Annotated in this window: 53 protein-coding genes (1 of these 53 cut by a window edge); 20 read left to right on the top strand and 33 right to left on the bottom strand. The window is 59.6% G+C overall.

Going from position 1 to position 57,483, the window contains the following annotated elements; translation table 11 throughout:
- A protein-coding gene (locus LDN85_RS09845) for an MFS transporter (RefSeq protein ID WP_223945268.1) crosses the window boundary here: on the bottom strand, positions 1-1,047 show its 5' portion. It extends 306 nt beyond the left edge of the window; the window shows 1,047 of its 1,353 coding nt (coding positions 1-1,047); its start codon is at positions 1,045-1,047; the stop codon falls past the left edge of the window.
- A gap of 297 nt (positions 1,048-1,344) precedes the next feature.
- Between LDN85_RS09845 and LDN85_RS09840 the strand changes: the two genes are divergently transcribed.
- The 3 genes from LDN85_RS09840 to LDN85_RS09830 all read left to right on the top strand — a co-directional run bounded on the left by LDN85_RS09840 (position 1,345) and on the right by LDN85_RS09830 (position 3,829).
- Complete coding sequence (locus LDN85_RS09840; RefSeq protein WP_223945267.1) at positions 1,345-1,821, top strand: MaoC/PaaZ C-terminal domain-containing protein; 477 nt, start codon at positions 1,345-1,347, stop codon at positions 1,819-1,821.
- A 41-nt stretch (positions 1,822-1,862) separates the two neighbouring features.
- Positions 1,863-3,056, top strand: coding sequence for an acyl-CoA dehydrogenase family protein (locus LDN85_RS09835; protein ID WP_223945266.1), 1,194 nt, complete (start codon positions 1,863-1,865; stop codon positions 3,054-3,056).
- A gap of 164 nt (positions 3,057-3,220) precedes the next feature.
- Positions 3,221-3,829 (top strand): TetR/AcrR family transcriptional regulator, encoded by a 609-nt coding sequence (locus LDN85_RS09830; protein ID WP_223945265.1) that lies wholly within the window; start codon positions 3,221-3,223, stop codon positions 3,827-3,829.
- 16 nt (positions 3,830-3,845) lie between these two features.
- Here the strand turns inward: LDN85_RS09830 and LDN85_RS21990 are convergent, their stop codons facing one another.
- The 9 genes from LDN85_RS21990 to LDN85_RS09795 all read right to left on the bottom strand — a co-directional run bounded on the left by LDN85_RS21990 (position 3,846) and on the right by LDN85_RS09795 (position 11,576).
- Positions 3,846-4,232 (bottom strand): class I adenylate-forming enzyme family protein, encoded by a 387-nt coding sequence (locus tag LDN85_RS21990; RefSeq protein WP_346347064.1) that lies wholly within the window; start codon positions 4,230-4,232, stop codon positions 3,846-3,848.
- On the bottom strand, positions 4,220-4,978 hold the full coding sequence (locus tag LDN85_RS21985) for an AMP-binding protein (RefSeq protein WP_346347063.1): 759 nt from the start codon (positions 4,976-4,978) through the stop codon (positions 4,220-4,222). The genes LDN85_RS21990 and LDN85_RS21985 overlap by 13 nt, the downstream gene beginning before the upstream one ends.
- A 117-nt stretch (positions 4,979-5,095) precedes the next feature.
- On the bottom strand, positions 5,096-5,236 hold the full coding sequence (locus LDN85_RS21980; RefSeq protein WP_346347062.1) for a hypothetical protein: 141 nt from the start codon (positions 5,234-5,236) through the stop codon (positions 5,096-5,098).
- A gap of 82 nt (positions 5,237-5,318) precedes the next feature.
- Positions 5,319-5,798, bottom strand: a complete 480-nt coding sequence (locus LDN85_RS09820; RefSeq protein ID WP_223945264.1) for a MaoC family dehydratase — start codon at positions 5,796-5,798, stop codon at positions 5,319-5,321.
- Positions 5,799-5,826: 28 nt separating this feature from the next.
- On the bottom strand, positions 5,827-6,696 hold the full coding sequence (locus LDN85_RS09815; protein WP_223945263.1) for a CoA ester lyase: 870 nt from the start codon (positions 6,694-6,696) through the stop codon (positions 5,827-5,829).
- Complete coding sequence (locus LDN85_RS09810) at positions 6,696-8,456, bottom strand: acetyl-CoA carboxylase biotin carboxylase subunit (protein WP_223945262.1); 1,761 nt, start codon at positions 8,454-8,456, stop codon at positions 6,696-6,698. The genes LDN85_RS09815 and LDN85_RS09810 overlap by 1 nt, the downstream gene beginning before the upstream one ends.
- 32 nt (positions 8,457-8,488) lie before the next feature.
- Positions 8,489-9,310 carry a fumarylacetoacetate hydrolase family protein gene (locus LDN85_RS09805; protein WP_223945261.1) on the bottom strand — a complete coding sequence of 274 codons (822 nt, stop codon included), beginning with the start codon at positions 9,308-9,310 and terminating at the stop codon, positions 8,489-8,491.
- On the bottom strand, positions 9,307-10,842 hold the full coding sequence (locus LDN85_RS09800) for an AMP-binding protein (RefSeq protein ID WP_223945260.1): 1,536 nt from the start codon (positions 10,840-10,842) through the stop codon (positions 9,307-9,309). Before LDN85_RS09800 ends, LDN85_RS09805 begins: the two co-directional genes overlap by 4 nt.
- Positions 10,843-10,967: 125 nt before the next feature.
- Positions 10,968-11,576: a TetR/AcrR family transcriptional regulator gene (locus tag LDN85_RS09795; protein WP_223945259.1), complete on the bottom strand. Its 609-nt coding sequence runs from the start codon at positions 11,574-11,576 to the stop codon at positions 10,968-10,970.
- A gap of 184 nt (positions 11,577-11,760) precedes the next feature.
- Here LDN85_RS09795 and LDN85_RS09790 point away from each other — a divergent pair, with 184 nt between their 5' ends.
- From LDN85_RS09790 to LDN85_RS09775, 4 genes are all read left to right on the top strand, one after another.
- Positions 11,761-12,837 (top strand): alkene reductase, encoded by a 1,077-nt coding sequence (locus LDN85_RS09790; protein WP_223945450.1) that lies wholly within the window; start codon positions 11,761-11,763, stop codon positions 12,835-12,837.
- 27 nt (positions 12,838-12,864) lie between these two features.
- On the top strand, positions 12,865-13,653 hold the full coding sequence (locus LDN85_RS09785) for an SDR family oxidoreductase (protein ID WP_223945258.1): 789 nt from the start codon (positions 12,865-12,867) through the stop codon (positions 13,651-13,653).
- Positions 13,654-13,891: 238 nt separating this feature from the next.
- Positions 13,892-14,401, top strand: a complete 510-nt coding sequence (locus tag LDN85_RS09780; RefSeq protein ID WP_223945449.1) for an MBL fold metallo-hydrolase — start codon at positions 13,892-13,894, stop codon at positions 14,399-14,401.
- 111 nt (positions 14,402-14,512) lie between these two features.
- Positions 14,513-14,671 carry a hypothetical protein gene (locus LDN85_RS09775; RefSeq protein WP_223945257.1) on the top strand — a complete coding sequence of 53 codons (159 nt, stop codon included), beginning with the start codon at positions 14,513-14,515 and terminating at the stop codon, positions 14,669-14,671.
- Positions 14,672-14,746: 75 nt separating this feature from the next.
- On the opposite strand, the gene LDN85_RS09770 is transcribed toward LDN85_RS09775, so the two are convergent.
- The 16 genes from LDN85_RS09770 to LDN85_RS09690 form a co-directional block, all read right to left on the bottom strand.
- Positions 14,747-15,064: an EthD family reductase gene (locus tag LDN85_RS09770; RefSeq protein WP_223945256.1), complete on the bottom strand. Its 318-nt coding sequence runs from the start codon at positions 15,062-15,064 to the stop codon at positions 14,747-14,749.
- Positions 15,065-15,076: 12 nt separating this feature from the next.
- Positions 15,077-16,657, bottom strand: a complete 1,581-nt coding sequence (locus LDN85_RS09765) for an acyl-CoA carboxylase subunit beta (protein WP_223945255.1) — start codon at positions 16,655-16,657, stop codon at positions 15,077-15,079.
- A 149-nt stretch (positions 16,658-16,806) separates the two neighbouring features.
- Entirely contained in the window at positions 16,807-17,256 is a 450-nt protein-coding gene (locus LDN85_RS09760; RefSeq protein WP_223945254.1) for a cupin domain-containing protein, read from the bottom strand.
- Between the two features lie 534 nt (positions 17,257-17,790).
- Positions 17,791-17,943, bottom strand: coding sequence for a hypothetical protein (locus tag LDN85_RS09755; RefSeq protein WP_223945253.1), 153 nt, complete (start codon positions 17,941-17,943; stop codon positions 17,791-17,793).
- 966 nt (positions 17,944-18,909) lie between these two features.
- Positions 18,910-19,914, bottom strand: coding sequence for an NADH:flavin oxidoreductase/NADH oxidase (locus LDN85_RS09745; protein ID WP_263422087.1), 1,005 nt, complete (start codon positions 19,912-19,914; stop codon positions 18,910-18,912).
- A gap of 231 nt (positions 19,915-20,145) precedes the next feature.
- Entirely contained in the window at positions 20,146-20,796 is a 651-nt protein-coding gene (locus LDN85_RS09740; protein ID WP_223945251.1) for an NAD(P)H-binding protein, read from the bottom strand.
- Positions 20,797-20,866: 70 nt separating this feature from the next.
- The gene (locus LDN85_RS09735) at positions 20,867-21,385 is read right to left on the bottom strand and encodes a nuclear transport factor 2 family protein (RefSeq protein ID WP_223945250.1); all 519 of its coding nucleotides are present in this window, start codon (positions 21,383-21,385) and stop codon (positions 20,867-20,869) included.
- A 202-nt stretch (positions 21,386-21,587) separates the two neighbouring features.
- Entirely contained in the window at positions 21,588-22,304 is a 717-nt protein-coding gene (locus tag LDN85_RS09730; protein ID WP_223945249.1) for a flavin reductase family protein, read from the bottom strand.
- A 326-nt stretch (positions 22,305-22,630) separates the two neighbouring features.
- Complete coding sequence (locus tag LDN85_RS09725; protein WP_223945248.1) at positions 22,631-23,632, bottom strand: ABC transporter permease; 1,002 nt, start codon at positions 23,630-23,632, stop codon at positions 22,631-22,633.
- Complete coding sequence (locus LDN85_RS09720) at positions 23,629-26,190, bottom strand: ATP-binding cassette domain-containing protein (protein ID WP_223945247.1); 2,562 nt, start codon at positions 26,188-26,190, stop codon at positions 23,629-23,631. Before LDN85_RS09720 ends, LDN85_RS09725 begins: the two co-directional genes overlap by 4 nt.
- On the bottom strand, positions 26,183-27,736 hold the full coding sequence (locus tag LDN85_RS09715) for an amidase (RefSeq protein WP_223945246.1): 1,554 nt from the start codon (positions 27,734-27,736) through the stop codon (positions 26,183-26,185). The genes LDN85_RS09720 and LDN85_RS09715 overlap by 8 nt, the downstream gene beginning before the upstream one ends.
- 25 nt (positions 27,737-27,761) lie before the next feature.
- Positions 27,762-28,904, bottom strand: coding sequence for a substrate-binding domain-containing protein (locus tag LDN85_RS09710; protein ID WP_223945245.1), 1,143 nt, complete (start codon positions 28,902-28,904; stop codon positions 27,762-27,764).
- A gap of 402 nt (positions 28,905-29,306) precedes the next feature.
- A complete protein-coding gene (locus LDN85_RS09705; RefSeq protein WP_263422086.1) occupies positions 29,307-30,014 on the bottom strand; it encodes an SDR family NAD(P)-dependent oxidoreductase in 708 nt (235 codons plus the stop codon).
- 68 nt (positions 30,015-30,082) lie between these two features.
- Positions 30,083-31,393 carry an MFS transporter gene (locus LDN85_RS09700; RefSeq protein WP_223945244.1) on the bottom strand — a complete coding sequence of 437 codons (1,311 nt, stop codon included), beginning with the start codon at positions 31,391-31,393 and terminating at the stop codon, positions 30,083-30,085.
- 367 nt (positions 31,394-31,760) lie between these two features.
- Complete coding sequence (locus LDN85_RS09695; RefSeq protein ID WP_223945243.1) at positions 31,761-32,516, bottom strand: SDR family NAD(P)-dependent oxidoreductase; 756 nt, start codon at positions 32,514-32,516, stop codon at positions 31,761-31,763.
- Positions 32,517-32,696: 180 nt separating this feature from the next.
- A complete protein-coding gene (locus tag LDN85_RS09690; protein ID WP_223945242.1) occupies positions 32,697-33,791 on the bottom strand; it encodes a carbon-nitrogen hydrolase family protein in 1,095 nt (364 codons plus the stop codon).
- Positions 33,792-34,001: 210 nt separating this feature from the next.
- Here LDN85_RS09690 and LDN85_RS09685 point away from each other — a divergent pair, with 210 nt between their 5' ends.
- Together LDN85_RS09685 and LDN85_RS09680 are read left to right on the top strand one after the other, a co-directional pair.
- Positions 34,002-34,988 (top strand): helix-turn-helix domain-containing protein, encoded by a 987-nt coding sequence (locus tag LDN85_RS09685; protein ID WP_223945241.1) that lies wholly within the window; start codon positions 34,002-34,004, stop codon positions 34,986-34,988.
- 90 nt (positions 34,989-35,078) lie between these two features.
- Complete coding sequence (locus LDN85_RS09680; protein WP_223945240.1) at positions 35,079-35,765, top strand: hypothetical protein; 687 nt, start codon at positions 35,079-35,081, stop codon at positions 35,763-35,765.
- Positions 35,766-36,193: 428 nt separating this feature from the next.
- Here LDN85_RS09680 and LDN85_RS09675 read toward each other — a convergent pair whose 3' ends face one another.
- The 3 genes from LDN85_RS09675 to LDN85_RS09665 all read right to left on the bottom strand — a co-directional run bounded on the left by LDN85_RS09675 (position 36,194) and on the right by LDN85_RS09665 (position 40,122).
- Positions 36,194-36,403: a MaoC/PaaZ C-terminal domain-containing protein gene (locus LDN85_RS09675; protein WP_263422085.1), complete on the bottom strand. Its 210-nt coding sequence runs from the start codon at positions 36,401-36,403 to the stop codon at positions 36,194-36,196.
- 913 nt (positions 36,404-37,316) lie between these two features.
- Positions 37,317-38,042 carry a hypothetical protein gene (locus LDN85_RS09670; RefSeq protein WP_223945239.1) on the bottom strand — a complete coding sequence of 242 codons (726 nt, stop codon included), beginning with the start codon at positions 38,040-38,042 and terminating at the stop codon, positions 37,317-37,319.
- 121 nt (positions 38,043-38,163) lie between these two features.
- Entirely contained in the window at positions 38,164-40,122 is a 1,959-nt protein-coding gene (locus LDN85_RS09665) for an FAD-binding monooxygenase (RefSeq protein ID WP_223945238.1), read from the bottom strand.
- A gap of 197 nt (positions 40,123-40,319) precedes the next feature.
- Between LDN85_RS09665 and LDN85_RS09660 the strand changes: the two genes are divergently transcribed.
- The 9 genes from LDN85_RS09660 (at position 40,320) to LDN85_RS09620 (ending at position 51,036) form a co-directional block, all read left to right on the top strand.
- The gene (locus LDN85_RS09660) at positions 40,320-41,804 is read left to right on the top strand and encodes a fumarylacetoacetate hydrolase family protein (protein ID WP_223945446.1); all 1,485 of its coding nucleotides are present in this window, start codon (positions 40,320-40,322) and stop codon (positions 41,802-41,804) included.
- Entirely contained in the window at positions 41,797-42,465 is a 669-nt protein-coding gene (locus tag LDN85_RS09655) for a GntR family transcriptional regulator (RefSeq protein ID WP_223945237.1), read from the top strand. The genes LDN85_RS09660 and LDN85_RS09655 overlap by 8 nt, the downstream gene beginning before the upstream one ends.
- A gap of 28 nt (positions 42,466-42,493) precedes the next feature.
- On the top strand, positions 42,494-44,035 hold the full coding sequence (gene hpaE / locus LDN85_RS09650; protein WP_223945236.1) for a 5-carboxymethyl-2-hydroxymuconate semialdehyde dehydrogenase: 1,542 nt from the start codon (positions 42,494-42,496) through the stop codon (positions 44,033-44,035).
- 39 nt (positions 44,036-44,074) lie between these two features.
- A complete protein-coding gene (gene hpaD / locus LDN85_RS09645) occupies positions 44,075-45,157 on the top strand; it encodes a 3,4-dihydroxyphenylacetate 2,3-dioxygenase (RefSeq protein WP_223945235.1) in 1,083 nt (360 codons plus the stop codon).
- 87 nt (positions 45,158-45,244) lie between these two features.
- On the top strand, positions 45,245-46,030 hold the full coding sequence (gene hpaH, locus LDN85_RS09640) for a 2-oxo-hept-4-ene-1,7-dioate hydratase (RefSeq protein ID WP_223945234.1): 786 nt from the start codon (positions 45,245-45,247) through the stop codon (positions 46,028-46,030).
- Complete coding sequence (locus tag LDN85_RS09635) at positions 46,015-46,818, top strand: HpcH/HpaI aldolase/citrate lyase family protein (RefSeq protein WP_223945233.1); 804 nt, start codon at positions 46,015-46,017, stop codon at positions 46,816-46,818. Before hpaH ends, LDN85_RS09635 begins: the two co-directional genes overlap by 16 nt.
- Positions 46,819-46,900: 82 nt before the next feature.
- On the top strand, positions 46,901-48,406 hold the full coding sequence (locus tag LDN85_RS09630) for an NAD-dependent succinate-semialdehyde dehydrogenase (protein ID WP_223945232.1): 1,506 nt from the start codon (positions 46,901-46,903) through the stop codon (positions 48,404-48,406).
- A gap of 602 nt (positions 48,407-49,008) precedes the next feature.
- Entirely contained in the window at positions 49,009-49,542 is a 534-nt protein-coding gene (locus LDN85_RS09625; RefSeq protein WP_223945231.1) for a MarR family winged helix-turn-helix transcriptional regulator, read from the top strand.
- A 501-nt stretch (positions 49,543-50,043) separates the two neighbouring features.
- Positions 50,044-51,036, top strand: a complete 993-nt coding sequence (locus LDN85_RS09620) for a helix-turn-helix domain-containing protein (protein WP_223945230.1) — start codon at positions 50,044-50,046, stop codon at positions 51,034-51,036.
- Here the strand turns inward: LDN85_RS09620 and LDN85_RS09615 are convergent.
- Positions 51,013-51,861, bottom strand: coding sequence for a helix-turn-helix domain-containing protein (locus LDN85_RS09615; RefSeq protein WP_263422084.1), 849 nt, complete (start codon positions 51,859-51,861; stop codon positions 51,013-51,015). The two genes, LDN85_RS09620 and LDN85_RS09615, sit on opposite strands and share 24 nt — an antisense overlap.
- A 273-nt stretch (positions 51,862-52,134) precedes the next feature.
- On the opposite strand from LDN85_RS09615, the gene LDN85_RS09610 reads away from it, so the two are divergent.
- Together LDN85_RS09610 and LDN85_RS09605 are read left to right on the top strand one after the other, a co-directional pair.
- Positions 52,135-53,574, top strand: coding sequence for a cytosine permease (locus tag LDN85_RS09610; RefSeq protein WP_223945229.1), 1,440 nt, complete (start codon positions 52,135-52,137; stop codon positions 53,572-53,574).
- 15 nt (positions 53,575-53,589) lie between these two features.
- On the top strand, positions 53,590-54,495 hold the full coding sequence (locus tag LDN85_RS09605; protein WP_223945228.1) for an arginase family protein: 906 nt from the start codon (positions 53,590-53,592) through the stop codon (positions 54,493-54,495).
- Positions 54,496-54,671: 176 nt separating this feature from the next.
- Here LDN85_RS09605 and LDN85_RS09600 read toward each other — a convergent pair whose 3' ends face one another.
- The 3 genes from LDN85_RS09600 to LDN85_RS09590 form a co-directional block, all read right to left on the bottom strand.
- Positions 54,672-55,178: a nuclear transport factor 2 family protein gene (locus LDN85_RS09600; protein ID WP_223945227.1), complete on the bottom strand. Its 507-nt coding sequence runs from the start codon at positions 55,176-55,178 to the stop codon at positions 54,672-54,674.
- Between the two features lie 128 nt (positions 55,179-55,306).
- Positions 55,307-56,428, bottom strand: a complete 1,122-nt coding sequence (locus LDN85_RS09595; RefSeq protein ID WP_223945226.1) for a sugar ABC transporter substrate-binding protein — start codon at positions 56,426-56,428, stop codon at positions 55,307-55,309.
- A gap of 53 nt (positions 56,429-56,481) precedes the next feature.
- Positions 56,482-57,483: an ABC transporter permease gene (locus LDN85_RS09590; RefSeq protein ID WP_223945225.1), complete on the bottom strand. Its 1,002-nt coding sequence runs from the start codon at positions 57,481-57,483 to the stop codon at positions 56,482-56,484.

The following is a 57,483-nucleotide window of genomic DNA, read 5'->3' as shown; positions in this document are numbered from 1 at the left end:
GTAGTTCATGGAATTCATGATGGGGAACATCGTGGCGGCCGCGAGACCCTGCATGGTCAGCCCCAGCAGCATGGTCTTCTTCCGGCCGATACGGTCGCTGAGCCGGCCACCAAGAACCGCCGCCGGAATGGAGATGAGGTTTGCCATGAGCAGGAGACCGAAAGTGATCGAGTTGTCATAGCCGAGTTCTTTCGTCAGGTAGTTCACGGCGTACGTAACGCTGATCCAGAACAATCCCGCGGACGCTGCCCAGGACAGCACCAGTTTGATGACAGTGCCCGGCTTCTTGACGATCACGGCCAGTGCGCGTTCCTGAGGAATCGCTGAAGCGGCTGCCTTCTTCTGGCTTTCCTTGAAGGCCGGTGTTTCTTCCACCCTCCGGCGAATGAACACGCCTACAACGAGCAGCAGCACACCCATCAGGAAGGGGACCCGCCAACCCCAAGAGGCAAAGTCCTCCTTTGAGAGAAACATCGCCAGTCCGGTCAACGTGATCGAAGCGAAGGTCTGAGCAAGGGGCGAACCAGTCGCCAAAATTCCGCCGTATAGGCCTCGATGCGCCGTCGGTGCATGCTCTACCACGAGCACCTGAACCCCGGAAGCCTCGCCGCCCAGCGCGAAGCCCTGCAGAAAGCGCAGCAGGACCAAGAGGGTGGGAGCAAGAAGGCCCGCCGTGGCGTAGCCAGGGAGCAGTCCGATCAGTACCGAGGACACACCCATGAGCATAAGGGTGAACATCAGGACATTTCGGCGGCCAATCTTGTCGCCAAGCGCCCCAAAGAAGATTCCACCCATCGGGCGCGCAACCATGCCTGCCCCAAAGGTTGCGAACGAAGCAAGAATTGCTGTGTTCGTGTCGAAGCTAGGGAAGAAGAGCTGGGGAAACAGGGTGGCGGAAAGGGTGCCGTACACGGCAAAGTCGAACCACTCCAGGGCGGTGCCGAACGTACCGCTCGCAACAGCCCGGCGCGACGTCCGGGGATCGAATGTGGGCGCTTCGGGCACATGCGGCGGCGATGCTTGAACGGGGTTAGTTAATTCCGACATTGGAACTCATTCCTTGGTAATAGAAGAGTATGGGAGAACGTGGTCACCTGTGACGGTCGCGGTGCGGCAATCACTACGGACCCCGACAGCGCTCGACTCCTCTTCGGTACACGACATTGGGAACATTTAAAGAACAAGCGTTCGTACGGAGTCTATGATGTGATGTGGGTCGCACGCAAGGGGAGGGGTGAATTTGCTTCCACTTACGTACAAACGCCCGTTAGTCTATGCTGGGAGAGGTATTCCACTGCAGTATGGGTCCGATACGATCCCGCCACTGTCCACGAAGGAGAACACATGAGCGAGCAAGTTCAGGAAAAGCTGGTTAAGGGACGCCCGGACCATTTCTGGGACGCCCTTGAGGCAGGCGACCGACTGCAAAGCCCCGGCATTACCGTCACCGATGCGCATCTGGTGCAGTGGGCAGGACTCACCGGCGACTGGGTTTCCCTTCACTTGGACGAGGAGTATGCCGCGCAGACCCCGTTCGGCCAGCGGATCGGCCACGGACCGCTCACCCTCTCTGTTGGTCTGGGCTTGATGACCCAGACGGGGTATTTCACCAATGTCATCGCATGGCTGGGCTTGGACTCAGTTCGGGCGGTCAAACCGGTATTCATCGGCGACACGATTCATGTTGAAGCCACAGTGAGCCAGTCCAGGGAAACCAGTAACCCCGCCGCAGGGCTGTGGACCATTGATTACACCGTGGTGAAGCAGGATGGCACTACCGTGATGACCTTCTCCAGCAGCTTCCTGATCAAGCGCCGCTAAGCCTCCACGACGCCCCGGGCACAAAGCAAAGGAGCTTTCCCATGAGCATCACCACACATAGCGATTCCCCCCTTGACTCGCCGGCACTTCCCGGATCTCTTGATGATCTGAGGCAGAAGCTGATCGGGCTGCTGGAACAGCAGGTCACTGAAGAACGGCTCATTGCCCATGACGAAGGTGAGATCTACGACGTCGAACTTTGGCGGGTCCTGGCGAATGCTGGTTTCATCCAGTTAGAGGCAGCCATTGGCGGACCTAAAGCCAAACACCGCAGCCAGACGATGGTGCTGGAGGAACTCGGCGCACGCGCCACGTCCATGGGCGTCAGTTTCGTGGTCCAGTATATGGGTGTTGAACTTCTCCATACGTTCGGCACAAGGGCGCAGCAGGACCGTTTCCTCGCTCCGCTGTTTGCAGGCGATGCGAAGATGTCGTTCGCCTTGAGTGAGCCAGCTGGCGGGACCGACGTTGCTCGCGCCATGACCACCCGAGCGGTCGAGCAGACTGACGGGTCCTTCCTGATCAGCGGAGCCAAGAAGTGGATTGGCGGAGCTTCCGACGCTGACTACCTGATCGTCCTGGCACGCACCAGCGACATTCGGCGCTCTTCCATCGACGGAATCACCATGTTCATCGTCCCCCGCGACACACCCGGCATAATGACTACTCCGATCGACACCATGGGTATCCGAGCGTTGGAACAATGCGACATCGAATTTTCCGATGTTCGGGTCCCGGCTGCACTGGTGCTGGGTCAGGTGGACAAGGGCTTCAGGCACGTTCTGGGGACACTCAACGGCGAGAGGCTCAACGGCGCAGCCGTCGCTCTAGGTATTGCCCGGGGTGCGCTGGATTACGCCGTGGATTACGTCAAGGAGCGGCACGCATTCGGCCGGCCCATCGGGGCTTTTCAGTCCTTGCAACACAAGCTAGTGGATAGCAGCGTCAAAGTGGAAAGTGCAAGGCTTTTGCTCGAGAGGGCAGCCCTGACGTCGGATGAACACGCCGGTGCAGACGAGACCCTCTCAGCCATGGCGAAGCTCGCAGCAGCCGATGCTGCCACCACCGTAACCGACGTCGGAATGCGCGCCATGGGCGGATGGGGGTTCCTCCGGCAATTACCCATGCAGCGCTACTTCCGGGACGCCAGACTTTACACTTTTGCTCCCCTCACAGACGACATGATCCGTAACTACATCGGTGAACAGCACCTCGGACTTCCGCGCTCATACTGAGAGGCGAATGCAATGGAATACATCAGGCAAAGAACCGCGCACGTCACGCCCTCCCCCGCGTCGATACCCACTCAACGGTGAAGCTTCTTCCCAGACCTAAAGCCACAGGCAAACAAGTGTCCGTGCGTTAGGCTGGAAAAAGACGACGAGGATTGGTGGGTTAAATGGTTGCGACGGCGGAACGTGGGACTGCGCAGGCTATCCGCGAGGAAGCGGCAAAGCTGTTTTTTGAGCGGGGCTACGACGCTACAAGTCTTCGGCAGGTGGCTTCGGCTGTCGGGCTGATGGTCGGGAGCCTGTACAACCACATCGACAGCAAGGAACACCTCCTGCTGCAGATCATGGGCGGGATCATCGATGACCTCCTGGCCAGTGCGCGCAAGGCCGTAGAGATCGACGGCGATGCCGTGGACAAACTCCAAGCGGCGCTTGCCGCCCATCTTAGGTTCCATGCCGAGCGCGCCCAGGAAGTCTTTATCGGCAACGCCGAGTTGCGTTCCCTCTCCGATGACGCACGCGAGGTCGTGATTGCCAAGCGCCACGAATATGAACTGTTCCTCCAAGAGCTCATCGAAGAGGCTGGACGTGCCGGGCTAGCCGAAGTCATCGATCCCCGAATCCATGTGTACAGCTTCGTTGCCCAGGCCACGCACATTGCGTCCTGGTTCAAGCCTGGCGGACGCATGTCTCTGGACGAGATCGTGTCCGTCTACACGAAGCTCGCCCTTCGGGAACTGAACGTGCCCGACGCGGACGCAAGGGTCGACAGGTAGCATCGGCTGGCGCCCGCTAGGTCAGCGGGCGGACCCTCGGGTCATTATTTTTGATCCAGTCCGCGAGGATCGGACGGCTGATCTTTCCGCGATCGGTCAGCGGCAGCTCGCCCAGAACGTAGTACTTTGCGGGGCTGGCGGAGGCGGTGAGTACGTCTTCGAGCGCTGAACCAAGAGCGGTCGCGGACAGTCCTCCATACGAGGGAACGATCCCCGCAACAACGCGGGAGCCAAACAGGTCATCGGGCATTCCCACTGCCACGGCATTTTCGACGCCAGGGACAGATGAGGGGGCGAGTTCAACCTGGTGGGGGTACACGTTGTTTCCGGCTGTGATGATTATGTCCGAGGTCCGGCCGAGGATGTGAAGGTTGCCGCCCTGAAGGTAGCCTACGTCTCCCACGATGTAGTGCTCCCCCAGCGTGCGGAAGGCGTTTCGATCGGCGCCCAAAGGTAGCCTTGGCAGACCGAGGGACTTAGGATGCTGATGTTTCCAGGCGTTCCGTCCGGCAGATGCTGTCCCTCGTCGTCGAGTATCCAGACCTGGACGCCCGGAAACGTCAGGCCGATCGCGGTACCAGCGGGGTCGATTCCTCGCCCGGCCGGGAAACCACGTCCAGAGACGAAACTTAGTTCCGCGGCGCCGTAGTATTCAAAGATTGTGGCGTTCGGAGTCCAACGCCGCGCGGCTTCCAGCGTACGGGCGTCGAGCTTGGAACCGGCACAGATGACGGTGTTGATCGCCGAGCCGTCCACGGACGCCATGAGACCCCGCACGCTCAGTAGACGGAGCGTGGTGGGCGCCAGTACGAGGCGGGTTATGCCGTGATGGGCGATGACTTCGTGGGCCTCTCCGACATCAAACTTTCCGAGCGTGTGAAACTCAGTCCCGGCGTAGAGGCATTCGGACAGGGCATAAAGATTCAGACTGGCTGAAAGAGGTCCGGGAGCAAGGGTCTTGTCCTCCGGCCGGAGGTCAAAGAATTCAATAGAGGCCTCAAATGAGGCCTGCCACGAGCTGCGAGAACGGGTAAATGCTTTTGGTATGGCAGTAGTGCCGGCCGTAAAACCTACGAGGAAGGTGGACTCCGGGTCGCCGTCTTCCAATGTGGTTTCGTTCGCCCTCTTGGACGCGGGAAGCTTGCGCACGATCTCCTGGCGCAATTGCGGTGGCCATGACGGGTCAAGGACGGCAACCTGGCGTCCACCGGCGATCCGTGCACAATAGAAGGCAGCGAATTCAACTGAGTTTGGTTCGTCCAGAATTTAGGTTTCGGGTGTGAATGGGAGCAGTTCTTCGGCAGCCCCTCGCAGCTCCGCCCACGTGCATCCCCGGCCATCAACGGCAACGGCGGTTTCATCAGGACGGAGCTCGGCCCATTTGTTGATCCTATTCAAGAAAGGCATGCTTCGTCCTTGGATCGGTGTGGACGGTGCAGGCCGGCCACTTCCCTGCCGGCCGGCCTGCACAACCTGTGGACCGCGATCCTTAAGCGTTCGCGGTAGCCTCGGTTTGAGCGGTTTCACGTCGTTTCATCAGGGCAGTGCGCCTTACTACGCACACCACTTCCCCGCGCTGGTTGTAGCCTCGGTGTTCGATTCCAACAATCCCGGTTTCCGGCCTTGAGTTGGAGACGCGCTTGTCCAGTGCTTCAGTTTCCACGCGGAGCGTGTCACCGAAAAAGACCGGCTTGGGGAACTCGATGTCCCGGAAACCAAGATTACCCAGCGTCGTTCCTAGCGTCGTGTCCTGAACGGGAATGCCGGTGACAAGGCCCAGGGTGAAGATGCTGTTGACAATTTGTTTGCCGTACATGCTTTGAGCCGAGAACTCCGCATCGAGGTGCAGCGGCTGGACGTTCATGGTCAGCGCCGTGATCAGCAGGTTGTCCGTCTCCGTGACGGTGCGGGTGACTTCGTGGCGGATTATTTCGCCTACCTGGAAGTCTTCGTAGTACATTCCGGCCATGGTGGTATCTCCTGTTGTGGTGAGGTGCTTAGTTGTTGCCGGCGAAGGCGAGTGCCTGGCGGGCGTGGTTGGCGTGGGCGAGGTCGATGTGATCTCCGCGGTAGGAGACCGCCCCGTGTCCCTGTCGCTGGCCTTCTTCGAACGCTTCAACGAGGCCTTCGTAGTAGCCGCGCATGCTCGGTGTCAGGCCGTAGGATTCGTTGGCTACGGGGGCATGGGTCGGGTGAATCAGCACTTGGCCGGTGTAGCCCAGACGGTTGTTTGCCTCAGCGAAATGTCGAAGTCCATCAAGGTTGTTGACTTCCTGCCAGAGCCCCAGAACGATGCTGCGCAGACCCGCCGCGCGGGCGGCGAGGACCACTTTGCTGCGAAGGTAGAGCGTTTCGGTTCCTTCGGCGGTCCAGCTGAAGCCGACTTCCCGGGAGACGTCTGCGTCTTTGGCAGCTGCTGCCATGACACCGCCCACCCTGGGACCGGCAAGGATTTCGTCAACTTTGCTGATGGAAGCAGCAGTTTCCAGGGACGGAATCAGCTCAACGGATCCTCTGGCCACGCCACGGGCGATTTCGGCAGCGGTGACGAGGGCGTCGAAACGCACGACGTCATCGCGTGAGAAGAGCTTCGGAAGTAGGTATCCCGTCAGGTTTCCGTGCGTGGTGTCGGCAACGTCTACCCCGAAATGGACAGTGTCCAGGGCGTTGGGGCGGATAAGGATGCCCTTGTCGCCGGTGTGGGTGCTGAGGGCATCGAGGGCGTTGGCCCGGGCTTGTGTCTTGTCGGCTTCGGGAACTGAGTCCTCGAGGTCGATGATGATCGCGTCGGCCTCGGAGGCCAGTGCTTTGTCGATCCAGCTTCGTTTGTGGCCCGGGACGAAGAGAACGGAGCGGTATGGCTTCATCAGTTGGCACCTTCCAGAACGAGCTGGGTCAGCAGTGTGCCCGCGGCCATCGAGTCACCAACGACGGCGTGGATCGGTCCTACGATGCCGGCGGCGGGAGCTTGGATAGGGTTCTCCATTTTCATGGCTTCCAGGACAAACAGAACGTCCCCGGTTGTCACGGCCTGGCCTTCCTCGACGTTGACCTTGATGATGGTTCCTTGCATGGGTGCTTTGACGCTGCCGTCAGAGGCCTTGCCTTTGCTGCGGGTCCGGGTGCTCCTGGTGCGCTGACCAGCGGCGGCGGCTTCCTCCGGGGGCGCCGTCGCGACAGGTCCGGTGCTGTATACGCCGGGACGGTCAGAGAATTGCGGGATGATGTAGAAGCGTCCGCCGACTTCAACCTCGTTGCGTGCCAAGGGCTCGTCTTCGGGTTCCTCGGAGAAATCGACCGTCTCTTCGAGCCACCGCGTGGTGAAGCGCGCTGCCTTGAAGTCTTCATGGCGCACCACCTTCAGGGATGCCGGGACCGTGGTGGAAACACCGCGAACCGAGAGTTTTTCGAGTCCTTTTTCAAGTCGAGCCAGTGCCGTTTGACGATCCGGACCGTAGGCGATGAGTTTACCGATGAGGCTGTCGTAGTAAGGAAGGACCTCATCTCCGCTCTGGTATCCGGTATCGAAACGCAGGCCTTCACCTTCGGGGGCTGTGAGTTCCTCGATCAGTCCGGGCGCTGGGAGAAAGCGGCCGCCGGCCACGTCCTCGGCGTTGATGCGTGCTTCAATGGCTGCACCCTGGGGGGTGAGGTGGTCCCGGATGCTGAGTTCCTCGCCAGCGGCAACGCGGATCTGTTCGGCGATGAGGTCCACGCCGTGGACCATTTCCGTGACGGGGTGTTCGACCTGAATGCGGGTGTTCATTTCGAGGAAGTAGAAGTTCTCCCCTTCGACGAGGAATTCCACGGTGCCTGCGCCCGCGTAGCCGACGTGCTCGGCCAGCCGCACCGCGGCAGCGCCCATGGCGGCACGCAGTTCTGCCGATAGCCCGGGGGCCGGTGATTCTTCGATCAGTTTCTGGTGACGGCGCTGCACCGAGCAATCCCTGTCGCCGACATATGTGGTGTTGCCCAGTTTGTCCGCGAAGACCTGCACCTCCACGTGCCGTGCACTGGTGAGGTACCGCTCCAGATAGACCTCGCCGTTGCCGAAGGCCGCAGTGGCTTCGCGAACTGCCGCTGCGACGGCTTCTTCAGCGTGTTCTTCGGACTCGACAAGCCTCATTCCACGGCCACCGCCGCCGGCCGAGGCCTTGACCAGGATCGGGTATCCGTGCTCGGCACCGAAGGAGATGACATCCGCTGCTCCGGTAATGGCGTTCTTGGAACCAGGGGCCAGCGGTACTTCGGCGGCGATGGCAACGGCCCTGGCGGCAACTTTCTCACCCATGGTCGAAATGGCTTCAGGGCTGGGGCCGATGAAAGCCAGGCCTGCGTCTACGACGGCTTTAGCGAATGCGGCGTTCTCCGAGAGGAAACCATAGCCGGGATGGATGGCCTCGGCCCCGGTTTCCAAGGCAGCGGCAATGATGCGTTCGATGTTCAGGTAATTCTCGCTCGCAGCTCCAGCTCCCAGGTTCACGGCCTGGTCCGCTTCCCTCACATGGAAGGACGCCGAATCAGCTTCTGAGTGAACGGCGACGGATTTGATACCCATGGACCGGCAGCTACGGACGACGCGGACGGCGATTTCGCCACGATTGGCGATCAAGATTTTACTAAACATGGTGGTTCCTTGTCGGGGGTAAGAAGGCGGGGTTAGCGGATGACGCAGCGGTTCGCGGTGGCGCCGAGGGTGTTAATGCTCGTTTCGAGCACTGATCCCGGCTCGAGGAATTCCTTGGGATTCCTTCCGTCCCCCACTCCCCCCGGGGTCCCGGTGAGAATGACATCACCGGGGTGGAGGCTCGTGATGGCGGAGATGTACCGGATGAGTGCCACGGGACCGAAAACAAGTTCTGAGGTTCGCGAGTGCTGCTTGGTGTTGCCGTCCACGGCGCAGCTGATGTCCAGGTCGGGCTCGGGGCCTGTTTCGTCGACAGTGACAAGGTACGGACCCAACGGTGTCGTCTGGTCAAAGGTTTTCCCCTGCAGCCACTCCGGAGTACGTCGCTGGAAGTCACGCGCTGAAACGTCATTGGCGACGGCAAAGCCGGCGATGGCCTTACGGGCGATCGCCTCGTCAGCGCGGCTGACTGTGGTGCCGATGATGACTGCGAGTTCGCCTTCCCAGTCAACGCTGATGGAATCCGGTGGCAGGACGATGTCGTCGCGGGCGCCGATCAGGGAGTCTGCGAACTTGGCGAAGAGAGTCGGATACTCGGGAAGTTCCCGCCCCATCTCCAGGATGTGGTCCCGGTAGTTCAGCCCGACGCAGATGATCTTGCCGGGGGTGGGAACAACAGGAGCGAAGTCTGCTTCCTCAGGGTTTACCGGGGCGCCGTCGACGTGGCCGGACCATTCCGGAGAGCCAGCCTGGAGCCAAGCCCCGACGTCCTTGAAAACGAGCGGCAGGAGTTTGCCTCGGTCAACCACCGCTGCGCGGGTGCCGCTATTGGTGCGGATTGTCGCAAGCTTCATGCGTTCCACCCCAGATTCATTTTGAGTTGGGTTTTGACTAGTTTCCCTGCCGCTGAGCGGGGTAGTTCTTCGGGGCGCATGAACACCATCTGCTTGGGGATCTTGTAGCCGGCGAGGTGCTTACGGAGAAATATCGAAAGCTCGGCGGCGTCGGCTTGGACACCGTTCCGCAGAACCACGACGGCGCGGACTTCTTCGTCCCATTTGGGGTCCGGGACACCAACCACTACTGCTTCCAGGACCGAGGGATGCAGGTGAAGTACCTGTTCGATTTCGGCGGAGTACACGTTCTCACCTCCGGTTTTGATCATTTCCTTCAGCCGGTCACGGAAGTAGAAGTAGCCGCGGTCGTCGCGTGTGGCCAAGTCACCGGTGTGCAACCAGCCTCCGCGCATTGCTTCGGCTGTTGCCTCGTGTCGTCCGTAGTAGCCCGTCATCAGCCCAGGACCTCTGACGCAGATTTCCCCGAGTTCACCGGGCTGGACTTCCAGGCCTTCCGGGTTTTGAAGTTGAGCCTCCACGAGCAGGTATTCAGTGCCGATGGATCCGTCGACTGCGGGGTCCAGCATGTCGACAGGTTTGAGTCGGGTAACCATTGGACCTGCCTCGGTCAGGCCGTAGCGGAAGAAGAGGTCGGCGCCGGGCAGCATGTCCGTGAAGAGTTCTTTGTCCGGCATCCTGAGGAGCCCGGCTCCGGTGTGGACGCTTTTGAGGTTCTTGCGGATGGCCGGGTCGCTCAGGACACCGCCGTCCATCAGGCGGCGCATCATGTTCGGGATCATGAAGGTATTGGTGATGGCTTCGCGCCCGACAAGGTCCACCACGGATTCGTCGCTGAATTTCTCCGCGATGACGCTGGTCGCTCCGGCGATGAAGTGCGGCACGAGCCAGCACAGCAGCGCCGCTGAATGGAAGAGTGGTGTGACGATGAGGCCGCGTTCGTTCTCCCGGCTTCCCACTCCACAGTCATACATCTCGTTGATGGCGTTGGCCAGGGCCGATTTGTGGGACAGGACGACGCCCTTCGGCGTTCCCGTGCTTCCTCCGGTATAGATGATGCACAGGGGGGATTCTGGAGTTGTTACGTCGTCCACCGGGCCTGTTCCGCGGCGGAGCGAGTCGATCTCGCTGCCTTGGCGGATCACCAGCGGTGCCCGGCCGGAGCTTTCGGTGATGATTTCCAAGGCCTGTTCAAGCAGTGGAAGGTGCGTCTCTTCAACCAGGATGACCTTTGCTTCGGTCTCCAGAATGCCGGCAGCGAGTTCCGCGGGAGCCCACCGCCAGTTGTAGGCGATGTACACGCCACCCGATGCGGCGATGCCGAAGAAAGCTTCAGCATTGAACACCGAATTGCCGGCCAGTACGCCGACGCCTGTACCTCCCTGCACCCCGGAATCGCGCAGCCCCCTGGCCAGCCGCCAGGCCCTTTCCGCTGCTTCGCCGAACGTGACCCTGCCGTCAACGCCGACGAACGCTTCACGTGCGGGATTGCGTCGACTGTGCAGACGAATCCAGTCTCCAATAGTTCGCATCGTTGCCTCTCTGGAACGAAAATTCAGCTGTCTGAAGCCACCAACGCTGGCACCTCCTGCAATACGAACAAGCGTACGTCCGAACTGGGTTGTGCGCAACATCATACGGTTGCGGCAGGAGCCTTCTACCCGACGTCGAGGGTGTCGGCATGGGGGATGTTGAGCTCGCGAAGGGCGAGTTTGGTATAGATAGTCACGATTTCATCCAAGGACATGCGTCCCCCCGGCTTGAACCAGGAGGCGATGTGCGTGGCCTGTGCGACGAAGCTGTAAACATGGATCCTGGCGTCAACGACGTCGGCCAGTCCCGCCCGATCCGCCTCCTCGATAAGGCGTTGCAGGAATAATTCATATTCGTGGCGTTTGGCGATGACGACGCCACGGGCGTCCTCTGAGAGTGAGCGCAACTCGGCGTTGCCGATAAAGACTTCACGGGCGCGTTCGGCATGGAACCTGAGATGCGCGGCAAGCGCTGCTTGGAGCCTATCGACGGGGTCCCCGTCGACGGCGACTGCCCTGCGAATCGAATCCATGAGATCGTCCATGATCCCGCCCATGATCTGCAGCAGCAGGTGTTCCTTGCTGTCGATGTGGTTGTACAGGCTGCCAACCCGCAGGCCGGAAGCTGTGGCCACCTGACGCAGGCTTGTGGCGTCGTATCCCCGCTCGAAAAAGAGCTTTGCTGCCTCAGCGCGGATCACATCCGCGCTGCTTCTTTCGACCATTACCGTCATTGCCCGTCCACCTTTCCTTCGTGCGTTGCCTTCTTTTTGAGACCTGCACGCCGGACGGCGTCGGCGGCCAGCCGGTTCACGTGTTGACTTTCGTGCCGCAAACTCGTTCACTGAAACGTAAACGTACGAACGATCGTACTCCTTATTTGCGAGGTGTGTCTTGTTCGATCAACTTTTCCAACCCATGAAGCTCGGAGGCCAGACGCTGCCTAACCGTCTGGTGCTGCCCCCTTTGACGCGAAGCCGGGCCCAGGACGATGGCGTGCCAACACCCATCATGGTGGAGTACTACCGACAGCGGGCCGGGGCCGGCCTGGTCATCAGCGAAGGCACCGTCGTCTCTGCTCAGGGCGCCTCATACGCTCGGGTCCCGGGTCTCTACTCGGATGCGCAAGTGGACGGGTGGCGGCCCGTTGTCGCTGCAGCGCGGTCCTGCGGTGCCATTGTTTACGCCCAGCTCTGGCACGTCGGACGCCAGGCTCACTCATCGGTTCAGCCGGACGGCTGCCCGCCGTGGGGTCCCTCCCCCGTCGCCATCACAGGGTGGCAGTACCGAAGTCCCCATGGCCGGATTCCTTTTGAGGTTCCCAGGGAACTCAGCGAGGAGGCGATCGCTGAAATCGTCGCCCAATTCGCGGTAGCAGCGCGCAACGCAGTGGCTGCCGGTTTTGACGGTGTGGAGCTCCATGCCGCTAACGGCTACTTGTTCGACCAGTTCCTGAACTCAAGTTCGAACCGTCGGACGGACCGGTACGGAGGTTCCGTGGAGAATCGCCTGAGGTTCCTCCACGAAGTCATTGACGCCGTCAGCGCCGAGACCCGCATTAATCGCATCGGCGTGCGCATTTCACCGTCCTCCACGTGGATGGACGTCTTCGATCCGGACAAACGGGGCATCTACTCGGAGCTCGTGCGGGGTATCAGTGAACGAGGCCTGGCTTACCTTCATCTGGTCGAACCAGGAATCGCTGGTTCCTTGGACACAAACCCGCAGGATGGCGCGATTGAAAGCGCCGAACTGGGCAGCCTGTTTGACGGCCCGGTTATTGTCACCGGTGGGCACACACCACGTACGGCGGCCGCAGCCGTGGGAGCGGGGAGCGCGGATCTGGTGGGCTTTGGCCGCTTGTTCATCGCCAATCCGGACCTGCCGAGGAGAATCCAAGCAGGCGCGGAGCTTGCAGATCTCCGTCAGAAGGGGCTCTACGGTGGGGGCCCTGCAGGCTACACGGATTATCCCGAACTACAGTCCTCAAACTAACGAGCCCGACCAGAGAGGGGCCAGAATATGGCTAAGCACGACCCAATCGAGCGCACAACAGGGCGCCGAGGACTGAACGTAGTCATCACGGGAGCCGCTGGCGGCATGTGCCGCGGTATCAACCAGCGCCTGGGAAAAGCCGGACACACGCTGTTGTGTGTCGATCTGGACTTGAAACGTTGCCAGGCGGCCGTTGACGAGCTACGCGCGGAAGGTTTCACCGCCCATGCATTCGCCGCTGACGTGACGCGCGCGGAGGACGTCGAACGCCTTCGAGGAGACGTCAAAGAAGTTGTCGGAGAGGTCCAGGCACTGATTAACGCCGCCGGGGTCCTGGACCGGAAGATGCTCCTGGACCACGACATTCATTCCTTCTCCCGGGCCATCGACATCAACCTGGTCGGCCCGTTTGCGTTGATCAGGGCCTTCGCCGAAGATCTGTTGGCCGCCAATTGGGGCCGCATCGTCAACGTGTCCTCGATTGCCGGTACCACCGGCTATCCGTACCCAAGCTACGCCGCCTCAAAGGCCGGTCTCTCCAACCTCACCCGATCGTTGCTGGTCGATTTTTGGGGCACCGGTATCACGGTCAACTCAGTATGCCCCGGAGTCGTCGACACCCCTATGGTCATCCAGGAAGTCCGCGATCAGGTACCCAACAAAGTGCCCACTGGTAAGATTGTCGACCCCGATGAAATCGGGGCTCTGATCACTTTCCTACTGACCGATGACGCGCGAAGCATCAACGGCGCGGACCTCGTCATCGACGGGGGCGCCACCAAGATCTTCCGCCTGTTTGATCACGCCCAGGGATGATCGTGGAGATCACGAGCACGATCCAGCACGAGGCATGGTTGAACAAGGCTTTGCCTCCTGTTGAACGCGTGGCAGAGGGATTGTGGTCGGTGCCGGTCGTTTTTCCGCGGAACCCCATGCGTTACACGCTCGCCTACGTCATGGTCGACGGCGACGACTGCTTAATGGTTGATCCCGGCTTTAATAGTCCGCAGGGACGGCTTGACCAGCAGGCCGGTTTGGCGGCCGCCGGGCTGGCCTGCCGGACGTCACAGGGATCCTGGCTACCCATTTCCATACCGACCACCTGGGAATGGCCAGCTGGCTCAGAAGGGTATCCGGGGCGTGGGTTGCGTTGGGCCGGGCGGAGAAACGCTACATCTCCGACTTTGAGGATCCAGCTGTCGAAAACGATGCGGATCACGCCCGAATGAGGACCTGGGGCGTGCCAGAAAACAGGATTCATGAAGCAGCCATGAGCGTTGATGGCCTGATGCACCTCCGGCACTTGGCCGACGCCGACCTGCGGGTGGGAAGCGGGGACCTAGTCCCGGGCGCCGGGAGGCTCGCTGTAGTTGAAACCCCGGGACACATTTGCTTGCAGGATGATGCTCGTGAAGTTTTCATCAGCGGCGACCACATCCTGCCGCGCATTTCACCGAACGTCTCCTTGGAGATCCGGGGCGACGCTGATCCTTTGGGGAGCTGCCTGGAATCACTGGACCGGCTTGAGGCAGACACTCATTTTGAGGTGCTTCCTGCCCACTAGTACCGCTTCAGGGCCTTGCTGACCGCGCGGCAGCTGAAAGCCCTGGCGTTGGAGCGCACGGAGGAAGTGGTGCATGAACTTGACGCGCAACAGAACCCGACCGTGTGGAGCGTGGCCACGAAACTTAGCTGGTCCCGGGGTTTCGACTCTCTGCGCAACCTCCAGCTTCGCCTGGCCCTCAGCGAAACGGCCGCACACGTTCAATTCGTGCGGACGTCCGGCAATGACCACGCTGTGGAAGGCCTGCCCGCCTTGGTTCCCGTAGGATGAAATGATTTTCGAGCCTTCAATTGCAGCACAACAGTGGGCCGGACCTTTGAGGTCCGGCCCACTGTTGTTTGTCGCTTAGGAGCTGAGGTCGATTTCCTGCTCCTCAGCCAGGAACCACCGCATGTCGGCGAGGAACTCGTGCTCATGCTCAAACAGTGCCTTGGCTTCTTCGCCCGCGTAGGCACTCTTTACATCCGCCACGCTGTCGAACCACAACTCGGCCATCCCGTTGAATGGCCACTCCTTGTGATGCTCAATGGCAGGGTTCTGCCGATAGCGTCGCAGCCCCGGCAATTTGCGGACTAGAACAGGGTGCTCGACGTTCCACTTATGCAGGAACTCGTCCCGACTCAAACCATTCTTGGCCGTCAAGACGGCAACAACCTTGATCATTGGCTCGCTCCTTTAGGCAGGGGTGACTGCCTGCCGGCGTTCAACCGGAACGGTCTTACGTCGCCCGTAAAGATCAAGACGGACCATCAGGTCCGCGCGCAACTCATTCGCAGGAACTACCGCTTCGACGGCATTGGCGTTGGCGATCTTGAAGACGTCGATCCCCTCGGCATATTCGTTGTGCTTTTCCATGATGAACTTCTGGCGCTCTTCAGAATCCTCAATCTCATGGATCTGGTTGTAGTAGATACCGTTCACCGCAGCGTCCGGACCCATCAGCGCCGGCCGGGCCGTGGGAAGGGCAATGACAGCGTCCGGGTTCATCGGCGCGCCGGACATAGCCAAGTAGCCGCCACCGTAGGCCTTGCGGACCAGCACAGTGATGCGGGGAACCCGGCATTCGGAGACAGCAAAAATCATCTTGGCCCCATGACGGATGATGCCCTGCCGCTCGACTGCCGATCCGATCATGTACCCGGCAATATCGACGAGGAAGAGAATCGGGATGTTGTAGGCGTTGCAGATCCAGATAAAGCGCGCGGCCTTATCGGAGGAGTCCGGAAAAATGGATCCGCCCATGTGCTTGGGCTGGTTGCCCACCAGCCCGACCGGTCGGCCACCAATCCGGGCGAATCCAGTGAGCATCTCGGGAGCAAAGAGCTCCTTATAGGGGAACCAGCTCCCCTCGTCCACCAGGGACTCGACGAACTCCTCCATGTCGAAAACTTCAGCCTCGCGAAGGGGGACAATTTCCTCCAGCGTGCGGCCGGGGCGCGGTTCCGCTGCAGGGGCAACTGGCGCGGTCAGCTCCCAATTGGCGGGTAGGAAGCTGAGCCAAACACGTATGGCCGCGATGGCTTCGGCGTCGTCTTCGACGAGAACATCACCCAGTCCGGAAACGGTGCAGTGCATCTCGGCACCACCCATCTCCTCAAGGGTGACCTTCTCGCCAGTCACCATCTCCGCCAGCCGCGGGGAGCCGAGGTAGGCCGTTGCGTGGCCGCGGACCATGATGGTCATGTCGCAGAGGGCGGGAACATAGGCGGAACCAGCCGGAGAAGGACCGAAGAGTGCACACACCTGCGGTACGCGGCCGGAGATCTGCACCTGATTGTAGAAGATGTTGCCCCAAGCATGTCGGCCAGCGAAACTTTCGAACTGCTCGTCGATACGGGCGCCAGCGGAATCGAAGAGATAGACGAGCGGGATTCCCGCCGCATTGGACTTCTCCTGAGCCGCTGTGATCTTCTCGAACGTCCTATTACCCCAAGTGCCGGCCTTTACGCTGAAGTCATTGGCGATGACGCACACTTGGCGTCCATCGACTCGACCGAAGGCGATGACGACTGCGTCGCCGGGTAGCCCTTCTTCGAACCGGGCCAGAAGGCCGTCCTCTATGTATTCGTTGTCGTCAAACAGCAGAGCGAGTCGTTCGCGAACCAGCAGCTTGCCGGAATCGACGATCTTTTTGCGGTTCTTCTCTGAACCGCCGAGCTTCGCCTGCTCGAGCTTCTCCCGGAGAAGTTCGTGCACGGTAGGGGCCTGAACTGCCTCCGTCGGCACCTCGGCTTCCGTGATCGTGGTGGTGCTCATATAGGCCTCCAGTTGAAACAACAGATAAATACTTACGTGTAACCAGTATACGAACAAGCGCTCGCTCGTCTAGCCCCAAAGCGTGAATCGACTGCCAATAGCAGAAAGGGCCGCTTGAACGCAAGCGGCCCCCTCGGTCAGACGACATATCAGGATTGGTAATCGATCTCCAGCTCGGCGACGTCCTGATCGGCCAAGTTGACCACGATGTTGTCAGGAGTACGCGTGGTCATCCAGATCAATTCCTCGGTCTGGCTCGCGTTGCCTTCGATGTGGGGCATGTACGGCGGAACGAAGACGAAGTCCCCTTCTTCGAGGTAAACGACTTCGCTGTAGCGATCCCCATAGCGGATGAAACCGCGGCCCTTGAACACATAACCGCCGGTTTGGGCCTCACCATGGTGGTGCGGCTCGGAAATTTCGCCCGGGCCCGTATAGACCTTCCCGAACCACAACTTGTCCGCCGCACTGTTCTCCTTACTCACCCCGGAAATGCGGCGGGCGTTCTGCGTCTGGCCGGGGGCAGCCTCCAGGTCGCCAGCCCGGTGAACACGGAAAATGTTGGTGTTCCTGTTGATGTCAAAGGCGACGTCTGTCATCGCTAGTCCTCTCAAAGTGGCATCGGTGGCACATTCGCGGGCCGCCCTTCATTCGGCGAGCCCTTCATGCCAGTATCCAGCCGGGACGCGATGCCGTCAATACGAACGTTTGTACGCCTTTGTAACCCTGAATGTACGAAGTTCTGTATGTCGCCTGTTTCCGTAGCCACGTGCGTCAGGCGGGGCAAATGTGCACCGTGCAGGGTCCAACAATCCGAACCTGACATATGCTGCCGCGGTACCCATCCATCCGTGGTGTGCAAGGACCTAGGTTGGTCCTCTTCCGAACATCGGAACGTTCACTTCTCAATGCGTCACGAGCGCGAACCGAGCACGCGTTCGATCCGGGACACCGACCTCCCCACACACATTGCCACGTCATCGACGTTAATCTCATGACTCACGTACAGGACAGCAAGCGATGCCGGCCGGCCGGCCGTCCCGCGTGCGAAGAGGGAAGGGCCACCGACGATGGTCCGCGGAAGTTTTCGTCGTGGCTTACCTCGAAGGCCTTTGGTGAATAGTCGGCCGGATTTAGCTGGGACCGAATGACCTTGCCACGAGCGTCCCTGTCAATGCCGTGTCGACTCCCTGGCCGCTGCGCCACTGTCGCATCGGCCGGTTAAGGTCCGCACTGGCAAGCGTGACCGCCGCCTCGCCGTCGAAGGCGACAAGGAAAGCTGTCATGCCCAACTCATTGGCAAGAGCCACTAGTTCACGCGACGCCGCTGCCTGCAGATCGGGGGCGACGTTGCGCGCCAACTCTGCCATCCGCAAGCCTAGTTCAAGCCCTCCCGCTGCGCTGCGATAAACCAGTCCATACTACGGCGTTTACCCTTGCCCGGAATCATGCCCCCAATCGGCGGGTGAGCCTCGTGGTAACGATCGCCATGGCTGGCGTTCCACTCGTCGGTACTCTTGCCTATGACTTTGGCATGTCATTATGCCCACCCACGGGTGGGCATAATGACATTCGTCTGAGAATGGTTGGGTGTTGAACCCCAAGCTCCTCCAGCACCGTCTTGTTCAAGGGCGTGTCGATGAGGCCGGGCAGAATCGAATTCACCCTGATGTTATCCGTCGCGAACTCTACGGCGGCGGTCTTCGTCAGAACTCTCACGGCGCCCTCGGTCCCCGGGTACGCAGCAAATGCGCCCCGGCCCAGGACGCCGTAGATGGATGCCAGATTGATGATCGATCCGCCTTGACCACTTTTTCGCATGTGCACGACAGAGTGTTTCATGCCTAGCCAAGTTCCGGTCTGATTGATGGACACTTAGCGGGTCCAGGCGTCCAATTCAGCTGCCTTAATGCCATCGAGGCCTATAGTTCCGCCGTTGTTTATGAGAACATCCAAGCGACCGAAGCGGTCTTCCACGGCACAGATTGCCGCTTTCCAGTCTTCCTGCTTGGTACTGTCTAATACCAGCGGCAGAGATTCTCCCCAGGCCCCTCGATCTCGACGCCTAGCGCTTCTACTCGCTCTCAGAAAATATCAGCGACGACAAATTTTGCGCCTTCCTCCGAAAAGTGTCTCGCTTCCCCCTACCCTGGCCGCCTGCTGCGCCGGTAATGAGGGCGACTTTGCCTTCTAGTCTTCCCGGCACCGTGAATCAAAACCTCCTATAACCTTGGTCGAATGAGCAGCCAAATTTAGAAGCCGCGTTCGTAGGGACCTGTTGCCCGAGCATAAGTGGGTATGGGGAGGTCAAGTTCAACACCAGCCGCTTTTGCAGCGCCCAGAGCCCAGAAAGGATTGCGCAGAAGGGCTCTGCCCAGGAACACGAGGTCTGCACTCCCGGAAGAGACCACCATCTCTGCCACCTCCGGCGTACTGATCGAGCCGACGGTAGCTGTGGGTATACCGCATGCTTTGCGGATCCGACGCGAATACTTGGCTTGATACCCGGGAAAGATGTCACCAACATAGCCGGGGGCGATGTTCCCACTTGATGCATCAATCAGGTCTACGCCGAGACTAATGAAATCCTTGACCAGATCATCAGTGTCTTCGAGAGTCAAACCTCCCTCAATGCAGTCTTCGGCAGAGACCCGAACCATTAACGGTTTGTCATCCGGCCAGACCGCCCGGACCTCGGTGATGACGTCTAGAGCAAATTTGGCCCTATCAGTTGCAGAACCGCCATATTCGTCAGACCTCTGGTTGGTAATTGGCGAAAGAAACTCGTGGAGGAGGTATCCGTGGCCTGCGTGAATTTCGAGGCAGTCAAATCCCGCATGTACCGCACGGACTGCCGCGTCACGGTAGGCAACAACGAGCTCCTGCACCTCCCTGGTGGACAGTTCATGGGGGACCGGAAAGTCCCCGTATGGAAGCGCCGATGGACCGACGATAATTTCTTGTGAAGCCGACTTACGGCCAGCGTGGGCAAGCTGAATGCCGATTTTGGTGCCGCAATCGTGTGCAAAGGCTGTTAGCCGCTGCAAGCCCCTGATTTGACCATCAGACCATAGCCCCAGGTCATGCCCACTGATGCGTCCACGGGGATCAACGGCGACTACTTCCGTCATGACCAAACCGACGCCGCCCAAGAAACGTGCTCCGTAATGTACGAAGTGACGGTCCGTCACCTTACCGTCGTCGCCGGCCATGTACATAAGCATCGGTGACATCGCGACTCTGTTCTTGAGGGTCATGCCACGCAGTGTTAGGGGTTCAAATAGTTTGCCCATGTTTACAGTACGTCCAATCGGTCCGGGACAGCCGTTAACCGACTTTCTTCTCCACGTTTTTTCATGTTCTGACTTCCTTGCCTGGTTAGCGAGTTGCAGCACAACATAATGGCCCTGTATCCAACTTCTGCGCTCCTTTTGGAACGGAAATAGAGCGTCCGGCTCAAGTGGCAACAGGGAGTTGCAGCGAGAGTCTCAGTAACCCACCGTGAACCGGACGCGACGATGAACTGGCCGTTCGATTTCGTCCGCGAACGCAATCGCATAGTCCTCCCCGGAAATGGTGGATTTGCCCTGCTCGTCGAAGAGCAACTCATCCTTGCCGAGGCGATAGCCGCCAGTCCTTTCACCCAGTGCGTAGGAACCGAACAGTTCCGGTGGGCTGATGTAAAACCAATCGAGACTTTCGTCGTACTTTTTCAACACTTCGAGCGCTTCGGCATGCAGTCGCGCCTCCGGAAGCTGTGCCTGGTTGAATTCCGGTCGATCCATGTGCTTGATGTCGGTCCCTGCCAGTCGAAGACTGCCGGCTCCCCCGACCACACCCAAGCGGGTACCTGACGAGGCAATCAGCGGAAGAATAGCTTCCAGAGCCTGGGCAAAAGTAACGCCGTCCTCAGCGATGGCACCGGCTCGCGTAGCGAGCACAACGACGTCGGCGCCCTTCACTGCCAGTTTGACCACATCGAGGTCATGGATCGATCCACTCTGGAACGCTATCCGCGGGTCGAGGGAATCGGGCTCTGAGCGGGCGACACCCGAAACTTCGAATCCGCGGTCAAGAAGTTCACGGGCGATATGCTCACCCGCATATCCGGTTACTCCGAAAATAACGGCCTTACTCATTTATGTTCTCCAATCGATACGGCTCGCTGTATATGCGGGCCTGCTTTCGGCGTGTTTAGTGCCAGGTGTTCTACACGTCCGCGTCCAGCCAGGTTGCGTCGGGTGCGGAAAATTCATAGCCCGGATCGGTGCTTGGGTTTCCGACCAGCGGATCGATGCGGGTACGCACGAGACGCGAGAAGGATATGCGCCATCCTCCGGAGGTGCGGAGGTATTCATCTTCGTAGAAGCCGTACCCATTAATGCCGTACATTCCTGAGATTGGCACACTCTTGTAGACACGGCTGTCTATTTCCCAAGTGACGTAATCGTTCATGCTCCAGATTCCGCGCACCCTGTTGGAGTCCAAAGATCTGAACCGAGGCATTGAGCCGCGGTGTTGGCTTTTCGTGTCATCCAGAAACTCTGACAGAGCGTCGACAAAGTCGTTAGTCGTACCGGCAGCGTCGAATGCATAACCACTGAAACGCGCGTCCAGGGTGAACAACTCAGGGAGGAGCTTCCAGTCTTTGCTGTCAACGTATTGGAAGTATCGTGCTTTGAGATCAGTGATCTCAAGGTAATCCTTGATGGTCAGCTGGGTAGTCATGAGTGCTGCTCCTAGTTGATGTCGTTTCAAGGCGGCGTGTTCCCTCTACTCAGTGATTTCCAATCGTCTAGATCAGGACTACGTGTAGTCGAAGACCAATCGTGGAATCTCATTGTGAACACGACTTTGGCTTTACTATGTGATGCTGCCGTAGACTTACAATTTCTGCTGCGAAGACGTCCGCAATGCGGCTCCAATGCCATCATGCAGCGGTGTGTGCGGCCGATGGCTGCAAGGGTGCAAGCATTTCAAAGGTATCGTCAGTGCGACAGTAAATACCGGGATTTACCAGCCTGCCGATCGCATTTATGGCCTTGGGGTTGACGTGAAGCTGATCATTTAGAATGCCATCCCGGTAATGAGCAAAGACGACTTCTCCCAGAACCATCTGATAGGGAACTTTCCCTATTTCAGTGATGCTAGTGACTCTACATTCCAGTTGGACCGGACATTCGACCAGCCGCGGAGGTGCAACGAAGTTTGAAGGCGCTGTTTGAAACCCTGCAAATTCTGCTTCATCCACAGAAAGCGGGTGTTCTGGTTGGCAAGCATTCATCTTATCTTTGTTGGCTTCGTCAACCAGATGTACTACGAACTCGCCATTCGCCCGTATATTCACCAATGTATCTTTTTCTTCTGACCGCCTGTCAAACATGGTAGGACCGACTGAGAACATGACGGTAGGAGGATCGATCCCGACCACATTGAAGAAGCTGAAAGGCGCCGCATTTGGACCTGCAGGACCTGTAGTCGTAACCAATGCGATGGGCCGCGGAACGACAGTGTTAACGAACAACTTGAACTGGTCGGCCCGGTTCATGGAAGTGACGTCAAAACTGCGCATGTTGTCAATATCCGGTTCCGGCAATTGGCTGTCTTTGGGTGCCGGCGAACTGGCACCTCTTACTGATTCATTCATAAGAGTCCTTTACTATCCAAATTGTCCAACGAGGATGACGCGCTAATAGTTGATCCGCGCAGCGGCTCCCGGTATCGCATCCTTCAGCACTTGGGTTGAGGAAAGGTGCAACTACTTTTATTCCTGCTTCCAGCCGCGCCATACAATCCGATGGAATTTAGCCTGTATCAAATTTAGTCTCAATGCGTTGACTGAACTAGTACCTTTCGCGCATATTTCATGGTCATATCGGTCAGGCATACACACTCTCGTCGCATGAGCCCCCAGTTTTTTCGCCTCCTGTGGTGCGGGGCAAGTTTCTTACCGAGCCCAGGCTTGGTCAGTCCTTAGGTCTGCGTCGGTTGGGGTTTTTTGAGTTTGTAGAAGGGGATGACGCGGAGGGTCATGGCGACGGCGATTGCAGTGCCCTGCACGAGGAGCTGGACTGATGGTGGTGCGCCCATGGCCAGGACGGCCTGGCCGAGGCATGTGATGAATAGGGCCCCGATCGCTGTTGCTACGATGCTTGCTCGGCCGCCGGTAAGGGGTGTCCCGCCGAGGACGACGGCGGTTACTGAGGCGAGCAAGTATGCGTTCCCTGAGTCCGTGGGAGGCGTTCCGACGTAGCCGGCGAATAGGATCCCGGCGGCGCAGTAGCAGATTGCGGCGAGGATGTAGGACCCTATCTGGTATCGCTGAACCGGGAAGCCGCTCGCTCGTGACGTCAGCGGGTTCGCGCCGACTAGCGTCGTCCTCTTACCAAAGGTGCTCCGACGGATCAGCCACGCTGCGGTCCCTATAAAGAGCACAGCAACGAACAGGGTGGCGGGGATTCCCAGTGGTCGGGCGGAGGCGAAGGCGGTGAGCGGTTCCGGGACCCTTGTAGGGCTGCCGCCGGAGATCGAGTGGCAGACGCCCAGTAGGAGTGCGTTGACTCCCAGCGTGGCAATGAGTGGTGTAATGCCGAATCGTGTGACAACGACGCCGGTCGCGCATCCGATGAGGGCTGCCACCAGGAGAGCAATGACGATGCTTGCAGCCACGCCGATGCCGAGCCATGACGGTATCACTGTCACAATGATGGTGGAGAGGGAAAATATACCCGCTACGGAGAAGTCCAGTCCTCGTTGTTGAACGACGACCATTTGCCCCGCTGCTGCTACCGCCAGGATGCTGGCGAAGGGCAGGAGGGAGAGCAAAGAGGCGACCGTCAGGACTCCGGAGGTGAGGGTGACTGTGAGCAGTGCGAGCGTTGCCCAGAGGATCAGCGAATAGCCGTTCCCCGCCCTGCCCAGTATCCGAAACGTGCTGGGGCTGCGGTTTGCTGTTTTCGTGCTTGTGTTGTTCATGCCTTCGACCTCAGTTTTGAGTAGAAACCGGCGGCCAGGATGGTAAGTCCGCCCAGCAGATAGTGTTGCCATGCTTCGTCAAGGGCCAGGAAGACAGTGACAGTGTTCAGTTGCTGGATCAGGAGCGCACCCGTCAGGGCTCCGATGAACGAACCCCGGCCTCCAAAGACGCTGGCTCCTGCCAGAACGACGGCGGTGACGCTTGGCAAGGTGAAACTGATCCCGGCGCTGGCGTCGCCCGATCCGGTCTGGGTCATCAAGACCAACGCGGCGAGCACTACGATGGTCGAAGCGCCCACGTAAGCGGTCAGCAGAGTCCACCGGATCTTTACGCCTAGGCGCTTCGCTGCCGCTGGGCGCGACCCGACAGCGCGCAGCTTCAGGCCCCATGCCGTCCGACGCATTGCGAACTCCAGACCCACCCCGAGGACAACAGCTGCGATTGCGGCTACGGGAACGAAACCGACAGAGGCCTCCAGCCATCCAAGAAAGGTTCCGTTGATGGCGCCACCCGGTTCAGGGCGGAGCACCAGCGAAACGCCCTGGAGCAGGGTAAACGTGATAAGTGTGCCGATGACTGGAGGGATCTTCGTAAATTCGATGAGCGCCCAGTTGACCAAGCCGGTGACGAGGCCTACGGCGCACACTATCAGCATGCCTAGCGCCAGTCCCCCGTAACTGGAGAGACTGGCAGGAAGGACGAACGAGGCCGTCACGACCATGACTCCGGCCAGTGGACCCACGGACAGGTCAATTCCGCCGGTCATCATTGTGAGTTGTTGTGCAAGCGCCACAAACGCATAGGCGGCGAAGAGCAGCAGTAAGGAATTGAGGTTGAAGGCGGTGAGGTAGAACTCGTTTTGGGACGCGGCCACTCCGCCCAAGACGAGTGATGCCAGGCCGAGGATTACGGCGGGGAAGTAGTCACCGCTCAAAAACCGTTTCGCGCGAGAGCGCTCTGTGGCTGCCGCAACCGATCGCGTGGTAGTCGAAGTCAAAACCGCGTGGGTGATGGCTTGTTCGGTCAGTTCGTCGCCCTGGAGCTCAGCGGCCACCCTCCCCCGGGAAAACACGATGACTCTATCGCAAAGCCCGCTGAGTTCCAACGCGTCGGAGGAAAGGACCAGGGCGGTGCCGCCGGAGTCAGCTGTTGAGCGGAGGATCTCGTAAATGTCCAACCGTGCGCCCACGTCAACGCCCTGTGTCGGCTCATCGGCCAGAAGAAGCGCCGGATTAGATGCCAGACTGCGGGCCATCACAACCTTCTGCTGGTTTCCTCCGGAGAGGCTCTCGATGGGGGCATCCAAGGAGCTCATCTTGATGCCCAGCGCTGCACGTAAATCCTCGGCGGCAACTGCTTCCTGCTTCTGGTCAACGATGGATGCCCGTGAGAACTTTGACAGCGTCCGCGCCGTGAGGTTCGCCAGGATCGGCAGGGAAGTGAAGATTCCTTCACCATGGCGGTCGTTCGGAACGAAGGCGACCCCGTGTTCGGCCGCTTTCCACGGCTTACCCAGGGATAGCTCATCTTCGCCGACGGTAAGTCGGCCGCGGGCCTTTTCGAGTCCGGCCAAGGCGCGGAGGAAATCGCGCTGGCCCTGCCCCTCAATACCCGCCAGCCCGACAATCTCGCCCCGGTGCAGCGCAAGGGAATCTACCGAAAAATTCTCGCCGACGAAGTCCTGGACCACGACGGCTGTTTCCCTGTCGCCGCCGTGTTGCTGTTTTTCCGGGAACAGGACGGACAACTGTTTTCCGGCCACCATGTCGACGATTTCACGGTCGGTTTTTTGCCCGGCAGGAAATGTGTCTTGGATGGCGCCGTCGCGCAGTACGGCAATTCGGTCCGCAATCTTTTTAACTTCGTGAATGCGGTGGGAGATATAGACGACTGCGCAGCCTTCCTTGGCCAACTGGCGGACGTTCGCCAACAGGATTTCGACATCCTCTTTGCTCAAGTGCTCGGTGGGCTCATCCAAGATGACAACCTTAGGATTCCCCGCCAGGGCCTTGGAGATCTCGAGCACGAAGCGCTTGTCCGGTTGAAGGTCCCTCACCGGGACGGCAGGTGGTAGCGGCTTCTCGGACGAGAAGGACGCGGTCAGCTTCCGAGACCACGCGGCAAGGCCCCTGAACTTGGGCCGTTGTTCCTCGGCAACGCCGAGGAAGCAATTTTCATCGACTCGCAAGTCTGGAATCAATGCTGGGTCTTGGTAGACAATCGCAAGGCCAGCCCGCCGTGATGCCTCTGGATCGCTGCCATCCATACGGTGGCCAGCAATAGTGACGGTTCCTGAGTCGGGCAGCAGTGACCCCGCGGCCACGGACATAAGCGTCGATTTCCCGGCTCCGTTTTCACCGACAAGGCCTAGGATTTCGCCCGCAAAAAGTTCCAGGTTCACAGCCTTGAGGGCGTGGACGGGACCGAAATGCTTCTCGATAGCTGACAGCTGCAGTACCGGAGTGGCCTCCCCCGAAGCTCCGTCCGGAATTAGCATCCCGGCCAAAGACAGGGCAGGTTCTTCCAGGGAGGCCGTGTCTGACAGGGAATCACGCATGGTCGCGCCCTCCCAAGCTGGTGCTAGCAGTAGTCGTGGCTGACAGCTGGTGCCACGCATCCGCCAGCCGAAGGAGCCGTGCGTCCTCCCAGTGCGGAGCAACGATCATCATGCTTACAGGCAGCCCATCCGACATTCCGATGGGCATGGCGGTGGCCGGGTGCCCGGTGATGTTGAAGGCGCAAGTGTTTTGCAACATATCCAAAGCACTGGACACCACCGTGCTGATCGAGGCATCGGGAGGCGGAATGATAGTCGCCTTCTTCGGTAATGTGGGCATGACCAGCACATCGTAGTCAGCAAAAGCCCGGTCATACGAGGCCCGCAAGTTTCGGGCTAGGTTCTGCGCCTTCGCGTAGTAATGCGCCCCATAAGTCTGCTCTACAAAATCCGCGAGGTATGTGTAGAGCTTGTGCGTTGGGGAAAGGCGAGATCCACGAAGCATGAGGGTTTCCCGAACAGCCTCCATCATGTCTTCTGTGTAGTGGCCTCGAAAGTTCAGGCCCACCCCCTCGCCAACCGCCATCGCGTGGATGCCTCCCTCGATAAATATGGGGAAGGCGATCGAAGGCGCATCCCGGTGCGCCGGGATACTTACTTCCTCGACAACACAACCCAGAGCCTGCAGTCCGTAGGCCGCGTGGAGTACAAGTTCGTCAACGTCATCTTCAGAGTGGCCTGGCCAGCCGAAACCTTCTGTCAGAACGCCGACGCGGAGTCCTTGGACATCTCCGTTGAGTGCGTCCGAGAATCCGTCTACTCGGAGGTCCCACTGTTGGCGTGGATCGAGGCCGTCCGGGCCAGCCATGACGTCAAGCATCAAGGCAAGGTCGGCTGGTGTCCGGGCTAGTGGGCCCAAGGTATCCACTGTGGTTTCCAAGGTCATAGCGCCGGTATAGGGCACCAGTCCCCATGTTGGCTTGTGCCCGTAGACACCGCTCCAACCAGCGGGCATCCTGATCGATCCTCCCTGGTCGCTGCCCACAGCCAGGTCCACCTCACCGGTAGCCACAAGAACGGCGGATCCACTAGAAGATCCGCCACTGGACCGCAACGGATCATGAGGATTCCGGACCGGCCCTGGGTAAGACGTGTGACTGGCGCCAGTGAGACAAAAACTCTCGCAAGTCGACTTTCCAACGACCGTCGCCCCGGCTTCCAAAAGCCGCTTAACCACCGTCGCATCCTCAGCAGGCACAAACCCCTCAAGCGCCGCCGAGCCGTTCCGCATGGGAAGGCCCGCTACAGCAATCGAGTCCTTGATAACCACAGTCCTACCCGCAAGAGGACCATCCGGCGCACCAACAATTTCGGCTTTCCAAGCCCACGCACCCAAACGATTCTCGTCCCGGCCGGGCATGCCCCCGACCGGCCTTTCGTACTTCACCTCAACCGCGGGCACCTCAAGCTCATCAAGTCGAAAATAGGCGTCAAGCATTCCTGCAATAATGTCTTTGAATTCGAGGACCTCGTCCTCGCTGTTCCCGAAGCCTCTGAGACTATTCGTCCGCAGCAGTTGCTCGGTTGTTGGGGTCTTGCTGCCCACAGCTATCTCCTTGATCCTGGCCTTGCTAATTCGAGAAAATCTCACGCATTTCTGCCGGTGTGAGGTCTGCCGCCATGTCGGCGTCGGCTGGCAGACTCGGGTCACAAACCGGCATCTTGCCGTTTAGGGTGTCGATGAACACCGGAAGCTGAACCATTGACGCCTCGGTATTCTTCAGGCCCTGCGCTGCAGCGACCGCTTTGCGCAAGGCAACAACCGAAACATTGGTCGTGCCTTCCACTGAGAAGAGTTCGAAGCTCGGGTGATTCTTCTTCAACTGGTCCCATGCACAACCAACCTCGTTGGTGCTCGCGGTTGCGGCAACGGGCACAAGTCCCTGCCCTGCGGCGTCGTATGCCCTGGCGAGACTCTGAATTCCTGCACCAAAGTCGGTAAGGATGAGCCCTGTATCGGGGTAGCGTGTCAGCATTCCAGTCGCCGCCTGTTGCATTCCTGCGACGGTCCAGTCCGTGTTGAGCGGGTCGTCTTGAGCCAGGGTGATTGAGGACGGAGCATTTTTCTTGTATCCGTCAAGGAAAGCTGTGCTCAGGGGGTTACCCGGCGTGCCACCAAGCATGGCGACCGTGCCCTTGTCCTTCAGGACCGACTGCGCCCAGCCCGCCCACTCCTTGCCCACCTGATCGGTGTCTTCGGCTACGAAAACGCTGTAGTCCTCACCCGGTGTGCCTCCGGGATTAGCAATGTAGGGTACGACGACAACACCGGCCTTGGTTGCCTTCTTGAGAGTGGGCAACGCCGCGGGCCCGAAGTCATCAAACGTGATTATGGCGTCTACGCCTTGGGCGACGAGCCCGTTGATGTCTGAGGCATACTTTTGCGGGTCAGAGTTCGCATTTGTGTAGATTGTCTTCTTGATATTGGGGCACTTTGCCGCCTCCTTCTCAAATTGCCGCTTCACGATCTTTCGCCATGCGTTCCCGCCGAATCCGTCAGCCAATGCGACTGTAATTTCTTTCTCACCGCAGAACTCGGCTATGTCGGGTCGCCCTTCAAGAGGAGCACTCTCGATGGCTGCTTCCGGCGCGGAGTTCGCGGCCGGTTTGGCGCCGTCAGTTGAAATATCTCCACAACCGCTCGCTGTCAATGCAAAGGCTGCAAGGGCCGTGCTCCAGAGAACTCGCCGTGCTTGTGGTGTTGATGTAGACATAATTTTTCCTCCGCCTAGAGTGTTGCTGTGGCTCGGATTGAGCGAGGCATAGTGGGGTGATGGGTTGCTAATTGCTGGCTGCGAAATTGTTGTTCTCGATGGTTCGCTCTCTCCTAGAGCGTTTCTCAAGCTTGTGTTCCACATAGAGTTGGTCGCCCTTGCCTTCGTAGGCCGCGTCCTGCCCGGGTGGGACCTGCGGTCATCCATGGACGGTGAGTGGGGCGCTGCGGTGAAGTTGCGAGATAGTGCGTCAGGACCTGAACCGTAATCTACAGCTCGGCTCAACCGCGACACCGAGTGGAGCCGCCATGTCGCCGACTAACAGTTTCTCTCTGCTGGACATCTACCTGCGGCGACGCCACAACGGGAGTTTTCACAAAGGTCGAGCCATCGTGATAGGCACTAAAAACTTGTACTGAGCCCGCCATCGACGTCCAATATTTCTCCCGTGACGTATCGTGCGGCGTCGCCAAGCAAGAACAGCGCTACGCTCGCCACTTCCTCAGGTCCGGCATACCGCCCCAACGGAATTTTCTGTTCCAGAGCCGCTTGTGCTTGGGCAGGTTCCGCTGGTGAGACTGCCGCATGGAACGCCTCATTCATTGGCGTATCAATCAGGCCGGGAGCGACGGCATTCACCCTTACCCCAAACGGGGCGCTCTCGAGCGCCGCAACCTTGGTGAGCGCATGGACGGCCGCTTTCGAGGCACAGTAGGAACCGTAGTTGATGACTCCACGGTTTCCCAGGATCGAGCCGGTGTTGACGATAGCGCCACGGCCTGCGCCATGCATGTGCCTCATGACGTGTTTGAGGACAATGAATGTTCCTTGTGCGTTGACACGGACGACGCGGCTGAAGTCTTCCACCGAATGCTCGGAAATTCCTACCAAGGGGGCGCCGATGCCAGCGTTGTTGAGGCAGCCATCCAGGGAGCCAAACGTTTCAATCGACGTCCGTACAGCGGATTCAACTGCGCTCTCGTCAGTGATATCAACCGTCTGGCGTAGCAGACGTTCGGGCGGGAGGTGCGCCAATGCATCTTCGAGGGTACGTGGATTCATATCCACAGCGGTCACGAAGGCCCCGGCCGCAATTGCCTGATTGGTCATGGCCAGCCCTAGGCCGCTGGCCGCGCCGGTTATGAAGATATTCTTATCCAACAAGTTCATGGGGGTAGTCACTGCTTTTCTCCTACTAGGGCGGGGGGGATTGAGTCGGTGCTTTGAGTGCGACGCTCAACGATTCGGGGGGCGGTTTCACGAAGCGCCAGTCCGAGAAGGGCGATGAGTCCCATGCATGCGGCCGCGATTGCAGGCGCGATTTGAAGCCCTGCAGAGACGACGAAGTTCCCGATCAGCGATGCGGCGATGCCGCTACCGATGATTTCGCCCGCCCCGATGACGACACCGTTTGAAGTACCGAGGAATCCTCTGGGAGCCGCCTCTGCCGTTATTGGGCCTCCCAGTAGGCTCAGGACGGCGAAGCAGAAGAAGGCCGCGCCGAAGAGTATGGCGAAGAGTGCAGTTGGCGAGTTACCTACCGCAGTAATAAACATGAGGCACACTGCGGCACCTGCGCCCTCGGCGATCAGCAGGGTTCTGCGGCCCCACAGATCGGATAGCCCGGCCAGCGCTACCTGTCCGGCGAATCCTCCGAATCCAATGGCGGAGGCGATTAGGCCCATGTTAGTCACCGAAACGCCTACGACACTTGTCAGGTATGACGGGATTAGTCCGCCCAAGACGAACATTGCGGCCAGGGCCAGGATGGTAGAAACGAGGGCGATGGACATATTTCGCTGGCGCAGGACGCGAATCATCGATCGGGGGTTGAAGGCTTCTCGAGTCGATTGAGATTCAATCGTGCTTATCCCCTCTAGAGGGTAGTTCGGCCGATCCTTCTGTCGTCTGGCGATCAAGATGGCCAGAATGACTCCCGGAACAGCGGAGAGATAAAAAACCCAGTGCCATGTTGGCACGACGGTGAGCAATTGCGTTGCGATGATGGGGCCAATGCCGAGGCCGAACAGTGGAAAGGCACTGATCAAGAGACCCATGTTTAATCCACGGCGTTTGGGATGTGAAGCCTCAACCATCGCGGCATAGATTGTTGGTGTGAATGCTCCCTCGGCCATGCCGAGAATGGTGCGGACGACAAGGATGGCGATCACGCTGGTGAAAAAACCTGTCAATGCGCTGCAAATACTGAAGATCACCAGAGCCGGAACCATGATGCGCCGTCGGCCCCACCTGTCAGAACCAGTTCCAGCAACGACGGCCAAGACGCCGAAGACGATGCTAAAGGCGGCCGAGATATTGCCGAGGTCGCCGACATTGAGGCCAAGGTCGGCGCTCATGACCGGGAAAAGGGTGGGGAGCAACCATCGGTCGAAGCTTGTGATGCCATAGGCACCTGCCAGTAACAGCAGTAAGGTCCATTCATGGTGGCGGCCGTGGAGCGGCTTGCCTACTTTTGTTGTTACGGTCATTGGAGCTGGTCCTTAATGAGATCTACTGAGAGGTTATAACTGCACGCAGAAAGGCCGAGGGGATCTTTGGCCCGCGCAGTGGTTCTAGATGGATGGGACGGCAACCGAAGGCGGCATGACAAGGTCCTAGCCCCCGGAGAGACCGTGTTGTGAGAGTCAACACCGAGGCGTCAGTTCCGTGTCGGGTCTAAACGCCCTAGACCGCGAGGCGGTCACACAGCGAGCAAGGTCGTGCACTACAGCTGGCGGTTTAAGATCGGTGACGTCCCTCGCATTCGCCCATGCCGAAGTGCAGGTTCGGGTGGTTGCGGAAAACCGTATTGCCTGCATGTCATGGGCTAGGAGATTTGCCTATATCCTGCCGGGCTCAGGTGATGGTGCGGCCGCCGTCGACGAACAACTCTGTGCCTGTGATGTAGGAGGCTTCATCACTTGCTAGGAATAGGACGGCGTTCGCGACCTCGTGTGGCTGGCCGGCCCGTTGCAGTGGTGTGCGGGTGATATCGGGGTGTGATGCGCCAGACTCAGCCAGAACTTCACGTGTCATGGGGGTTTCGAGGAGTCCGGGAGCGACTGAGTTAACGCGGATATTGTCGGGTGCAAATTCAACCGCCGCCGTTCTGGTCATGACGTAGACCGCAGCCTTGCTCGCCTGGTAGGCGACGGCACCGCCGCTGCCGAGGTGGGCGTAAGTTGAAGTGAGGTTGATGATCGAGCCACCCCTGCCGGTCGCTTGCATGAGTGCTGTGCCATGCTTGAGACCGAGAAATACACTGGTCTGGTTCACTCTGATGACCCGGTCCCATTCGGCCATATCGATCTTGGAGATGCCTTCCAGGGAGAGAATTCCAGCGTTGTTCACTTGGACGTCCAGGCCGCCGAACGTGTCGCGAATTTTGTTCATGCCAGCCGCCCAGGCAGCTTCGTCAGCGACGTTAAGAGTGATGCCTATTGCCTCGCCTCCTGCCTGCTGGATCCGGTCGACGACGGCTGCGACACCACTTTCGTTGATGTCTGCCACGGCAACCTTGGCGCCTTCACGGGCGAAAAGCTCAGCTTCGACCGCGCCTTGACCGCTGGCTGCCCCCGTGATCAGGGCTACTTTGCCATTAAGACGTCCCATGTGAGCCTTCTTTCGGTGTTTGAAGTTGTTGTGGGGTCCATCCATTTGGCGGACCCCACAACAGAGGTAAGGGGGACCGCGTCGACGCTTGCGTCTCATCCCTTTTTGTAGGGGCTAGTTGGTTTCCTGCGGTTGAGGTACTCGCTCATCCGCTCAAGGTCGCCGTCCCAGAAATGAGAGTTAATTGCGGGCGGCGAGGTTTTCCTCACGATGATTCGCGCCCTCTTCGAGCGTTTTCTCTATCTCGTCTGCCAAGTCGAGTCGATTGCCGCGCTTGTCTTCATTTGCCGCGGCCTGTCGGGGCGCAGCCGGGACCGGAGCTCGTCCATGAACCCACGGTGTGGGAGCGGTGTTGAAATTGAGCGAAAGTACGTCAGGACGTGAGTAATGGCCAACTGGATCCGCAGCGAATTTGGTAAGAGTGATGGCTCCCAGATCGAGCTCTGCATAGAGGATTCCTTCTTCGTCCTCTTTCAGGGGCTCGACGAGGTCCTTGCCGTCCGGGCCAATAATCCGGGCCCATCCACCGCCGATTCCCATTTGCTGCTTCTTCAGATCCGTGTCGCAGAAGAGTTCCTGTGCTGCCTCTCCAACGACTGACGTCGAACAGACCACAAAGGTCTGACCTTCCACGGCGTACATCCGGGTAGCCAGGTCGCCAACTTCGATTTGGAAGGTGTGGACTTCGGGCTTGAACATCTGCAAGCTCGGCCAGGATGCAACGTGGATCTGTTCGTGTTGGCTGTACATGGCGTACTTAGTCAACGTCTGGAAGTGTTCCCAGCAATTTAGCGCGCCGACCCGGCCGATAGGCAGATCCAGCACCACCAGATCCGAGCCGTTGCCTTCTCCGAACATGGAACGCTCCACATGGGTGGGCTTGAGCTTACGACGGTTCTTGATCAGCGTACCGTCCGGCCCGATGGTGGCCTGAGACATGAACAGGCTTCCGCCGCCGCGTTCGCTATAGCCCATAACCACGGTGATGTTGTTGTCCGCTGCCGCCTTTTGAAGGCGCTGCATGTGGGGTCCGTCGACTGTGATCGAGTTCTCGTGGTAACGCCGCTGGAACTGCATAACCCAAAACTGGGAGTCCAACCAGATGTACCAGGGATAACCCGGAATGAAGAGTTCTGGGAAGGCGACCAACTCGGCGCCGTTCCGGGCCGCCGCCTCGATATAACCGATGGATTTTTCAATGCCCGCTTCAACATCCAGCCAGGCCGGCTCAGCCTGAACCGCTGCCACCCTAGTGATCGCCGTGTATTCAACCATGAACTTCTCCTTCAATATCGTGTATAAGCCCTAGGAACGAGCGTTTGTTCCAGATAGTATGGAACACCCCGCATCAAGATGGTGGCGGGGATCACATGGATTGAGCTTAGGATTAGCAGTGGTCGAAGTCTTGCGTTTTCCCATCAGGAAACTCGTCAAGAACCGTCATCCGTAAATCTCACGCCAGCCGCGACACCGAGTGGAGTCGTCATGTCATCACAGAGTCATCACGTTCAAGGTCCTCGCACTGCGACGGCCGCCTCTCACGAGGAATGGGCATATGTGGCCGGTCAGCACTTTGTCGCGCTGGACCCCTACCCGCTGCGCCACCGCCCAAGCCACTTCCGCGCCGAAATCGAAACCGCACGCTGCGGTGACCTCCGGATTTCATCATTGCAGGCAAGCCAGGTTCATGTGCGTCGTGGCTCCCGGCAGCTCCGTGACTCCAATCCCGATCTGGTGCTGGCGGGGTTCCAGCTAGCCGGGGCGGCAATGGTTCTGCAAGATGACCGAACGGCGGTCCTCCGACCAGGAGAATTCACCTTCTTCGATACCTCACGCCCTTACGAGATTGAAGCAACGCAGTCATTCCGCCAAGTCGTAATTGCGTTCCCCCGCGAACGGTTCTCCACTCAGGTGCCGGCCTTTGATCGGGCAACCGCGGTGACTCTCGATGCTTCTCGAAGTTCAAACGCACTACTGCTGCGCATGGTCGACCAGTTGGGCTTGAACCTCCCCCAGGGCTCTATCCGCGAGCTGGAAGGCGTTGCTGCGGGAGTGGAAAACGTGGCCATCGCGACTTTGCGTGCGCTCGTCAAGGACGACTCTGAAGTTCCCCGGTCGGAGCAGACGCGCGCCCAGATTATCCATTTTGTGATGCGGAACTTGCGGGACCCCTCCCTGAATGTCGCCCGAGTGGCCAGCGATCTGCACTTGTCCGAAAGTACGGTTTACCGGGCGTTCAAAGACTTCGGCACTTCTCTGCCTGACTTCATTTGGCAGAGACGCTTGGAGGGCATCCGAGAGGATTTGAACGCCGCCGACTTGAAGTCGTCCCGCCTCGGGCACATCGCCTCGCAGTGGGGTTATTACGATTACTCCCTGTTCAGCAAGAAGTTCAAAGCGTCCACCGGCCTTTCGCCACGACAATATTTAAACACGCCTGCTAGCTCTGGCCCGGATCACCTCGAACGCTAATTAGGCCATAAGTATGCCTTCTCTTGACATGCTGTGTTCCGGCCTCTGTACTTAAACTAACGAACACTTGTTCGATCGGAAGGCTATGTAATGTATTTCTATCTGCTCCTCGGGCGCGAACTGGCTCAGCGGCTGGACCAACGGGAGTCCGCTGCGTCTTGGATTGGCCTCACTCGAGAGTTATCGTCCGGTCTGGCCGTTAGCGGGAAGGCCGATTACGAAGCGCCCGTGGACGGGGTCCCGGAAAGCAAGCTCAGCATTTACGGTAGCCACCTCACGGTGTTGACGTTTTCAGAGCGAGAAGCGGCCGAAGCGGCTGACGCTCTAATCACAAAACGCATTGCGGAGTTGGCGAAGCAGGATGATCACTGCTGGGACGTCCGGCGGCGACTACTCGAACAGGTCGACCGCTTCCCGCCTTCCCCCTCGCGCACAGACTCGATTAGGCCGCATGCGGCGATGTTTCAGGTCAGCTGGAAGGTCCCTCAAGACCTACAGCCGAGCTTCTCTGAATGGTATGAAGGACATTTGCGGTGGCACAGCGACACCTTTGCGGCACTGGACGCTCGACGCTTGGTCCCCGTCGCCGAGCCATCTCAGCCCAGCTCCTACCCCTACGATGTCACCGCCATGTACTGGTTCGAACAACCACAAGAGGTCATCGACATGTGTGTGGATTTGGTAGAACGTGGAAAGCGGGGCTGGCCTGATGTCGCTCAGTGGAGCGCCAGGACGTTGAGCGACCGGTCGCCATTTATCCTGATTTCGGGCGACTAAGGCGGCCGACTTGAGCCAAAAACAGGTGTGCTAAATCCGAAACTTCGCTATACAGGGGCCCAAAGTGAAAGTCCCGTTGGGGTCGTGAATGCGGCTGAACGGGATCTTGCCTCCGGTACCGCGATGGGTTCTGCGGTAATCGGAGTGGCGATGCCACCGTTATAGGTGGCGGCGCACTTGGTTTGGCGGCCGCCGGTCCGCCACAGGGCCATCCGGTAACGAAGGTGCGGTCAAGGCGCCGTACTTTGCCATTAGTTTGGTCATTGCCTCCACACCTTGGCTATGCGCCCGCTGTGGAAGTCCCCTCGGGGAGGCTGGCTGGCGCGGCGCTTTATCAGCGCGGTCCGGCGCACCGTCCACACCAGGTGGTTATAGCCGCAGCGCTCAATGCCTGCGATGCCCGGGGCAGTGCGTCATTCGGATTCGCGCTAGTCCAGAGCCCGGGTCTCAACGCGCAGGGTGTCGGCTATGTCAATCTGATCGGAGGCCACCAGGACGGCTTGATTGGTCCCCAATGTGGCGTCTTGAACAGGAATACCGGTGACGTGGCCGAGAGTGAAGATGCTGTTGAAGATCTGGCGCCCGATTAAGCCGTTCCTGGAGAACTCGGCGTCCAGGTGCAGGGGCTGGACGTTCACGTTTAGCGTCGTGATCAGGATGTTGCCCGTCTCTGTGACTGCGCGGGTTACTTTGCGTTGACGAAGCCGCCAACGGTGAAGTCCTCGAAATTCATACCGGCCATGGCTGGCCTCCTTTGCTTATATGTCGGGTGTGTGCTGGTCAGCAGCGTGTAATTTCACGCCTTGGCGAGTGCCAGTGCTTCGCGGGGGTGGTCAGCTACTTCCGTGACACCCGGCTGTACGCATTCTCACTTGACCGATGAGACGACGCGGGACAACATCGGCGAGAAACACCTGTGCTTGCCGCGGCCCTTCTGAGCGTTCCTCCACCTTCAAAAGGGCAAGCTGCCTTCTGGTCTCCGCCCTTTGTGGTTCCCGCGGCCCAAGTGATCCCGCAGGTCGGGAATGGTAGGCGATTCCGAGTTCCGCGATCTCTTGATCCCTCAAGTAACAACAATGTAGTCCGGGTTGCGAGTGGTCATCCAGATCAACTCCTCGGTCTTCCTAGCTTTTCCTTCGAGGTGCGGTATGAACGGTGGCACGAAGACTAAGTCCCCCTCTTCGAGGCAAACGATCTCGCTGTAGCCATCACCGTAGCGGGTGAAGCCTCTGCCCTTGAGGACGTCGCCCCCGGTGCCAGCTTCTCGTTGTCGGTGAGCGTCTGAGGTCTCACCGGGACCCGTAAACGTGGTGAACCAGAGCCGATCAACAGGGCTGCTTGCTTAGCTGATACCGGAGATGCGCGCGTTGAGAGCTGACCCGGAGCGGCCGCAAGTTCCTCAGCGCAGTTCATGCGGAAAACCACTTCAGTCATGGCAAACCCCTACTGAGGTTCTTGAGGCCCCCCGCCGCTTCAACATTGACACTTGGGCGGGACTTCAAGACGGCTGCTAGCGGTTACCCGACCTAAACGTACGCTTGTTCGCTTCGGTCATGGCAGTGGCCACATTGTCCATGGCTCAGCTTCCACGCGTTCACCGTCAGATAGAAAGACGAACTCCCTTGCCAAACTCGCAAAAATCTGTTGGGTTCCCCCGCGCACAGGAGTGGGCATGGCCGTCTTGATTACCTCTTTGCCCATAACGGATTCTGCGGCAAGGTCTCCCAGGCCCTCAAAAGAGGGAAAGCCTATTACTGACACGAACTGGAGTTCCGGAGCACCCGACGTTACTGCCCGTCGTATCCGAATACTTCTAGTCGACTCGTCATGGTCGCCATCCACCGGGGCCCGATGGCTCCTCCAACTGGGTCGAATATCCCCAACCGGGGTTTCAGCAGAATAGGAGAAGCCCTGTATCAACTGGTAGCCCCTGGAGGGAAGGCGCGGTTTTCGTGCGGACGTATCGAGGACCTGACAGTCCTCGACTTCGTAAACGTGACAGAACTGGATAAGTGCTCTGCGCACGAGTTGGTTCAACCAAGACAGCTTCACCTTCCCGTCGCTGGCGTACGTCACTTCAACAATTGCGGCAACGTCGGTCTCGCTGGTAGGGAAACGTTCGCTGCAGTCGGGTTCCGGGAGGGCCAAGTTGACTCGAAAGCTGGCCACTCCTGATGTGCTGTGAAGGACGGCGTCCGCAAACCTTGTATTCAACCACTCCTGCAGTTCGGCCTGTTTCCCTGGCACCGCCGCATACCAGAGCAAGTACTTCGTCATGCTGGCTCCTAATCAACGTGCCCGCATCGCAATGCGGCACGCAGAGTGATTTTTGAACATTTTTTCGCGCGACGCTGACGGTTGAACGCGGTCTGCCGGGGCGTAGTATTGGCACGCCTCGTCATAAGGCTCCGTTACCAACAAGCGACACCCGCTCGGTGGGCGTTCCCGCGGCGGCAGCAGACGGAATGGTGGTCGGCGTGGGTTTCATGAGCGGTGCGAAGAACTCCGCGAGTTCGGCCGTGGCGGTTAGCGGTAGGACGTTGGCCACGTACTGATCAGGTCGGACGACTACCACAACGCCGCCGCGGTCTAGGCCACGCTCCTCAAAAATGTCAAAGGCGGGATCGGTGGCGTACACCTTCTCGTTATCGGTCAGTTTGAATGGCCCCACTTGTGGTGTGAAGATGCTGGGCACAGTGCCGATGTCGATGGTGTGGTGATCCTCCTGGTAGATCACTTTCACGTCGAACCAGGCGTCGGGATCAGCTTCCGACGGCGTTGCGGCCAGAGGGGACTCTGGTGAGTTCGCAATCCACTCGGCAAATCTTTTAGTTGCCGTGTCAGCGCCCGGGAGGGCAGGACCTGCAAAAACGTAGATCCGCCAGCGGCCGTCTGCGGTGGCGTGGTGACCGAGCTGAATTGGGTTGGTGTCGGCCACGCGCACCACGGGGGCTGATTTGAAGCGCTTGCCCACCGGGAAGCCCGTGGCCAAGGCTTGGTGCTTGGCGGGGGCCACCAACATGGATGGCGCGTATTCGGTCATGAACCCGGCGGGGAACTCGGCGGTGCGCACGTAGAAGTCCTCGAGGTCCGAGGGGTTTTCGAACTCCTCGGGCCTTTTGGCCATCATGGTGGACCATTCCTTGTCGAAGTCAATGAGGTTCTTCGCCACCACTTGGCGCTCCGCCGAGTAGGTGGCAAGCAGGTTTTCGGGGCTGCGGCCTTCGAGTACGTGCCCGAGCTTCCAGGCGATATTGAATCCGTCTTGCATGGAGACGTTCATGCCCTGGCCGGCCTTGGCGCTGTGTGTGTGGCAGGCGTCGCCGGTGATGAACACGCGGGGCGTCATCGTGTCGCGGTCCTCCGGGAGAACGTCGTCGAACCGGTCCGTCAGCCGGTGCCCCACCTCGTAAACGCTGTGCCACGCCACGTTCCGTACATCGAGGGTGTAGGGGTGGAGGATCTCATTCGCCTTTTCGATGATCTGCTCGATGCTGGTGTTGCGTACGGCACCGTTATCGTTAGGGTCCACTTCGCCGAGGTCCACGTACATGCGGAACAGGTGGCCGCCTTCCCGCGGGATCAGGAGGATGCTGCCACCTGAGCCGGACTGGATGGCACACTTAGTGCGGATATCCGGGAAGTCCGTGACGGCCAGCGCATCCATAACGCCCCAGGCGTGGTTAGCCGCATCTCCTGAGAGGGTGCAGCCGATTGCCTGCCGCACTTTGCTCCGCGCGCCATCGGCCCCAACAACGTACTTGGCCTTGACCACGCGCCGCTGGCCCTCTTTAGGGCCAGCGGTGTGAAGCAGGGTGGCTGTGACGGGGTACTCCCCCTCCCCCACTTCCAGGCCAAGGAACTCGTAGCCGTAGTCGGGCTTCATACGGCTCGGAGCATTCGCCATGTATTCCGCGAAATAGTCCAAGACCCGAGCCTGGTTGACGATGAGGTGCGGGAACTCGCTGATTCCCGCTGGATCGTCCGGAGTCCTTGCAGTCCGCACAATGCGCGACGGATTTGCGACGTCGGGCTTCCAAAACGCCATCTCTGTGATGGCATAGGCCTCAGCGGTAATCCGCTCAGCGAAACCGAAAGCCTTAAATGTCTCCACACTACGGGCTTGGATGCCGTCTGCCTGCCCAATGGCAAGCCGACCCGGACGGCGCTCGATAATCCGCGTGGTGACATTAGGGAACATTGAAAGCTGCGCCGCAGCCAGCATTCCCGCTGGCCCTGTGCCAACGACCAGGACGTCAACCTCGTCCGGGAGCTCCTCAGGTCGGCTGAGCCCGACCCCTGCCGCAGGCTTTACCCGCGGGTCTCCGGATACGTAACCGTGATGGTGAAACTGCACGGGAATCCCTCACTTCGTTGTGTGGCTCTTTGGCCAAAAAATGTTCGCTCGTCAAAATCAGAGCTTAGTAAAAGGTTTTATAATAAAATACTTTACGACACTCTTGGCTCCCTCAGCAAGAAGCCCTTCGGAGGGTTGACGTATTGACAACCGCCCTCCATAGTGGGTCGTATACGATTTCGTACTTGATGAAGGAGATGAATTTGGAGCAGGTCAACGGCGACACGCTGGCTGCGGCACGTAAGGTGATCGCGGTGCACATCAACTACCCAAGCCGTGCTGCCCAGCGGGGACGAACTCCGGCGCAGCCGTCCTACTTCCTCAAGCCGTCGTCGTCGCTTTCCCTGACGGAGAAGACTGTCGAACGCCCCGCAGGTTGCGAACTTTTGGGCTACGAGGGAGAGATCGCCTTGGTCATCGGCAAGTCCGCCCGCCGCGTCAGTCTTGAGAACGCCTGGAGCCACGTCGAATGGGTCACGGCGTCCAACGACCTCGGCGTCTACGATCTCCGCTACGCAGACAAGGGCTCCAACGTCCGGTCCAAGGGCGGCGACGGTTTCACTCCCGTTGGACCCGCGCTTATTCCGGCCGACGCCGTTGACCCCACCCAGCTGCGGATCCGCACCTGGCATAACGGCGAACTCGTCCAGGACGACACCACCGAAGACCTGCTCTTCCCGTTCGCCCAGCTCGTCGCGGACCTCTCCCAACTGCTCACCCTCGAAGAAGGCGACATCATCCTCACCGGCACCCCGGCCGGCGCCTCCGTTGCCAAGCCTGACGACGTCGTCGAAATTGAGGTCACCGGCGGCGGCTTCAGCAGCGGCCGCCTGGCCACCAAAGTAACGGAAGGCACGACGCCGTTCGCGGACTTCGGCGCCATGCCCAAGACCGATGACACCCAGCGGGAAGAAGCGTACGGCTCGCGGGAAGCGGCAGGGCTGGAGGCTTCGGAACCGGCGGCTGCGAGTGTGCTGACGCCGGAATTGAAGGCGAAACTGGAATCCGTCGCCACAGCCACCCTCTCTTCCCAGCTCCGTAAGCGCGGACTGAACAACGTGAGCATCGATGGATTGCAGGCCACCCGCCCTGACCGCAAGGTGGTGGGCCTGGCCCGTACCCTGCGTTATGTTCCCAACCGCGAGGACCTGTTCAAGACCCACGGCGGCGGCTTCAACGCTCAAAAGCGGGCCATCGACTCCGTGAACGAAGGCGAAATCCTGGTCATGGAAGCCCGCGGCGAGAAAGGCACCGGCACCGTGGGAGACATCCTCGCGCTGCGTGCCCAGGTCCGAGGAGCCGCGGCCATCATCACCGACGGCGGCGTCCGCGACTACTCGGCCGTGGCCGACCTGGAAATGCCCACCTACTTCGCCAACCCCCACCCCGCAGTCCTCGGACGCAGGCACATTCCGTGGGATACGGACATCACCATCGCCTGCGGCGGAGCCACCGTGCAGCCCGGGGACATCATCGTGGCCGACTCCGACGGCATCCTGGTGATACCGCCGGCCATCGCCGAAGAGCTGGTGGACGACAGCATCGCCCAGGAAAAGGAAGAAACTTTCATCTTCCAGATGGTGCAGGAAGGCAACAGCGTTGACGGGCTGTATCCCATGAACAAAGAATGGCAGGCACGCTTTAGCGCGTGGCAGAGCCGGCAAGGAGCTCACAGTGACTGAAACCGCCGTCGGAAGTACCGCCGTCGAAAGCAAGTCCCAACAGGCGTATGCCGCTGTGAAGGCGAGGATCGTCGAGGGCACCTATACTCCGGGCTACCGGCTGGTGCTGGCCAAGATCGCCGAGGACCTGGGCTTCAGCGTGGTCCCTGTTCGCGAAGCGATCCGCCGCTTGGAAGCCGAAGGGCTGGTGAAGTTCGAGCGGAACGTGGGCGCCACGGTGTCCGGGATCGACCCCACCGAGTACCTCTATACGATGCAAACGCTGAGCATCGTGGAAGGCGCGGCGACGGCGTTGTCCGCTCCGCTGATTGACTCGGTAGCCATTGCCCGGGCGCGTGCTGTGAACGAAGAGATGCGTGAATGCCTGGAGCATTTCGACCCCGTGCGTTTCACTGCGCTGAACCAGGACTTCCACAGCGTCCTGTTTGAACACTGCCCCAATCCGCACATCCTTGACCTGGTCCACCGCGGCTGGAACCGGCTGGCGTCCATCCGGTCCTCAACCTTCCGGTTCGTCCCCGGCCGCGCTCACAACTCAGTGGACGAGCACGAAGCACTCCTGAAACTCATCGAATCCGGAGCAGACGCCGACACCATCGAAAGAGCCGCCAGGCTCCACCGCTCCGCCACTCTCGACGCCTACCTCGCCCAAAGCAACTAACACCCACATCACAGTCAGGAACTCAACGATGACGACCTCAGCCGAAACCATCCAGCACCACAGTCCGGCAAACCTGCCCACGCATCTTCAGCACTTCATCGACGGTAACTTTGTTGATTCCGTAAGCGGCAAGACTTTCGATGTGCAGGAGCCGGTCTCCAACGAGAACTACGCCACCGTCGCCTCAGCCCAGCCGGAAGACGTAGACCTCGCCGTAGCCGCCGCCAAGCGCGCCTTCAAGGAGGGCACGTGGTCGAAGATGCTGCCGCGCGAACGCTCACGCGTGCTGCACAAGATCGCCGATATCGTCGAATCACGCGACGACGAACTCGCCCTCCTCGAGAGCTACGACTCCGGCCTTCCCATCACCCAGGCCAAGGGGCAGGCCCGCCGCGCCGCAGAGAACTTCCGCTTCTTCGCGGACTTGATCGTGGGACACGAGGACAACGCGTTTAAGGTCCCCGGCCGCCAGATCAATTACGTGAACCGTAAGCCGATCGGCGTCGCCGCCCTCATCACGCCATGGAACGTTCCGTTCATGCAGGAGTCGTGGAAACTCGCTCCGGCCATCGCAACGGGTAACACCGTGGTTATGAAGCCCGCCAGCTACACCCCGCTCTCCGCCGTGCTGTGGCCCGAGATCTTCCGAGAGGCAGGCCTGCCTGACGGTGTCTTCAACCTGATCTTCGGATCTGGCGGCGTTGCGGGCGACTACCTTGTGAAACACCCGGACGTGCCGATCGTCTCCTTTACCGGTGACAGTTCAACCGGCGCCACCATCTCAACCGCAGCTGCCCCCCAGTTCAAGAGCCTCTCGCTCGAGCTTGGCGGTAAGAGCCCGGCCGTCGTCTTTGCCGACGCCGACATCGACGCCGCCCTCGACGCCACCGTCTTCGGTGTCTTCAGCCTGAACGGTGAACGTTGCACCGCCGGGTCCCGGGTGCTCGTGCAGCGCGACATCTACGACGACTTCGTGACCCGCTTCGCCGAGCGCGCGAAGAACATCAAGGTGGGCCTCCCGAGCGATCCCGCAACCGAAGTCGGCTCACTCGTGCACCCGAACCACTTCGACAAGGTCATGAGCTATGTCGAAATCGGCAAGACCGAGGGCCGGCTGCTGGCTGGCGGCGGACGCGCCGAGGGATTCCCCACGGGCAACTACGTCGCACCCACGGTGTTCGCCGACGTCGCCCCCGACGCCCGGATCTTCCAGGAAGAAATCTTCGGACCTGTCGTCGCGATCACCCCCTTCGACACCGACGAAGAGGCCCTCGAGCTCGCCAACAACACCAAGTACGGCCTCGCCGCCTATGTTTGGACCACGAACTTGAAGCGCGCCCACAACTTCGCACACGCCATCGAGTCCGGCATGGTGTGGCTGAACTCGAACAACGTTCGTGACCTGCGCACCCCCTTCGGCGGCGTGAAGGCGTCCGGGCTGGGACGGGAGGGCGGCTACCGCTCGGTTGATTTCTACACCACCCAGCAGTCGGTGCAGATCACCCTCAACGAGGCCCACTCGCCCAAGTTCGGCAACGTCGAAGACGCCGCAGAAACCAGCGACAGCTAACCCCTCCCCCAAAGCCCCTTTCAAAGAAGAGAGACCATCATGACCAACTTCATTCCCACCCCCACGGTTTCTGCTCCGGACATCGTCCGCTGCGCCTACATGGAAATCGTGGTCACGGACCTCGCCAAGTCCCGCGCGTTCTACGTTGACCTCCTGGGCCTGCACGTCACCGAGGAAGATGAGAACACCATCTACCTTCGCTCCTTCGAGGAGTTCATCCACCACAACCTGGTCCTCCGCAAGGGACCCATCGCCGCCGTTGCTGCCTTCGCCTACCGGGTGAAGTCCCCGGCCGAGGTTGATGCCGCCGAGGCCTACTACCGCGAGCTGGGCTGCCGGGTGGAGCGCCGCAAGGAAGGCTTCACCAAAGGCGTGGGCGACTCCGTCCGCGTGGAAGACCCGCTGGGCTTCCCGTACGAGTTCTTCTACGACGTAGAGCACGTAGAACGCCTCACCCAGCGCTACGACCTCTACTCCGCCGGCGAACTGGTCCGCCTGGACCACTTCAACCAGGTCACCCCGGACGTCCCCCGCGGCCGCAAATACCTCGAAGACCTCGGCTTCCGCGTCTCCGAAGACATCAAGGACTCCGACGGCGTCACGTACGCGGCGTGGATGCACCGCAAGCAGACGGTGCACGATACCGCCCTGACCGGAGGCAACGGACCCCGGATGCACCACGTTGCCTTCGCAACGCACGAGAAGCACAACATCATCCAGATCTGCGACAAAATGGGCGCCCTGCGCATCTCCGACCGCATCGAACGCGGCCCTGGACGCCATGGCGTGTCCAACGCGTTCTACCTCTACATCCTGGACCCGGACGGCCACCGCATCGAGATCTACACCCAGGACTACTACACCGGCGACCCGGACAACCCCACCGTCACCTGGGACGTCCACGACAACCAGCGCCGCGACTGGTGGGGCAACCCCGTAGTCCCGTCCTGGTACACCGAAGCCTCCCTGGTCCTGGACCTCGACGGCAACCCCCAACCTGTTATCGAACGCACCGACGCCTCCGAAATGGCCGTCACTGTCGGCGCCGACGGCTTCTCCTACACCCGCAAGCCTGGCGAAGACGCAGAAGCTGAAGGATTCAAGCTCGGCGCCCAGCTCTAGCACCGACCGGGCAGCCGGTTCTGTACCGCAACAGCGGGACCGGCTGCCCTCACAACTGAACGACTAGCACATCTGAGGAGCGCGTGAATGCTTGAGCCGAAGACGATTGAGGCCATCGCCGACGAACTGCTGGAAGCCAGCCGGAGCCGGACCCCGGTTCGGCGGCTGACCGCCCGTTACCCGCACATGACGGTGGAGGACTCCTACGCGGTGCAGCAGCTGTGGCGGCGCCGGAATGAGGAGGCCGGCCGGACCCTGGTGGGGCGGAAGATCGGCCTCACGTCCAAGGCCATGCAGGATGCCACGGGCATCACCGAACCGGACTACGGGGCCATCTTCGATGACATGGTCTTGGAAACCGGCTGCTCCGTGGAATGGGACAAGTACACCCACCCACGGGTTGAGGTGGAACTGGCCTTTGTGTTGAAGTCCGGCCTCAAGGGGCCCGGTTGCACCATTTTCGACGTCCTCAACGCCACCGACTACGTGGTTCCGGCCCTCGAAATCCTGGACTCCAGGATTGAAATGGAGGGCCGGACCATCGTTGACACCATCTCCGACAATGCCGCGATGGGCGCCATGGTTATCGGCGGCAACCCGGTGAAGCCCGACGCCGTGGATCTGCGCTGGGTGTCCGCCATCCTGTACAAAAACCAGACCGTGGAAGAGACCGGCGTCGCAGCCGGTGTGCTAGACCACCCGGCCAACGGAGTGCACTGGTTGACCAACAAGATCGCCGCTCACGGCGACTCATTGAAGGCCGGAGACATCATCCTCGCCGGATCGTTCACCCGACCAATGTGGGTCTACAAGGGCGACACCGTCCATGCCAACTACGGACCTCTAGGGAGTGTCACATGCCGATTCGAGTAGAAGACACCTTCCGCGAGGCCCTCGCCGCCGCCGACCGGCCGCTGGCGGGGATGTGGGTATGCTCCGGCAGCCCACTGATCGCCGAACTCTGTGCCGGAGCCGGGCTGGACTGGCTCCTGATCGACGCCGAGCATAGCCCCAATGGCCTCGAATCCGTCCTCGCCCAGCTTCAGGCAATCCACGGCTACCCGGCCCACACCTTAGTCCGCCCGCCCGTCAACGACACCGTGGTCATCAAGCAGTACCTGGACCTCGGCGTGCAAAACCTGCTCATCCCCATGGTGAACTCCGTCGCCGATGCGGAAGCAGCGGTGGCCGCCACCCGTTACCCACCGCAAGGTGTCCGAGGGGTAGGCTCCGCGCTGGCTCGGGCAGCACGCTGGAACCGGGTGCCGGACTACCTGGCCCGGGCCAGCGAGACCATCAGCGTCACCGTCCAGATCGAGTCGACCTCGGCCGTGGATGCCGTCGCGGACATCCTGAAGGTGGAAGGGGTTGACGCCGTCTTCGTCGGCCCGTCCGACCTCGCCGCGTCCATGGGGCTCCTGGGACAGCAAGAACGCCCTGAGGTGCGCTCCGCCGTCGAACACTGCCTCACTTCCGCGAAAACGGCAGGGAAACCCGCCGGTGTCAACGCCTTCAACCCCGACACCGCACGCCATTACCTCGACAACGGCGCTGAATTCATCTTGGTCGGCGCCGACGTCGCCCTCCTCGCTAGAGGCTCCGAAGCCCTCGCCGCCGAATACATCAGACCCACCGGCCGTGAGACCCCAGCCAGCTACTAAACCCCGGTGGTTGGGCCTGTCGCAACTTTTGACTCCTGCAGGCTCAATAACTTGCCCCATACCTTTTGAGGAGACACGCCGCATGACCACTTCGTCTAATACCTTCCCTGCCGCTTCATCGGAGCGTGAGGCCGCCCTGCTTGTGTCCGTCCCTACCGGCCTGCTAATCGATGGCCAGTGGCGTGATGCATCGGACGGCGGCACATTCGACGTGCACGACCCCGCCACCGGGAAGGTCCTCACCACCCTCGCCTCGGCCACGAGCGACGATGCAGTCGCCGCGCTGGATGCCGCAGACCGCGCGCAGACGTCCTGGGCCCGGACAGCGCCCCGGGTGCGGGCCGAGATCCTCCGCCGCGCCTTTGACTTGGTCACCGCACGGGCTGAGGACTTCGCCCTCCTCATGACACTGGAAATGGGTAAGCCACTCGCTGAGGCCCGCGGTGAAGTCTCATACGGGGCCGAATTTCTGCGCTGGTTCTCCGAGGAAACAGTCCGCGACTACGGCCGCTTCCTCACCACCCCAGAGGGCAAGAACAAGATCCTGGTCCAGCACAAACCTGTAGGCCCTTGCCTGCTCATCACCCCTTGGAACTTCCCCCTCGCCATGGCCACCCGGAAAGTCGCCCCCGCTATCGCCGCCGGGTGCACCATGGTCCTCAAACCCGCCAAACTCACCCCGCTCACCGCCCAGTACTTCGCGCAGACCATGCTCGAAGCCGGTCTGCCCGCCGGCGTTCTCAACGTCGTTTCTTCCGCCTCGGCCTCGGGGATCTCCGGGCCGCTGCTGAGAGACTCCCGCCTCCGCAAGGTTTCCTTCACCGGCTCCACCCCGGTCGGCAGACGGCTCATGGCCGACGCCGCGGAGAACGTGCTGCGAACCTCGATGGAGCTCGGCGGCAACGCCCCCTTCATCGTGTTCGAAGACGCCGACCTCGATGCAGCCGTCATGGGCGCCATGGCGGCCAAGATGAGGAACATGGGCGAAGCCTGCACTGCCGCGAACCGCTTCCTAGTCCACGAGTCCGTGGCACAGGAGTTCACCCGGAAGTTCGCTGCCGCCATGGGAGCCCTGACCACCGGACGTGGCACTGACCCCGCCACCCAGGTAGGTCCCCTGATCGATGCCGGAGCCCGCGACGACGTGCACGCATTGGTGACGGCCGCCGTCGACGCCGGAGCCACGGCCGTCACCGGCGGAGGGCCCGTCGACGGGCCCGGATATTTCTATCAGCCCACCGTCCTCGGCGGCGTGCCCAACGACGCCGAAATCCTCGGCCAGGAAATTTTCGGACCCGTCGCCCCCATCACCACCTTCACCACCGAAGACGACGCCATCAAACTGGCGAACGCTTCCGAATACGGGCTCGCGTCCTACCTCTACAGCCGCGACTTCAACCGGCTCCTTCGTGTGGCCGAACAGATCGAGTTCGGCATGGTCGGGTTCAACGCAGGCGTCATCTCCAACGCCGCAGCACCCTTCGGCGGAGTCAAACAATCAGGCCTCGGCCGCGAAGGCGGATCAGAAGGCATCGCCGAATACACCACCACCCAATACATCGGCATCGCAGACCCCTACGCCGATTAACAAAAATGGAACGAGTTTCCGGCATGCCACAGGCTATTAGGTGGAGGACCAAGCGTCGACTCCTCCTTACCGAAGCTTGTGCCGGTGCCGCTTTTAAGGCTGTTGTAGAAGTTGGTGCGGCCTCCCCGTCTTGGCGGGCGAGCGGATCTAGGAGGCTCTCGTGGCTCGTGGCCGTCCGCTAATAAGATCCCTGGGAGAGTCAACGGTGCAGAAGAAACTGAGGTTTCTACCTCCATTAGGTGCCGAATGCGTTCGGGACTGGACCACGCTAACGACGGGAGAAAACGTCTGTATTCTGCCCGAGTACGGACATGAGGTGTCTGGCAGCGTCGACACAGTCACAGAGGACGGCGCCGTTCTCTGGCTGCATCTGGCAGCTGGTGAAGGGCGAAAGTTGTTCATACGGGCTGAAGGTTTAGTTGCTTGGAGGAGCCCAGTGAGCCGGGACTAGTTCTCGCTCAGAGGGAGAATCCGATAGGCGAGGAATTCTGACTAAGTTCCTTGCGCCTGCCATCACTGAACCCGGGGCCAATGCTGTGGTACGCCGCGCTGGACCGCCGGGCTCGTGTTTCTGATTCACTGGCGGGTGCTAGGGTTCCCTTATGGGTAGTGCGGGTATAGAACCTGTTGATTCGCTTGAGGCGATTGACTTTGCCGTGCAGCGCGCCAAAGAGGATATCCCGACCGCAGATACAAAAGTCATGCACTTTGTTCTGCTCCTGGACCGTGTCACGAATCTGTTGACCTACGACCTTGAGTCGACCGCCCACCGGCCGCGAGGGCTAAGCTGGCCAGCATTCCTCTTGATGTTCACCCTTTGGGCAGGAGGCGAAGTGGAATCCCGAGTCGCTGCAGCTCGCACAGGGATGAGTCGGGCCGCGGTATCGAGCCTGACGAACACTCTTGAAAATGTCGGTCTCATTCGGAGAAGCGCCGACAAGTTGGACAAGCGTAAGACCCTCCTCTCCTTAACGGACAAAGGACGCCTGACCTTCCAAGATACGTTTGAAGCGCACAGAGCGCAGGAAGTGAAGTGGGCTGCAGATTTATCTCCTGCCGATCTTGACCAATTGATAAACCTCTTGGGCAAGGTAGGTAGGGTCGCACAGTCAGAATGGGTCAACAGGCGCGACTAATGGACCGATGCAGTTGAACGTTCATTTGGCCCCACTGGAGTGATCGAGCAAAATGTGGCTGCTCGAGTCCTAGCAGAGTCCCAATCGAGCAGTCGCGAGGTAGCGTCGACCAGCTGAACCCATTCGCTCGAGACCTGCGCAAGCGCCCAGTGGCGCTCAGACTCGAAATTGAGCTGCAGCGAGCAAACGAGACGCCCGGTTTGGTCGGGCTTCGTATGGACTTCCGATGCCGTGAGCAGCGGTAGGACGGACGTAAGGCATTCGCATAAGCTCGAATATGCAGGGTCGAACTGATCGCGGTTAGCGTCAGCATGGCTGGGAATGTCGATAACTATGGTGTGCACGGTGCTGACCTTTGCTGCCGAAAGGAGGGTTTCAGGCAAGTGTGACCTGCATCTCTCTCCAACGACGTCCCGGTTCCGATAACGGCAAGAGCAGTTCAGAAAAAGGCAAGAGAGACATCTGGGGTACGTTACGGGGTATTGTCGTTAGACTTTTGCTATGGAGCAAGCCCGCATCACACATCGTGAAGAGTGGGAACAACAGGTAAGTCAGACCCTCTTCCCTCTAATCGTTCAGGGTGTGCGGCCTGAGTTCGCCGGCACCATCAAAACGCTGGAACTTCCGCGTGGATTGACTGTCTCCGAGGTCCACGTGAACGCCAACCATTTACGAAGGACAGAACGCCTTGTCCGCGAAGACACATCCGACCATGTTCTAGTTCTCGTCCAGCATTCCGGCAGGGCTGTGATGCGCCAAGGTGACCGTGAGGTTCTGCTCACCAACGGCGCCGCCGCTTTGGCCGACCCGAGCACGCCTTACGAACTGAAAATGAGCAACGGCTCTCATCAACTGGTCCTACTTCTGCCCTCCACAGCAGTGCTCGCCGTCGGCGGCAGCATCCGTGAGGCCCGAACAAAACTCATCCCACCGGAATCGCTGGCGCTAAGGAGCCTTGTAGGACTGGCGGCCGAAATGGTTGCCTCTGACGACCTCGGCTCTGAGGCCGAGGGGGCTGCCGCTGCGGCAGTTGACCTTCTTGGGGCGGCGCTGTCGAGGTTTAGGGCAACGGCGGGGGGTTCCGTGGCACTGTCCGCACAAGGCGGGCAACGACGCCTCGTGCAAGAGTTCATCTATCGAAACCTTGGTGACCCCCGCCTGAGCGTCGACTCGGTGGCCAAGGCGCATGGAATCTCATCTCGACACTTGGCGACGCTCTTCGCTCCCGACTCGAGCCCAGGAGCCTTCATCCGTCGGGCCCGACTCGAGCGGATCTATGCAGATCTCACAAACCCCGGGCTGGTGTGGCTAACTGCTGCCGAGATCGCGGCCCGTTGGGGGTACATCAATTACACGACTCTCAACCGCGCTTTCCATCGCGAGTTCGGGACAGCCCCAGGGCAGGTTCGTGAGCACGGCAAAAGTTCGCACGGCGAAGCCCCGACTCAGGGTAAGCCGGCCACCGGCAGGTTACCCCTCCCTGCGGAATTCTGAGGGCGTAATGCCGTACCTGCGTCGGAATGCCCGGGCGAACGTCGTGGCATCAACAAAGCCCACGCGTAGTGCTATATCGAAAATTGCAGTGTTCTGCCGTTCGGGTGAGAGCAAGAGATCCTGGGCCTTCCCCAGCCTTGTGTCCCTGACATAGGCAGCGGGCGAAGTACCCCGCTCTGAAAACAGCTGCGACACAAACCGAGTCGAACAACCAATATGACTCGCAATCGCCTCCGGCCCCAGACTTGGATCCCACAGTCTTGCCCGGACAAAGTCCTGCGCACTCCTAAGTAGGGCTTCATGGCCTACGTTCGGCCGCGTCTGCCCAAGCCGAGCAAACGCCGATGTCACCAATTCGACCGCCGAATTAACCAGCACATCAGCTTCCCTTGCGGTTTCCGACATGGCGGCGGCAGAACCGGAGACGTCCAAGCCGGCGGCCAATTCCGAATCAATCTGTTCCAACTCGCGGAGAACAGTGGCAAGGACACGCAGGCTTGCACTGCCAGCAATCCCGACGGAGTGTCCCGCATTCTTTGCCAGTAGAACTGCGGCAGGTCGAGGCAGCTTAACAACCGTCTGTTCAACTGGCCCGCTGAAATCAAAGCTGTACGGCCGGGTCGTGTCTATCAGGACTGCGCCCTTAGTCTGCAGAACACTTCTGACACCGTTATGTTCCAACTTGCCGTGCTGGGAGGAGTGATGAAGGACAAGCATGAAATCATCCGCATCAGCGTTTCGGGTATGAGCCAACGTTCTGGACACTCCAAAGCCACTACTGCCCAACCTGGCCAGAGACATATTTGGCAGGCGAGTGGAAGACATGAGGGCGGCCTCGAAGGAAGGCGATACCCAGTCGACTTGACATGATTGAAACTTCGCAACACAGAGAGCTTCCCACGCTCCTGCACTCATAGCTGCTGATTGGCGCATTGTCCAATCGTATACGAAAAATGAGTGATTAAGGAATCAGGAATCAAGTTGGCATAGCGGTTGTGCCGAAAATGCCGGAAGGCCGATGCCGATATTGCCCGTTGCTAGCCCGCCGTACTCCCTAAATTGGAGGCACCACACACACAAAAATCCAAAGGAGGCCATATGCAACACGACGAAGTGGTCGAGTCTCGCTCATTCGACTACGTTCCCCAGAACGCACGGCACGGCACTGTCCGGCACCAACTCCAGTTCTGGTTCATGGTCAATGCCACCTTAATCACGCTCTTTACCGGGGCTGTCGGACCACTCTACGGACTGGGCTTGTCGTGGACGCTCCTTGCACTGTTTCTTGGCAGCGTCTTCGGTACGATGTTCCAGGCATTTCATGGGGCACAGGGCCCGAAGATGGGCCTCCCTCAGATGATTCAGTCCCGGGTGCAATTTGGATCCCGTGGATCGATCCTGCCTATCGCGGCGGCGACGATCGTGCAGTTTGGGTTTGCCATTTTCTACGTGCAGACAGGAGCCGCTGCACTCGTTGATGTCTCGGTGAATCAGACCGCTCCGTTCCAGATCGGGTTGGGTGTAGCAGCAGTCGTTTTGGCTATCGTTGGCTATAGGATGCTTCTGCGAGTCGAGAAATTTGCCTCCTACATTATGCTGGGAAACCTGGTGCTCCTCACTGTCGCGGCATTCGCGGTCCTTCCTCTGACGTCAATGCTCAGTGAGGGATCGTTCGCGTGGGTTCCCTTTCTGGCACAGTTCGGCGCAGCTGCCACGTACCAAATCGCTATCGCACCCATTGTTTCCGACTACACCAGGTATCTGCCAGCAAACATTAGCGGTCGCGCGGTTTCGAGTGCTGTTTTTGGAGGCACACTGCTGTCCGCGCTGTGGATTGAAAGCCTTGGTGCGGTTTTGGCGACGGCTTTTCCTGAGACGGATGTGATTACGGCCATCCGCGACATGGGCAACGAATTCGGCTTTGGACTTGGGTCAGGGACCATGGTCATCGCAGCTGGTTCCTGCCTCATCACATGCTCGTTGTCCTTTTACAGTGGGTCCGTGTCCTTCCTCAGCGCGCTGGAGGCATTCCGGCCCATCAAATCAACGGCTGCCCTTCGCTCTGTAACACTGGTTATTGCAGGTATCGCGGTGATCATCGCCGCTCTCACGCTGCCCGCGGACATCCTCGGGTCCTTCGCAGCGTTCCTGAGCATTCTCGGATACTTCCTGATCCCTTGGACGGCAGTAAACCTTACGGACTACTACTTGGTTCGCAAAGGCGTGTACTCCATAACCGACATCCTCCGCCCTGATGGGGGAATCTATGGACGATGGTCCCGAGCCGGGCTCATCAGTTATGCCTTGGGATTCGCGGCGATGATTCCCTTTTTCAGCACGGCGCTGTATGTCGGCCCTGTGGCCGCCGCAATGGACAAAGCCGACCTCGCATTCGCTGTTGGCTTGGCAGTGTCCAGCGTTTCCTACCTGCTCCTGACCCGCAGCACTGACTTCCGGGCAGAGCTGGACGTAGTCCGCCGGGCCGCCCTGAACACAGTAGGCCAGCACGAACTGCAAACGTCAACCATCCAGCACTAGAGAAAAGACACTCAGTTGACCATTTCATCAGATGTCCAGAGCAGTCCAACAACGGATGTCCTTCGACTCCTTTGGCCGCAATGGCAGGGCGCAACTCCGGGCGCCGTCGCTGCCCTCGCGCCTGAACTTTCGCAGGAAGCAGGACAGACAGGGTACGGCTTAGGTTCGGCGATCCTAAACCACATTCTTCCTGCGGAATCCGGCCGCACCATTGCCGTGCCCGTCCCGACAACCACGGAAGGCCTGGAAACCAATGGCGGCATTTACGCCAGAGAACAGGTGCTGTCGCAAGTCAAGGACGCCGTGCGCCTGATAGATGAGGCCGATCCTGACAAGATTGTGACTCTGGGCGGCGAATGCTCCGTCAGCGTGGCGCCTTTCGCGCACCTGGCCGCTAAGTACGGTGAGGACTTGGCAGTTGTGTGGTTTGACGCGCACGCTGACTGCACGCTTCCGGGCGATCCCTACGACGGTTATCACGCAATGGCCTTGTCCCACCTGACGTCGCATGGGGATGAAGAGATCGTTGGAACCCTGCCAGCGACGGTGGATCCTTCCAGAGTAGCCCTCGCAGGCGTCCATTCCTGGACAGAATGGGACGAACCCACGGCCAAAGAGTGGGGGATCCAAAGTTTCAGCGCCAAGCAGATCAACGACGGGACCGCTTCGTTGCTTGCCTGGCTGAAGGCCACTGGCTGCTCAAAAATTGCGGTCCACCTTGACCTCGACGTCATTGACAGCAAAGAGATCGTCCTGGGTCTGGGGATGGAACCGGACGGACTAAGCCGTGCGTCATTGATACGGGCTTTTGCAGATCTTTCCAAGGCGGCAGACATTGTCGGCGTGACCGTGGCCGAATACGTTCCGCGTCAAGTCATTGCTGTGCGGGAATTGTTGGCTTCTCTGCCCCTTCCGAAGTAAGCAGGACGCACGAGTACATAACAGCCGAAAAGCCCGCCTTACCGCAATTCGAGTTCGCGGTGAGGCGGGCTTTTGAGTTGGATTCGGCGGCGTCTCATCCCCGCAGCGATTAAGCAGCTTCCGTGGAGTCATGGAGGTGCATGATAAAGCCTGACCTGTGCCTTCGCTTGTCCCTGTTAGAAGGGGCGGTCCAGCCCGTCAAAGATATGGGATATGAGCCAAAGGGGGCCCTCTTTGGCAAGTTCAAAACGGTAGAAACCGGTTGTTGCAAGCTGAGCAGTTTCTCTCACGCTATACACTGCCAAGTAAGTCACGATAACTGCCGTGGAATCTGTGATGTCCTCGACAATAATGTTGGTCACCAGGTGCCTGCGCTGGTCGTCCTGGCCGTTCATGATTCCCGAGAGCCACTCGACTACCGTTTCCCGCCCTGATTCCGCATGTACCTCACCGCCGCTGATGCTGATGGAGAATTTGGCGTCGGTAGTCAGAAGATCGTGCAGGACATCTAGCCGCCTCTCGTCGTATGCGTAGCTGTATCGGAGCGCGCTCTCACGGGCCAAATCTCGGTCGGCAATTTCCTGAAAAGTAGTTGGCACGGCCCTTGGGGCTCCCAGCGAAAGAAATCCTTTGGCGTGGGCCCATGCCGGGGTACAAGTATCAAGTGTGTCGCTGTCAGTCATAAGGTTGCCTTTCCTAGGTGTTGGTTATGCTTACGTTGGATGGAACCGGCCAGCATTTTAGCGTTGCCTTAAAAGGGAAGTGACGAGCGGGGAAGGAGTTCCTTCCCCCGCTCGTCACTTCCGTCGGATCAGCTCGTCTTCCAGAGCTTGGTGTACGCGGACTTCCAATCGATGTCCCCGTCCCAAGGAATTGTCGTGACGTTATCCTTGGTGATGAGTTTCTCGGGCACGTAGACGGTCTTGAGGGCGTCCGGAAGTTTTCCGTCGAACAGCCGGACCATCTGGTCAACCGCAGCGTATGTCTGCCACTCAATGTTGTAAGCCACCGTGCCGTGGAATGGCTGGTCGCCGGCCTTGATAGCCTCTAATGCAGCTGCGTCTCCGTTGTGTGATACGACAGTCAGTTTGCCGTCTTGGGCTGAGCGTTTGATGACGGGTGCAATGGCCAAGGCGACGGGGTCATAGGCGGTCCATACCGCATTTGCAGTGGGGTTGGCCTGCAGTGTGGCCTGGAAGTCGGTGGGGACTTGGGTCTGGAGGTTGGCAATCTGGAAGTTGACTTCCTTGAGCACCTGGCAGGAAGCGCACACCTCTTTCAAACCCTCCACGAACCCCTGGTGCCACTCCACGACCGATTGGAATTCGGGGTCGTTGATGGAGATGGCCTTCGCAGCACCTTTCGTTGCTACGGCAACGTAGGCCGCGTTCCACTTTCCAGCGAGGATATGATCCTGTGTGGAGTTAGCATCAGCAAAGTCCGCGGGTGCTGGTTCGTACATATTCACCACTTTAATACCGGCAGCACGGGCTGCAGCCACGTCTGCCTTTACAACTGCGGGAGGAGTGGCACCAAGGAAAATCCCATCCGCCTTGAGTTGAATTGCGGTCCGAACAGCCGCTCGCATCTTGTCCGGGTCACCGGCCGGATCGATCATCTGGTAGCGCCAGCCGAGGGATTTGGCTGCTTCTTCCACGGCGTCGACGCCACGCTTACAACCTTCTGCCGCGTAAGCGCAGGGAATGCCAATGACTAATTTATTTTTCTGAACCTGAACGCTTTCAGTGGGAAAGTCGAACTTGGTAACAGCTGCTTGGGCTTCCTCCACGACCTTTTGTGCGGCGGAGATATCCGCGTTGCCCGTAGCTCCGGGGTTGCTTGATCCGCTTCCTCCAGCGCAGGCGGTCAGAGCCAAAATGGCGCTGACCCCTAAAGCGGCCAGACCAGCGCGCCTCTGTTGGGTATTCTTCATTGAATTGCCTCTCGAATATTCTTTGATTGCTAATACGGATTGATGGCTGCTTGCTAAACGGCCTTTTTCCTGCGGCGCCCAACAAGTACCGAAGCAGACACGGCAACCATGAGTGCAACGCCGTTGAACACGTTCGTTACCCATGTCTGGGCTCCCATCAAGGTCAGCCCGTTGCTGCCCACGGCGAGCAGAACGACACCAATGACGGTGCCCCAAACGTTGAAGTAACCGGGCTTGATTGTTGTTGCGCCCAGGAAGGCGGCTGCGTAAGCGGGGAGTAGGAATTCCGGCCCCAATGAAGGTGCAGCTGTTCCTCCCCGGGAAGCCACCAGCGCGCCAGCAAGAGCGGCCAGGACTCCCGCGAGGATGAAGGAGGCCGCCAAATACCTGTCGACTCGTACCCCGCTCAACCGCGCGGCATCGCGTCCCATGCCAGTGGCACGGAGGTAACGTCCAAAGGGTGTCTTTTCCAGGACGTAGTACAAAGCGACTGCCAGGACGACGGCATAGGCCAGAACGATTTGGAGGTCCATTACTTTAGTCACGGTTAGTGCGCCGAACTCATCGGACTCCAGCACAAGCAGCGAGCTTCCAGTTACCAGGAGATTGAGACCTCCAAGGATGGTTGCTGAGGCAAGGGTGGCAATAAAAGCGTTTACCTTGACGAAGACGACTAGGACGGCATTGACAGTGCCGACAAGGGCGCCGACGAGGACGGAAACCAAAAGGACGACCGGCAGCGGAGCACCTGCATTCGACACCGAGATGGCGGTGATGGCGCTAAAGCCCAGGGTGGCACCGAGCGAGAGATCGAACTCACCTGCAGCTAGGGGCAGGATGGCGGCCAGTGCCAAGATAACGGGTATGGACTGGTCCGAGAGGATTGCTTTGGCATTATCCGCGGACGGGAATGTCGCCGGCAGCATGATGGAGAAAGCGATGACCATTACGACAAGGAACACTATGACCCCATAGGACGTCCCCAGCGACCCGAGATCGAGTTTGCGTTTCGGGCGCGCATGCCCGACCGAAGAGGTTTGTGCTGTAGTACTCAT

The organism is Arthrobacter sp. StoSoilB20, from assembly GCF_019977295.1.
In the GTDB taxonomy this organism is placed as follows: domain Bacteria; phylum Actinomycetota; class Actinomycetes; order Actinomycetales; family Micrococcaceae; genus Arthrobacter; species Arthrobacter nicotinovorans_A.
This window is presented reverse-complemented; position numbering and strand designations above follow the sequence as displayed.

Excerpts from the sequence above, each read along its gene's own strand:
- LDN85_RS09840 (WP_223945267.1), top strand. The coding sequence starts at position 1,345 with ATGAGCGAGCAAGTTCAGGAAAAGCTGGTTAAGGGACGCCCGGACCAT.
- LDN85_RS09835 (WP_223945266.1), top strand. The coding sequence starts at position 1,863 with ATGAGCATCACCACACATAGCGATTCCCCCCTTGACTCGCCGGCACTT.
- LDN85_RS09830 (WP_223945265.1), top strand. The coding sequence starts at position 3,221 with ATGGTTGCGACGGCGGAACGTGGGACTGCGCAGGCTATCCGCGAGGAA.
- LDN85_RS21980 (WP_346347062.1), bottom strand. The coding sequence starts at position 5,236 with ATGCCTTTCTTGAATAGGATCAACAAATGGGCCGAGCTCCGTCCTGAT.
- LDN85_RS09820 (WP_223945264.1), bottom strand. The coding sequence starts at position 5,798 with ATGGCCGGAATGTACTACGAAGACTTCCAGGTAGGCGAAATAATCCGC.
- LDN85_RS09815 (WP_223945263.1), bottom strand. The coding sequence starts at position 6,696 with ATGAAGCCATACCGCTCCGTTCTCTTCGTCCCGGGCCACAAACGAAGC.
- LDN85_RS09810 (WP_223945262.1), bottom strand. The coding sequence starts at position 8,456 with ATGTTTAGTAAAATCTTGATCGCCAATCGTGGCGAAATCGCCGTCCGC.
- LDN85_RS09805 (WP_223945261.1), bottom strand. The coding sequence starts at position 9,310 with ATGAAGCTTGCGACAATCCGCACCAATAGCGGCACCCGCGCAGCGGTG.
- LDN85_RS09800 (WP_223945260.1), bottom strand. The coding sequence starts at position 10,842 with ATGCGAACTATTGGAGACTGGATTCGTCTGCACAGTCGACGCAATCCC.
- LDN85_RS09795 (WP_223945259.1), bottom strand. The coding sequence starts at position 11,576 with ATGACGGTAATGGTCGAAAGAAGCAGCGCGGATGTGATCCGCGCTGAG.
- LDN85_RS09790 (WP_223945450.1), top strand. The coding sequence starts at position 11,761 with ATGAAGCTCGGAGGCCAGACGCTGCCTAACCGTCTGGTGCTGCCCCCT.
- LDN85_RS09785 (WP_223945258.1), top strand. The coding sequence starts at position 12,865 with ATGGCTAAGCACGACCCAATCGAGCGCACAACAGGGCGCCGAGGACTG.
- LDN85_RS09770 (WP_223945256.1), bottom strand. The coding sequence starts at position 15,064 with ATGATCAAGGTTGTTGCCGTCTTGACGGCCAAGAATGGTTTGAGTCGG.
- LDN85_RS09765 (WP_223945255.1), bottom strand. The coding sequence starts at position 16,657 with ATGAGCACCACCACGATCACGGAAGCCGAGGTGCCGACGGAGGCAGTT.
- LDN85_RS09760 (WP_223945254.1), bottom strand. The coding sequence starts at position 17,256 with ATGACAGACGTCGCCTTTGACATCAACAGGAACACCAACATTTTCCGT.
- LDN85_RS09755 (WP_223945253.1), bottom strand. The coding sequence starts at position 17,943 with ATGACAGCTTTCCTTGTCGCCTTCGACGGCGAGGCGGCGGTCACGCTT.
- LDN85_RS09745 (WP_263422087.1), bottom strand. The coding sequence starts at position 19,914 with ATGACCCTCAAGAACAGAGTCGCGATGTCACCGATGCTTATGTACATG.
- LDN85_RS09740 (WP_223945251.1), bottom strand. The coding sequence starts at position 20,796 with ATGAGTAAGGCCGTTATTTTCGGAGTAACCGGATATGCGGGTGAGCAT.
- LDN85_RS09735 (WP_223945250.1), bottom strand. The coding sequence starts at position 21,385 with ATGACTACCCAGCTGACCATCAAGGATTACCTTGAGATCACTGATCTC.
- LDN85_RS09730 (WP_223945249.1), bottom strand. The coding sequence starts at position 22,304 with ATGAATGAATCAGTAAGAGGTGCCAGTTCGCCGGCACCCAAAGACAGC.
- LDN85_RS09725 (WP_223945248.1), bottom strand. The coding sequence starts at position 23,632 with ATGAACAACACAAGCACGAAAACAGCAAACCGCAGCCCCAGCACGTTT.
- LDN85_RS09720 (WP_223945247.1), bottom strand. The coding sequence starts at position 26,190 with ATGCGTGATTCCCTGTCAGACACGGCCTCCCTGGAAGAACCTGCCCTG.
- LDN85_RS09710 (WP_223945245.1), bottom strand. The coding sequence starts at position 28,904 with ATGTCTACATCAACACCACAAGCACGGCGAGTTCTCTGGAGCACGGCC.
- LDN85_RS09705 (WP_263422086.1), bottom strand. The coding sequence starts at position 30,014 with ATGACCAATCAGGCAATTGCGGCCGGGGCCTTCGTGACCGCTGTGGAT.
- LDN85_RS09700 (WP_223945244.1), bottom strand. The coding sequence starts at position 31,393 with ATGACCGTAACAACAAAAGTAGGCAAGCCGCTCCACGGCCGCCACCAT.
- LDN85_RS09695 (WP_223945243.1), bottom strand. The coding sequence starts at position 32,516 with ATGGGACGTCTTAATGGCAAAGTAGCCCTGATCACGGGGGCAGCCAGC.
- LDN85_RS09690 (WP_223945242.1), bottom strand. The coding sequence starts at position 33,791 with ATGGTTGAATACACGGCGATCACTAGGGTGGCAGCGGTTCAGGCTGAG.
- LDN85_RS09685 (WP_223945241.1), top strand. The coding sequence starts at position 34,002 with ATGTCATCACAGAGTCATCACGTTCAAGGTCCTCGCACTGCGACGGCC.
- LDN85_RS09680 (WP_223945240.1), top strand. The coding sequence starts at position 35,079 with ATGTATTTCTATCTGCTCCTCGGGCGCGAACTGGCTCAGCGGCTGGAC.
- LDN85_RS09670 (WP_223945239.1), bottom strand. The coding sequence starts at position 38,042 with ATGACGAAGTACTTGCTCTGGTATGCGGCGGTGCCAGGGAAACAGGCC.
- LDN85_RS09660 (WP_223945446.1), top strand. The coding sequence starts at position 40,320 with ATGAATTTGGAGCAGGTCAACGGCGACACGCTGGCTGCGGCACGTAAG.
- hpaE (WP_223945236.1), top strand. The coding sequence starts at position 42,494 with ATGACGACCTCAGCCGAAACCATCCAGCACCACAGTCCGGCAAACCTG.
- hpaD (WP_223945235.1), top strand. The coding sequence starts at position 44,075 with ATGACCAACTTCATTCCCACCCCCACGGTTTCTGCTCCGGACATCGTC.
- hpaH (WP_223945234.1), top strand. The coding sequence starts at position 45,245 with ATGCTTGAGCCGAAGACGATTGAGGCCATCGCCGACGAACTGCTGGAA.
- LDN85_RS09635 (WP_223945233.1), top strand. The coding sequence starts at position 46,015 with ATGCCGATTCGAGTAGAAGACACCTTCCGCGAGGCCCTCGCCGCCGCC.
- LDN85_RS09630 (WP_223945232.1), top strand. The coding sequence starts at position 46,901 with ATGACCACTTCGTCTAATACCTTCCCTGCCGCTTCATCGGAGCGTGAG.
- LDN85_RS09625 (WP_223945231.1), top strand. The coding sequence starts at position 49,009 with ATGGGTAGTGCGGGTATAGAACCTGTTGATTCGCTTGAGGCGATTGAC.
- LDN85_RS09620 (WP_223945230.1), top strand. The coding sequence starts at position 50,044 with ATGGAGCAAGCCCGCATCACACATCGTGAAGAGTGGGAACAACAGGTA.
- LDN85_RS09615 (WP_263422084.1), bottom strand. The coding sequence starts at position 51,861 with ATGTCTTCCACTCGCCTGCCAAATATGTCTCTGGCCAGGTTGGGCAGT.
- LDN85_RS09610 (WP_223945229.1), top strand. The coding sequence starts at position 52,135 with ATGCAACACGACGAAGTGGTCGAGTCTCGCTCATTCGACTACGTTCCC.
- LDN85_RS09600 (WP_223945227.1), bottom strand. The coding sequence starts at position 55,178 with ATGACTGACAGCGACACACTTGATACTTGTACCCCGGCATGGGCCCAC.
- LDN85_RS09595 (WP_223945226.1), bottom strand. The coding sequence starts at position 56,428 with ATGAAGAATACCCAACAGAGGCGCGCTGGTCTGGCCGCTTTAGGGGTC.
- LDN85_RS09590 (WP_223945225.1), bottom strand. The coding sequence starts at position 57,483 with ATGAGTACTACAGCACAAACCTCTTCGGTCGGGCATGCGCGCCCGAAA.